The sequence below is a fragment of the Sphingobacterium sp. SGG-5 genome, assembly GCF_011043525.1.
Classification (GTDB): domain Bacteria; phylum Bacteroidota; class Bacteroidia; order Sphingobacteriales; family Sphingobacteriaceae; genus Sphingobacterium.
Genome location: NZ_JAAKGO010000002.1, coordinates 461,371 through 519,041 on the forward strand (window position 1 = coordinate 461,371; position 57,671 = coordinate 519,041).

Sequence of the window (57,671 nt, forward strand, 5' to 3'; positions counted from 1 at the left end):
ATCCTGTCGGGTGGGTATAAGTAAAACCTTAACTTCTTTGTCTTCCTTTTCATCGAAAACGCCGGTATAAGCATTTGTAACTGAACCTGATATCATAAGGGAGTCTAATTCTGGACCAGTGGCGAATACATAGGTATAGTTTACGATGGGATTTCCTTCGTTGTAGTCGACTAAACCTTTACCGAAATTGATTGTATAGGTGGTGTTTTCTTCTAAGGAGTCTGGTAATTTGATATGTAGCCTCTTTTTCCTTACTTTATAGTCCGGTTGTTTTTCCACATCTGGCGTGATACTAAATTCCTTGAATTGATTATTGAGTTTGATAAATTCATCAAACGTCAGTACGATCTCTTCAGCGGTAAAGTTACGTGTTAGATTTTCCGGGAATTCGGTTAATAGAACAGGTGGGAGGGAGTCCTTAGGTCCACCGGTTGGCCGTTGCATATTTGCACAATGAAAGAAAGTAAGCGATATAAGGGTTATAAAGCCTAATAGTACGAGTCGCTGAAGTATAAGATTTGTCATAACTTGCAAGATGTTTCTTCCATCGCTTTAATTCGAATTATTTATATATAATACTGATAATCAATATTTTAACTCATATAAACCATCAATACACTGATATCTGATGGCGAAACTCCGGATATTCTCGAAGCTTGACCCAGTGTACGTGGTTTTATTTTTAATAATTTCTCACGCGCTTCTATCGAAAGAGAAGTTAATGAAGAATAGTCAAAATTAGGATTAATTTCCTTATCCTCCATCTTTTTCATTTTGTTTACGATTTCCATTTCTTTTTCAAAGTAACTATCGTATTTTATTTTTATTTCTGCTTGCTCGATTGTCGCTTCGTCAAATTGATGTAGGAACATGCTAAGATCTTGATCACTTTCGGCGAGATGCTGTATGTTTATCTGTGGTCGGGATAGAATACTGAATAGCTTTGTTTTTTGCTGTACCGGTGATGTATTTTCCCGTAGTAAGATGGGGTTGATACTTTCCTGGGTAATACTTTTTGTTTTGAGGTAGGCCACAATAGCGTCTGAGTTTTTGACTTTATCTGCTACGATTTGTAGTCTTTCATCCGATACCAATCCTAACTTGTGCGCCAGTGGTGTGAGGCGTATATCTGCATTGTCTTGACGAAGTAGTAAACGATGTTCTGCGCGGGAGGTAAACATACGATAGGGTTCTTCCGTACCTTTCGTTACCAGATCATCGATGAGTACGCCGATATAGGATTCGGATCGTTTTAATATAAGTTCATGTTGATCATTTATACGCTGATGGGCGTTGACCCCGGCGACGAACCCTTGTGCAGCAGCCTCTTCATAGCCTGTTGTTCCGTTTATTTGTCCGGCAAAGAATAGATGTTTCACGCGGAGCGTCTCCAATGTAATATCCAATTGCATGGGTGGGAAATAGTCGTATTCTATGGCATAACCCGGGCGATAGAGCTTAGCGTTCTCAAAACCAGGTATAAGGCGGATAGCTTTTTGTTGTACATCCTCCGGTAATGACGTGGAGAATCCGTTTACATAAATTTCGACGGTTTTAAATCCCTCCGGTTCGACGAATATCTGATGCCGATCACGTTCAGCAAATCTATTGATCTTGTCTTCGATAGATGGACAGTAACGGGGTCCTAATCCTTTAATACGGCCGGTGAACATCGGAGATTTTTCGAAGCCTGTTTTGAGCACTTCATGCACCTTGTCATTTGTATAGGTAATCCAGCAGCATCGTTGTTCCGTAGGGGTATCCACAGCAGTAAATGAGAAGGTACTTTTCTTCTCATCCCCCCATTGCTCTTCCATGACATTATAGTTGAGGCTTCTTCCATCTACCCGTGGTGGGGTTCCGGTTTTCATCCTTCCGGATTCAAAACCTAAGGCAACGAGTTGCTCCGTTAAACCTGTGGCTGCTTTCTCTCCGGTACGTCCACCGCCAAATTTTTTCTCTCCAATATGTATAAGACCATTTAAGAAAGTTCCGTTGGTCAACACCACTGCGTCTGCTTCAATCCGTATCCCCAATGACGTCACGACACCTTTAGCTTTACCATTTTCGACGATCACTTCCTTAACGGTATCTTGCCATATATCCAGATTTGGGATAGCTTCTAATTGCAACCTCCATTCTTCGGCAAAGCGCATGCGGTCGTTCTGGGCACGAGGACTCCACATGGCTGGGCCTTTCGATTTATTAAGCATACGAAATTGAATAGTAGATTTATCTGCTATGATTCCCGTATAACCGCCCATGGCATCTATCTCCCGAACAATCTGTCCTTTTGCTACCCCACCAATAGCTGGATTACAACTCATCTGTGCGATGACTCCCATATTCATTGTTATGAGAAGGGTAGAAGATCCTAAGTTTGCTGCAGCTGCAGCTGCCTCACATCCAGCATGACCTGCACCGACTACAATTACATTATATTTTTTAAACATATTTCACTTTTTGTTCCACGTGGAAAAAATATAGAACATACAGTTTCACGTGGAACGGGATTATAAAAATTCAGCTAATGCTAACCACCTATCTGATTTTTCATCTAAGGCTTGTTGTAGTTTTTCTATTTCTTTAGCTTTTTCTGTTATTTCCGTATGCGCTGTTAAGCTAGCTAACGAATTCGTTTTCTCTATTATCTCTTTTTCTATTTCTTGAATATCCAATTCCAACTCTTCATATTCCCGCTGTTCCTTATAACTCAATTTCTTTTTTATCGTTGAGTTATCTGTTTCTTCTATTTTAGGATATTCAACCTTTTTTTGTTTTTCCTGCTCTTTTTGTTCTTTCAACTGCTGTTCTTGTTCTGACTTGAAATCAGCATAGTTGCCATTATATAAACGTACAGTTCCGTTTCCTTCAAATACAAAAAGCTGATCCGTTAACTTATCAATAAGATATCTATCGTGTGATACGAGGAGTAAGATACCAGAATAGTTTAAAAGAAAATCTTCCAACACGTTTAAGGTATCAATGTCGAGGTCATTAGAAGGCTCATCCAGTATTAAAAAATTAGGATTCGCCATCAGTACGCGCATAAGTTGAAGTCGCTTCTTTTCACCACCGCTGAGTTTACTGACAAAGCCGAATTGTTTTTCTGGTGGAAACAGAAAAAGTGTCAGCAGTTGAGATGCTGTAATAGTATCGCCATTTGCCATTTGTATAAAGTCGGCTATTTTTTTTACAACATCAATGACTCTTTCATCTTCGGTGAATTGTAATCCTCCTTGTTTATAATATCCGTATTTTGTGGTTTCACCTACAATGATACTTCCCTGATCGAGGGGGATTTCTTGCGTGATAAGATTTAGAAAAGTACTCTTGCCCGTACCGTTCTTACCGGCTAAACCAATCCGATCTCCCTTTTTGAAGATATAGGTGAAATCACGGATGATGGTATGACCGCTAAAAGATTTACTGATATTCTCGATTTCTAATATTTTGGATCCTTGTCTGGCCACTTTTACGCTAAGTTGCACCTGATCTTGCTGACGGGGGCCTTTTGCTTTTTCTTCCAGTTCATAAAAGGCATCAATTCTTGCCTTTGATTTCGTACCTCGTGCCTGAGGTTGCCTGCGCATCCATTCCAGCTCTTTGCGTAGTAGATTTCTTGCTTTTTCGGCAATTAACGTGTCGTTGTATTCCCGTTCCGCTTTCTTTTCTAGGAAATAAGCGTAATTTCCTTTATAAGTGAATACGTTTCCCTTGCTTAGTTCACGTATTTCTGTGGAGATATTGTCCAGAAAATATCGGTCGTGGGAAACGGTAATTACGGTTTTTTGACCTGTGGTGAGTATTTTTTCCAGCCACTCAATGGTTTCAATATCCAGATGATTCGTCGGTTCGTCAAGGATATAAACTTCCGGATCGTCTATGAGAAGTTTCGCAAGAGAGAGTCTTTTTTTCTGTCCGCCGGACAAGTCGTTGATCCGCTGATTAAAATCTGTGATCTGGAGACGATTTAAAATGGTTTTGATATCATTTTCATATTCCCAAGCATTCAGTGCGGTAAGCCTGTCACTTAAGATAATCAGTTTTTCACTATCAATTTCCTGATTATCAATAAGTTGCTCATATTCCCGTATGACCTGTTGACGTTCGTTATCTGCACTGAAAATAAAATCATTGACCGTATTCAGATCTTTAAAATCAGGTTCCTGTGGAAGATATCCTATTTTTATTCCTTTCTCTTTTACAACGCTTCCTTCCTGAGGCGCAAGAACTTCCGCTAAAATCTTCAATAGGGTAGATTTTCCGGTTCCATTGATACCCACTAACGCAATCCGATCTCCTCGCTGTAAAGAGAAGTTCAGATTTTTAAATAACCATTTATCGTGAAAAGAGTGCCCGACAAGTTCTGTACTTAATATACTCACGCTATTTTTTGTTTTTTTCTATGAACGATCGGATGTCTAAAACGGTATAATATACTTTTCCGACTCCTTCATTCAAGATACAAAAGTACGTAAATATTTGCTTTCGTCTATTAAAAGAGGTGCAGGGATGTCAGCAGCCATCGTGCCACAAACCAGAAAAAAACGAATGTAGCCGCACACAGTATAAAAAGTACAATCAATATGATCACAATTATTCCTTTGGCACTTCCCTGATGCTTGTTTTCAAAATAGTGTTCACGAAGGAGCGTCATATTTCTTCTGTTTGCCTTAAAAAAGAAATCAAAAATATATCCAACGAAGGGAATCGCACCAATAACCGCATCCAAGAGAATATTTACCAACATTTTAGCGACGACCTTAGACCCAACTCCATTTCTGAACATAAAAATAATCATTACCAGAGAGATGCCGAAGGAAACAACCTGGCCAGCGTAAGGTATGAGGTTCAGGATGGGGTCCACCCCAAAGCGGAACCCCCACAGATTAAATTTATTGTCTAATGCCGAAGAGATACGATCAAGCCAAAAAAAGTCATTTTTGCGGATTTCTTCCGGGGTAAGATAATCTTTCTTCATTATTTTAGCTCGAAAACGCCATCCACATAGCAGGTCAGCTTAAGTGGACGGATATCTATATTCAATTCCTCCGTCATTGCTCCGGCAGCATTGTCCGCACTTGCTGCTTTAGCATACATCCGAGGGGTTGGAACAAGATCATTAAAGTTAATATTACTGTTGTCATTGATAACCAGTACTTTTCCTACCGTTTGCCCATCTGCCGCTGCTAATATTTCTGCATTATACCGTGCGTCTTTAACAGCTGCAGTTTTAAGTTCTTTCTCTATTTGGCGTTTCTGCGTATGATCGTAACCGCTGATGGAGGTTGTTTGTATGCCTTGTGGATCTATTTTATCCAGCATTATATTTAAGCCATTGAGATTGGTCACTTTAATACGATACTGACGAGACTGCAAAAGTTCGTTATTTTTCTTTTTTGTCTCGTAATTGTAGCTGTATATATTCTGTATGGTAAAATCTTCTTTTTTTACCCCAGCGGCCATGGCTGCATCAAAGAGTTGTTTTTCCAATGTTTCGATGAAGACCTTTTTCTTCATATTACCATCCATATAAAACTCTTTCAGACTAATGGAAAGATAGACGATATCTGGTGTTATTTCCCGTTCGGCGTATCCCTTGGTGGCCACCTTTCGGCTGTTTTCGATGTTCATGTTTTGCGCTTTTACCATAGCTACACTAGCTATAATTAAAAATAAAGTGAATCCTTTTTTCATGATCTGTATGTATTATTAAGCTAATTATGCTAAGATAGACAAAGAAAATGCAATAATGTTTAATTCGGATTTTTTTAAATAAATCGGAGCAATTGATTTTTAAATATTATCTTTAAAAAAAATACAATAAAATAATGCAAGAAGGTAAAGTAAAATTCTTTAATGAGACCAAAGGTTTCGGTTTCATCATCCCAGCGTCAGGCGAGAGCGAAATTTTTGTTCACGTTTCAGGATTAATCGACAAAATTCGTGAGGGTGACGATGTCTCTTACGAGATTGAACAAGGCCGTAAAGGTCTTAACGCGGTAAATGTAAAAGTTATCTAAATAGATTCTATATATATTTATTGTGAAAAAGCCCGAAACACACTTGTTTCGGGCTTTTTTACTTGTATACCCTAATAGCTGTTACTGTTTATGTTCTGTGATCCAGAAAAAGGATCAAGGTGTTCTTCGCTTTTTGGGTCTGGCCCGTATGCATTAGGACCTTTATCTCCCTCAAGAATCAATAAATAAAGTATATATAGATTCACAAGAGGAATAAAGGCAAGAATAACATACCAAGTTGGTTTTCCGGTATCGTGCAAGCGACGAACAGTAACCCCCAAGCTGGGAATAAGGAGTCCGAGATAAGCAATCCATAAGACAAAGCTGAGGAGACCACCTAAAGTGCTGCTTACCCAAGAGATAATACTGACAACGAGCGATAGCGCAAGATATAGCACAAAGACGTATAGTGTATACATCCAATATTCCTTACGGCGTGCTCGCCCTTCAAAGTTTGCGTAGTTGTCGCGAACGACTTTTAAGAACCATTCCATAAATTTTTATTTTAGTTAGTTGAAGTGTGAAAAATTGTTATAACCTACTATCAAAAATAACCTATTTTTTTTAAAGCAAAAATCTAATGGAAGATTTCTTCCAGTACTTCCAAAGAATTGATCGTACCAAAGTTGTCGGTATGGAGTCTATAGAAGTTTATAATCTGTCTCAGGAGATAAGCACGATCTGCCTGTTGCATTTTAATTGAGGCAGACTTCTCGTAGCTGCTATTCAGTATGTGATGAAAGAGTGACGTGTGTGGCTCTTGCAGCACATAGGAATGGTGCGGCAAATGGTGGGTAAAGATTCCTTCTGCGAGATCAAAGTACGGTTTTTTTTCAGTGGAAGGCGTCGGTAAATAACCTAAGAACCGGCTTAATTTCATCAGGAAGCACAGATGAAAGTTTGCAGCCGAAGACTCCGTCTGATCCAGCCATAGCAGCGATTGATGAACAAAGTGAAACAAATGTGTATCCGGCTGCTGATGTTTTAACACCTTGAACAATATTTCATCCAGGAACAGCGCAATAGCACTTTTTACAACGTTGAGGGGTATATCTTGAAATACCGGTGTTTGCTGGGCCTCTTTTATATATTGTAAGTTGCTGGTTTCTTTGACATCCACAATCATTTCCAACACATGAAGAGGCTGAAGCATATTGATATGGATTCGAGCCCGTGGTTTTTTGGCGCCTTTGATTATAAATGATTGTAGTCCAAATCCTTCTGTAAATATTTGAGCGATGACACTATTTTCAGCGTAATTAGATACTTTGATGACGATTCCTCTTGTTTTACTGATCATCTAAATGGTATTGCCGGGGTTCGAATTGTGGATTGTTGAAAACTATTTATGCTCTTCGGACAAAGATAATGTTTATAAAACATATACATTTGCATTTCTCTCCGACAGTATTTTTTTATTAATTCTTCTTATCTGTTGTAAATCCAAAAAGAAATATAGATATTTGCAAACTCTTTGCAGAAAATGCATGAGGGTATTATTACTGTAAATAGGCAAAACTAAAAATAAATATCATGTCAAGAATTTGTGATTTAACAGGCAAAAAGGCATTAAACGGACATAAGGTTTCTCACTCCAATGTGAAGACCAAGCGTAAATTCTACCCAAATTTACAGACCAAGCGTTTTTATATTCCAGAGGAAGATCAGTGGATTACCTTAAAAGTCTCCACTTCTGCAATCCGCACGATTAACAAAAAAGGTATCTCTGCGGTTATCGATACATTTGTTAAAAAAGGATACGTATAGTCGTATTCTGCCTGTTAATTGGATATTTTAATGAACATTAAGTCCGCCAGCTGACGGATTATATAAATAAAACAATGGCTAAAAAAGGAAATAGAGTACAAGTAATTTTAGAATGTACTGAGCACAAAGAAAGTGGTCTTCCAGGGATGTCACGTTACATCACTACGAAAAACAAGAAGAATACCACGGAACGATTAGAGTTGAAAAAGTTCAATCCTGTACTGCGTAAAGTGACAGTACATAAGGAAATTAAATAGTTAAAAATACGAGAATACCATGGCAAAGAAATCGGTAGCGTCACTACAAAAAGGTGGTGGTAAGGAGTTTACTAAAGTGATCATCACAACTAAATCTACAAAGACAGGTGCATATACTTTCAAAGAGAGTATGGTACACAATGACAGAGTAAAAGAGGTTGTGGCTGCAGCAGGCAAGTAATCAGAGACATTTCTTTTTAGAGTTTTTCTTTAAAAGACTTCAAAAGCCGTTTTGGTATCGTACCGAAAGGGCTTTTTTCATTACATTTCCGCTATAAAATTCCTCGATAGCTGTGGAGACCTGCCTGGCGGTAAGCAGGGAACGACAATTTACTTTTATACGCAACGCAAATATAATTGCATATAAAAACAAGTTTATCTAAGTTTGATTCCAGAGAATATTAATTGTCAAACATGGGATTATTCGATTTTTTTAAAAAGAAACAGGAAACACCGGAAGCACAAGAAGCTTTGGATAAAGGATTAGAGAAAACCAAGGAAGGGTTTTTTTCCAAAATCACCAAAGCGGTGGTGGGTAAATCTACGATAGATGATGAAGTCTTAGATAACCTGGAGGAGGTGCTGGTGACGTCGGATGTGGGTGTAACGACAACCTTAAAAATTGTTGATCGTATTCAGCAACGCGTTGCCCGTGATAAATATGTCGGCACGGATGAACTCAACCAGTTACTCAAAGAAGAGATTCAGGATCTCTTGGCTGAAAACAACAGTGACGACTTTGAGACGTTTGCGTATGGCCATCATAAACCTTATGTGATTATGGTTGTTGGGGTGAATGGTGTGGGCAAGACAACGACAATTGGGAAATTGGCCCATCAATTAAAAGAGGCTGGAAATAAAGTGGTGTTAGGTGCCGCAGATACTTTTCGTGCGGCTGCCGTAGACCAGATCAAATTATGGGGTGAGCGCGTAGGTGTGCGGGTCGTTGCCCAGGCGATGGGATCGGACCCTGCATCTGTGGCATTCGATACGATACAGTCTGCGGTCTCCAACGGCGATGATGTCGCTATTATCGATACAGCCGGGCGGCTGCACAATAAAGTAGGTCTTATGAATGAGCTGGGTAAAATAAAAAATGTGATGCAGAAGATTGTTCCGGGCGCCCCTCATGAAATATTATTAGTCCTGGATGCTTCTACAGGGCAGAATGCCATTGAACAGTGTAAACAATTTACAGAGGCAACAGATGTCAATGCCTTAGCACTAACCAAATTAGATGGAACGGCTAAGGGGGGCGTGGTTATCGGTATATCCGATCAATTTAAAATCCCTGTAAAATATATCGGAGTAGGGGAAAAAATCGGCGATCTGCAGCTTTTTAATAAGCGGGAGTTTGTCGAATCTCTTTTCAAATAATTAGATGAAAACAAAGCAAAGTAAAAGCCTCCAAGAGGAGCAGCGGTCCCGGGTGAATGTGGTGACGTTGGGGTGTTCTAAAAATATCCATGATAGCGAAATATTGATGGGGCAATTGAAAGGTAGCCAGGTCGATGTCGTGCATGAGTCTAATGATATACAAACGGATGATATTGTTGTTATCAATACCTGTGGGTTTATAGATAATGCGAAACAAGAATCCATTGATACGATATTACAGTTTTCTGAATTAAAAGATCAGGGGAAAATCAAAAAGGTGATTGTTACCGGTTGCTTGTCCGAGCGGTACAAACCGGAGCTGCAATCCGAGATTCCTAACGTGGATGCTTACTTTGGCACAAATGATCTTCCCGATTTATTGTCCAGCATTGGTGTAGATTATCGGCATGAGCTGTTGGGAGAACGGATGCTGACGACGCCAACTCATTTTTCCTATTTTAAGATAGCGGAAGGTTGTAATAGACCCTGCTCTTTCTGTGCTATACCTCTGATGCGAGGTAAGCACGTATCTAAAGGTATCGAAGATTTAGTCAAGGAAGCCAAGTTTTTAGCCGCTAACGGAACGAAGGAACTTATCCTTATTGCACAGGATCTAACTTATTATGGTCTTGATATCTACGGTAAACGTAACCTGTCCGACCTTCTTCGTCATCTGTCCGATGTAGAAGGTATAGAATGGATACGACTACAGTATGCTTATCCATCAGGTTTCCCAATGGACATTCTGGATGTGATGAACGAGCGGAGCAATATCTGCAATTATCTGGATATGCCGTTGCAACATATATCCGATCCTATGCTGCAATCTATGCGGCGTGGGACGACGAAGCAAAAGCAAATCGATTTGGTTAGCGCCATTCGGGACAAAGTGCCGGATATCGCTTTACGGACTACGTTAATTTGTGGTTACCCGGGAGAAACAGATCAGGATTTTAATGAAATGCTGGAGTGGGTGGAGGAGACCCGGTTTGATCGTCTGGGCTGTTTTACATATTCCCATGAGGAAAAGACGCATGCTTACGAATTGGAAGATAATGTGCCCGAACAGGTAAAACAGGAGCGTCAGGATGCAATCATGGAAGTCCAACAGGGTATTTCCTATGACATCAATCAAGAGAAAGTCGGACAGACCTACAAGGTACTCATTGATCGTATTGACGGAGATTACTTTATCGGGCGGACTGAATATGATTCACCGGAAGTAGACAACGAAGTCATTCTGCATGCCTCGGACTATGCCCGGATAGGCGATTTTGTACAGGTCAAGGTCGATCGCGCAGAGGATTTTGACCTCTATGGAAGTATCGTTAGATAGAACCTGAAGATTTACACTGTTTTTACGAATTTTTCATCGTAGTTCTCGATGTCAATGATGTAATGGTTTTGAAGCAGAAAATCATATAAAGGTTTTGCCTCGGGCGATACGTCTAAATTCCTTGTTGTGACGATCTCATTATTCTTTTTGTCCAGATACGGATACGCATACAGCTTCACGTTTTTGCTAAACATCCCGGAGATATAGGATAACAGCTCATTCGTGTACTGTTCTTTATTGTAATTTTCGGAGTTGAATATATTACGCAGGTTGGAAACGTTGGTGGCAATACCTACATTTTTCGGTCTGAACGTCTTTATGAATTCGGCCAGGTGGTTGTTGCGTCTGAAATTGGAAACCATAATGTTGTTTCCTGTGGAACACAGCAATTCCGCACGGTCTGCGAAATACTTTAAGTCTTCACTCGTCAGATCGAGATCCTCTTCCAGCACATTCCCCATTAATATTTCTATTAATACGACGGTGTCATCCTCCTTTGCAGATGTATTTTTCTTAAACTGCTCCACGGCAAGGTTAAAGAGGTCAAAGTTGGGTAACGATTTTTGGCGGTACTTTGTACGAAGAATGATAATATTCTTTTTATATAGATAGTCTTTAATCTGTGCAGCCTTACCATTGGGTTTAAATATGGCAGCATTCGCAAAGCCTTTGGCAATCAGATAGAGATTCAGTAGACGGCTGTTGGCATTTTCGAACACAGGACCGCTTACTTTTACCAAGTCGATCTCCACAGATCCGATAGACAGATTATCCACCAGGGACTCGATCATCGTCTGCTGATCGTCTGCATAATAATAAGCTGCAAAGACTAAATTTACACCCAATATCCCCAATACTTTTGATTGCAAGCGAGTATCGCTGTCCAGCAGCCTCACGTGGATAATAATATCGTTTGTTGGGCTACCCACTTCATGTTGAAAACGTATACCGAGCCAGCCGTGTGGATCGTTCGTTTTGGAGAAATTCAACGTGGTGACGGTATCTGCGAAAGCGAAAAACTTCTTGGCATTGTATTTTTTGCCGTGTAATCGTTCGGTGAGCAATTGAAACTCGTGCTTGAGCATTTTGGTGAGCCGGTTGCGGCTGACATATCGCCCCGACTCCTCCACTCCGTATATCGCATCGCTAAAGGCCATATCGTAAGCGGACATCGTTTTGGCAATCGTTCCCGAGGCAGCGCCAGCTTCAAAGAAGTTGCGTGCGACTTCCTGTCCTGCTCCTATTTCGGCGAAAGTGCCGTAAACTTCCGCGTTTAAATTAATTTTAAGTGCTTTTCGCTTCGTTTCAAAAATCTCCCTGGCCATGCACAAAGGTACTACAAAACACCTAACTTCAGAAACGCGTAGAATAAAGCAGCCGAATGCAGCGCCTGTCCAACCTGATTGTTGAATAAGAAAGTTTTTGCTTCATCTATCGTCATTTCAACGACTTCAATGTCTTCTGAATGGTCCAACTGCTGTTCCTGTATCTTTTTTCCGCCCTGCAGTAAGTAAGTATACGTGATATTGCCGCTGGTTGCTGGATTGGCAAACAGTTCACAAACATATTCGATCGAATCGAAAGCGTATCCTGTCTCTTCCAACAATTCACGGTGGGCTGCAACTTGAGGATCCTCCCCCTCTTCCACCACCCCTGCCGGGAGCTCTACCATGATTTCGTTTGCCCCGTGGCGGTACTGCCTCACAAAAAGCACAGTGTTTTGTTCGGTAATAGCGACCATGTTGACCCAGGCGGGATATTCCAACACGTAATATTCTTCTTTTATATTGCCATTGGGTAATTGCAGTTTATCGACACGTAATGTCGCCCAAGGTCGCTGGATAATATATTTTGAATCAAGCAGGGTCCACTTTTCCATATTAATCTTTCACAATATCTGCCATCATATTTTTAATCTTATCGTTTAATTTTTGTGCTACGGTGGCATATTGTGACGTGTCCACAAGTGTTTCCCGGACAGAACAGTAGAACTTGATCTTCGGTTCGGTACCCGAAGGCCGAGCTGAGATGACGTCACCTTCTACGGTGATGAACTGTAAAACGTCGGACTGTGGGAGTGTTATTTCTGTTTTTTCACCGGATAATACATGCGTGGCCTCTCTTTGGGCGTAATCGCGTATCTCTTTGATCTGGACGTCACCTATCGTCTTCGGCGGATTGTTACGCAGATCAAGCATCATCTGTTTAATCTGCTCGGCACCTGTTTTGCCTTTTCGCGTTAGCGAAATCAACTTTTCCTGATAGAATCCATATTTGCGATAAAGGTCTAATAAGACATCGAAAAGCGAGAGTCCCTCGCTCTTAAAATAAGCCGCCATTTCAGCGATAAATGCACAGGCATTGACAGCATCCTTATCACGAACCAAATCCCCGACTAAAAAGCCGTAACTTTCCTCTCCCCCGACAAGATATTTTTCCCTGCCTAATAATTCGGTAATCACCTCACCGATATATTTGAAGCCCGTTAATGTTTCATAATACTTCACCCGAAAGTCTGTACTGATGTCGCTGATGAGGTTTGTCGTGACGATAGTTTTGACAATGTAATCGGTTTCTTTCAGCTCCCCTTTGGATTGTTTGGCAGAGAGCACGTAATAGGTAAGCAGGCTACCGATTTGATTGCCGTTAAGTAATTCGTATTCGCCCTGCTTATTTTTTACCGCTAGACCAACACGGTCAGCATCCGGATCTGTCGCCATGATAATATCTGCCCCGACCTCTTGTCCTCTTTTTTTTGCCATAGACATAGCCTCTTCCTCCTCCGGGTTAGGGTAGACTACGGTCGGAAAATTTCCATCTGGGGTCGCTTGATCCTCAACGATAATCACGTTTTCAAATCCCCAGGCGTTTAACATTTTAGGGACCATGGTAATTCCGGTTCCGTGTATCGAAGAAAAGACAATCTTAAGATCTTTCTCTGCTTTAACGGCTTCGGGATGTATGCTCAACTGCTTGTTGGCCTGGATATAGATATCATCAAACTCTTCTCCGATGATGTGGATATTATCAGCTACGCGATCAAAGCTGATGTCCGAAACAGATTGGATAGCATTGACCTCTTCGATGACATTTTTATCGTGAGGGGCGACGAGCTGTCCGCCGTCATTCCAGTAGGCCTTAAAGCCGTTGTATTCTTTCGGATTATGTGATGCAGTAAGCATGACGCCACCCTGACACGCAAAATGCCGTACGGCAAAGGAAAGTACCGGTGTAGGCCGCAGCTCTTCAAATAAGTAAACAAGAATATCATTTGCGGAGAAAATGTCAGCGACCAGATGGCCAAAGTGTTGGGATTGGTTGCGGCTATCATAAGAAACCGCGACTTTAATTAGTTGCTTGGGAAACTGCTTCTTTAAGTAATTGGCCAGACCTTGGGTTGCCTTCCCTATTGTATACTTGTTCATTCTGTTGGAACCCACACCCATTATGCCCCGTAGCCCGCCTGTGCCGAATTCCAGTTCTTTGTAAAACGAATCAATTAACTCTATTTCTTCTCCGCTGTCGATTAGTTTTTGGACATAGCGGACAGTTTCTTCGTCATATTCCGATGTCAGCCATTGATTTATACGTTCTTGTGTCGATTTTTCTATATTCATTTTCATCTCGGTTTCTTCGTTACGTTCGTTGCGTAAGGTTTTCAATAATTGTTTTCAAAATGGATCTCGTGCTTGGTCTCCACCACTGCTCCAACACCTGGCGGATGGCCTCATCATGGTCCTGTGCCAGATAGGCCAGCAAATCTTTCCGAAAATTCTGTTTGGAGTTTTGCCAGGCATTCTTCTCAAACTGCATCATGTTTTTGATCTTCCGTAATGCTGCGGTCTGAATGCGACCAAGACTAACAACCTCATCGACTAATCCTATGGATAGGGCTTCCGAAGGTGTGAAGAGACGACCTTGCAGTAAGCTGCGGTAAGCCGGTCCGTTGCCCAACCAAAAAGCATACAGCTGAAAAATACATTGAGGCACCACGATACCGATGGCAACCTCGTTCAGACCGATAATATATTCTCCTTCCGCCATAACCCGATAGTCACAACATAACGCCAACACACAGCCACCAGCAGGACTGTGTCCGGTAATGGCCGAAACCGTAGGCTTTGGAAAAGCGATTAACTTTTGAAGGAGCGTCATAAACCTTTTCCAGAACTGGACCATTTGGTCATCATCATATTCGTATAACCTTATTAAGTCCAGGCCGGCAGAAAAGAAACCTTCATTGCCCGATAAAATAAGTCCTTCGATAGCTGGATCCTGGGCTGCGTAATCAAGGGCTTCTATGAGCGCGTTGACAACGTCGATATCCATGGCGTTGGATTTGCCTTTATCTAATAAGATATGATATACGTGTTCCTCTACCCTTGTTTGTAAAAAATTCATAACTGTATCCCAAAGATAAACACCCTAAGCCATTTATTGTTCAATAAATAGCCGTTATCAAACTATTTCACCTCAAACGTCACTAATTTCCGGCCGATCCTTCCGTTTAGATCAACGCCTTCCAATGTGATGAGGTACTTGCCCGGTTCGTCTGCGGTGAAAAAGCTGAATGCTGTCTTTCCGCTCATATCGGAAACAATAGCAGGTTCCCAATGTATAGTTGTGCGTAGATCTCTCGCGAGCTTCACGGCGTTATCGACATCATATTCGGGTTTGTAAAACGTGCGCGTCGCATATAAGCCTTGCGGTTGTATTGTCAATATCCCGCGTGGTACGTAGTTGCTTCTCGCCGATAACCCCGATTTGGAGGTTAATATCAGTAATCCATTTCCGCCATTCATGCCATATATTCCCGTATAGTTCGAGTTACGCAGCACTTCTACGCTTTCAATGTCCATGACATTGATCATGGATATTTCTTCCGGCTCGATAAACATACCGTCCAGCACAACCTGCATAGGGACGTTTCCCCGCGTATTGTAAGGCGCGCCGTCCACCCATCTAACCCCCATAATACGTCCCGCGAGACACATTTCCAAGGTTGTACATGTAGAAAGGTCCTCTGCAGTGAGCACCTGATCCGCATTGCCCGGTCCATTTAGATTACTGGAGTTCTCGGAAACCTCTTTTCGGGCTGTAGCCCTGACGACAACTTCCTCAATGGCGATAGATTTCTCCATCAACCCCGTTCGCTCCAACTGGGCAAAGAATTGTTTGGATTGTTTTATCTGATCCAGAAATACAGTGTTTACATCGTTGATTTCCAGTGGAGCGTTCCTATTGGCTGTTACTGCCGGAGGTTCATTCGATTCAACGATGATATCAATATTTTTTTTGCCTTTTTTTGTACGTGCGGAAACTAGGAACTTGATACTGTCGGGAAATAACAGGTAACCAAAATCGAAGTAACCTTCTTCATTCGATACGGTATCGATAAAATCCATGAAATTTTTTGTCGAAATAAGCTGCACGGTGGCGTTTGGCTCGGGTGCCTTTCGCCCCAACTTTTTCGTATAGCCCGCAATTTTTACTCCTTTTTCTGCTTCAAACTTCGGTTTGATTTCCAGTCCGATGCTGCTCCAGTCAATGTTGCGCCATCCTTGCGTGAGCATAAGGTAATCCAGTTCCTGATCTTTTATTTTTCCTTCCGCAAAGTAATATCCCGGCTTCTCAATAAAACCATTGATATCAGCGCTCAGCAACAGTGAAGAAAGTATATCCGGTGCTGTTTTATAGTCGTCTTGTATTTTGTTGAGGTTTATTACACTTGCAGATAACGCAGCCACACGGATACTATCCCGATCAGCTCCAGCAAGCACATGGACTCGGACACTATCGCGTCTGCCGTAGGTTTGTTTGTTTAGCGTCGCCATCAAAGGAAGACGGCTCTCGTCGGCATAGTTGAAAACAGCTCGTTCTACGACCGGCATAAACTGACTGTTCAATATACTTATTGTAATGACTCCGGTAGGTAGCGTTGACCTATTTACCGAAAAGGCAAGCTCATTTTTATTTGCTTTTTGCTTAGAGACATAGTATACCTGGCCCATATGGTGCGCAATAAAATACAGATCTTCGTGATTCACAAGGTTTTGAGAAAGGTTAACCTGGCTGATGATACGTTCTTTGTTTCTGGTATTCAAAATAATCGAATAACCTTCGGATACGATTTCCGGCAGGACAACATCCGTAGTGCTGCCGTCTGCAAAAACAGCTGTGGCAGAGAGGGAGGTGTCCTGACCGACAAATATATAAGATGCACCCATGCCCAGATCATTTGTTTCTATAATGGACAGGGTGTCTGTCCGGGACTTGATGAAAACCTTAGATTTTACGGCAAGTCCTTGTGGGTTTATGGATTTTACCGCTACATTATTCAGCGATCCTATTAAAATCTTCCCCCCTTCTGCGAACAATTGTACACTATTTTTTGAACGAGGATTTGCCGGACGGATAATTTTATTGACGGGCATCTTTTCCAGGTTGTCGAAGCGCAGTTTGATTAAAGTTCCTGCAAATTTGTTATCTACATCAATCGTTAATATGCCCTGTTCATCTGTGGATGTCCGTTTTTTCCGAAGCGTTTCACCATCTTTTACCAGCTCGTAATACACAGTGGTTTTGCTCAAAGGTACTCCACTCAGACTTTTTAGTGCTATGGTGTAAGCCTCCCCATCATCTGTTTGCGACACTGAAGTTGCTGTCAGCACATTATCTGCCCGGCCGTTGCTGATCTGTATGGTCCGATCAAAGAAGTACCGGTCGTCGTCATTCCGCATCCAATTCGTATATGCCCTAAGGCGGTAAGAACCCGCTGTGAGGGTGTCAATAAGCGGGAGGTCGCCTATTCCTATTCCGTTTAAAATGGGGATCTTTATCGAGCTTACTATTCTATTCAAAGGGTCGATCAGCTCTACATAACCGATGTTGCTCAATCGGGAAAACAGGTTTTGAATACCGATGGTTGTATAGGCTTTAAACCATATGGTTTCGCCGGCAGTGTAAGCGTATTTGTCGATGTGTAGGTATAATTTTTCCTGGGGGTTATTGCCGGAGGTATAATCTACTTTATTCAATACCGTTTGGATATCCTGAGCGGCTATTCGCTGTGTGCAAAGGAATAAGAGGAGCAGATAGAAGACTCTTTTCATGTATGTTTTTAGTGAAATATGATATCACTAGGGAAAGTTAAAAAATATTTAGATAAATAAATGATGATATCTAATTTTTTATGTTTTCTAAGCTTACATCAATATATTTGCGCTATGAATGTTTTAATCGTTGGTTCAGGCGGGCGCGAATCTGCCTTTGCCTATAAGATATCCCAAAGTCCAAAGCTCACAAATTTATATATTGCCCCGGGCAATGCCGGCACAGGACAATATGGTACAAATGTCGATCTTAAGGTGACAGATTTTGAAGGAATTGCAGCGTTCGCATTAGCCCATGCGATCAGCCTCGTTCTGGTCGGACCCGAGGAGCCTTTGGTTAAAGGTATTCATGATTATTTTCTGAGTAGAGAAGATATCCGGCATATTGCTGTTATCGGACCGCAACAATTAGGGGCCCAATTGGAAGGGTCCAAAGATTTTTCCAAGGAATTTATGTTTAGGCACCAGATTCCGACGGCTGCCTATAAGTCTTTTGACAAATCGAATCTGGAAGAGGGATTAGTTTATCTGGAAACACAACAGCTGCCCATCGTATTAAAGGCCGATGGCCTTGCGGCGGGCAAAGGCGTGTTGATCTGCGCGACCTACGAAGAAGCCAAGGCGGAGCTAACGGCGATGATTGCCGAGGCGAAGTTTGGCGAAGCCAGTAGCGTGGTTGTTATTGAGGAGTTCCTCAAAGGGATAGAGCTGTCTGTTTTCGTACTTACGGATGGGGATTCCTATAAAATTCTTCCTTCGGCAAAAGACTATAAGCGGATCGGTGAAGGAGATACGGGGTTAAATACGGGCGGTATGGGGTCGATCTCTCCGGTGCCTTTTGCGGACGAAGCTTTTCTTACGAAGGTGGAAGAAAGGATCATTAAGCCTACCGTTCAGGGGCTGAAAAAAGATAATATTCCTTACAAAGGGTTTATTTTTATCGGGTTGATGAATGTCGAGGGAGAGCCTTATGTTATCGAGTATAACGTGCGCATGGGCGATCCGGAGACTGAGTCTGTCCTGCCGCGTATCGAGTCTGATTTAGTGGATCTATTGGAGGGAGTAGCAAAAGGTGATCTGGCAAGCCGTTCGTATACGGTAAGTCCCAAAACGGCGGTGACGGTGATGTTGGTCTCGGGCGGATATCCAGGGGACTATGAAAACGGAAAGGTGATTTCCAATATCGAGAATGTAAAGGAGTCTATCGTGTTCCATGCAGGAACGAAGGAAGTCAATGGCGAGGTGGTCACCGCAGGAGGCCGTGTTATCGCTGTGACGACGCTACAGGATGATCTTTTTAGTGCTTTGCAACAAGCTACAGCCGATGCCGGCCGGATCTTTTTCCAGGGGAAATATTTCCGCACGGACATCGGTTTCGATCTGATTTAAAAAATATTTTGGAAAATATAGCAAAGCTTTTATATTTGCACACCGAAGCACAGTAGGGCCCGTTCGTCTAGGGGTTAGGACGCAAGATTTTCATTCTTGAAACAGGGGTTCGATTCCCCTACGGGCTACTAAAAACGCATCAATCACACCCGATTGGTGCTTTTTTTATGCCATAGGTCGCGAAATAGGGCGAATTGATTTGGTTTATTTTGAACTGTTTTGCACTATTTTGGGTAGTTTACTTCCCCCATAGTTGCCCCTTTTTAGCCAATAGATATTTTGCATATCTTTGAGAGTTCTACAATGCAAAATATGCAGAGCAAATCAATTAGAAAATAAACAATATCATTCCGAAAAAATAAACTATTGAGATCATGAAATTTTTGGGAGGCTTTATTACAGGAGTTGCGGGGACAATTCTAGCTCTTTTTTTAATTTATTCTGTAAGTGAATCTGACGACACACTCACGGGACTAACAATGTTTTCTGAAAAAGGAGAGTGTATTACTAAAAACAATTTAAAAATTTTCCAAACCGTAAAGCCCAACATGGCACTAGCGGAGTTCGGTAAGTATCCTAACAAAATACTCGTTCTGCTTCTTAATTATGAGAATAAGTCATATTATGATGAACAGAAAATACCAATTCCTACCGGTAAGTGTGCAAGACAAATAGGCACTTATCAATATAGAACAAAAATGGAAGTATTAAAAACCGTCCCCGTGGTAGTTATTGAATAACGAAAATAGGTAAAGTTGAATTGAGTCTGAAACCCTTTGAGGAAACTAAGTTTGTTTTATGTTGAACGATATTGATAAAGTAAAAGAACTGCTCTCGAAAATTGAAGTAGTTGAGATAATAAAAAAAATCGAAATTTATAGGAAATTAGATTTCAAAACGATAAGTGACCAAGATTTATTTAATGAAATATTGAAGGTAATTTTGGTCAATGTGAATGGAGTGGATCGTTCATTTTTATTTCCGAGATTAGCGTCATATCCGCACAAAACTAAATTTTACCGAGTGCGAGCGGTAGAATCTGACGACCATTATTGCCCATTAAAAGCGATGACTTTCGAACAAGATGCATGGAATCCCCCTAGTGAATTTATTAAAAAAAGAGGCAGATTGAATAATATCCACGAATCTTTGTTATATACATCACCAATAAATCCATTTGTTGCTGTAGAAGAAATTAAGGTTAAAGACGGCGAGTGGTTTTGTTTAATTGTTTATGAGGCTAAAGTTGAGATAAAAGTTTCTATTATTGGACAGTGGGAAGATCTGCCTGAATTAAGCGCAGATGAAAATTTAAAAATGCGTATTATTTCCAATTTTTTAAATGACGAATTTACAAGAGATGTTGGGGAGGGAACTGAGTATCTCTACAGAGCATCTGAAAGAATTGCAAAAGATTATTTTGATCTACCTCCCAGAATTGTGCAAGACGCTTGGTGTTACCCATCAATAGCTCAGAAAAACTGCGCAAATGTTTGTTTTAGACCCGAAATAGCTAAGGATGTACTGAAGTTGGTGGGTGTTCAAATTTGTAAGATAACAAAAGAAAACGGTGATTATTTGTTTACTTGTCCAGTAATTGCAACAGGATTTGACGATGATAAGAAATTTAAATACTACTCAGTTGATCATCCTATTTGCAAAGAAATATTCCCTGAAATTCAATTAGGTAAAAATACTGGTTAGTATGTTCGGAGAATTATAGGCCGAATTAGCTACATTAGATTTTATACTTCTAATGCAGTTCCAAAATTGGCTTCACTGTATTAAATTTGACATTCGGTTCAATCTATCTCGCACTATCGTCAAACTATGATCCGCAAAACTATACAATCCAAGGTTCTATTCTAAATCGGGCTATCTAAAAACATCATTTTCCAGACAAAGCCCCACTTTTATCAAGTAAAAACGCCCTATAGGTAAAACAATAGGGCGTTTTTTGTCAAGAATTGGATCTATTCGAAGTTTGCTTTGGAGAGGAATTGCTATTGCTATCCTGTTGGAATGAGGGCACCGTCCGCTTTGTCACAGGCAGCGAAAATCACGACGGCCATGCATGTCCAGATTGCCCTTTCGATCTTTGTTCTCATAATTATTCCATGTTTATAATTTATACTCTGTTGATTTTATATTCCTTGATTTAGATCTAAATCTACTTTTCGGATCTGACGACAAGGACGGAACTGGCATATCCCGGCCGGTCCATCGCTGCTCCGTTCTTCCACAGTCTGGCAACCTCTGATGTACTTCCATTGCTGTTTTCCTTTTCTTCGTACCCCACCACGAAAACATCATCAGAACAAAGCGAAACCGATTGTGCAAATCCGTCATTTGCTCCGTCGGTCAGGATCTGTGGAACTCCATCTTTCCAGAGTTTGGCTACCATCTTTCTACCATTGCTCTGACCTCCGGCAACATAGACCCCCTTATCCGATACACTGATGGTGGAGGCATAGGAAGATGTACCCTCTGCCAATCTCTCTGTATTTCCGTCTTTCCAAACCGTTGCCATATTGGTATTGCCGATATACTCATCTCCAGCAACATAGACATGACCATTATGAACAGCAACCGAATAGGCAGTGGCAGAATTCGACCCGTTGGTAAGATCATGGGCGACCCCGTTCTTCCATAGCTTGGCTACATATTTTGTTCCGTTCTGCTCTTCGCCCGCCACATAGACAACACCCTCCGCTACGGTGACCGCATAGGCACAGGCATGGTTCGTTCCATCGCTAAGGTCCTGCGCCGCACCGTTCTTCCAGACCCTCGCTACTTCTTTTGTTCCGTTCCATTCCCTTCCGACCACGTATACGTCGCCCTGATATATGGCTACCGATATTGCTAGGGCACGATTTGAACCGTCCGTGAGGTCCTGCCGGATCCTATTCTTCCATAGTACGGCGACATCCCTTGTTCCGTTATTTTCATATCCCACGACATATTCGTCCTTGTCAGAAACGGCCATTGCGTAGGCTTGCGCATTATTCGATCCATCGCTCAGAGCCTGTTCTGTACCGTTCTTCCATATTTTGGCGACATATTTGGAGCCATTGTGCTCGTAGCCCGTCACATAGACATCCGTTACGTAGTGAGGTTCTTTTTGAGGCTCCCCCTGATCATCTCTTGAGCATGCAGGGATCAAGACTGCGGTAAGTGAAACAATCGTGATCCTTCTGAATATTTGGGCAATCATTGTTCTCATAATTCTTTTGTTAAAGTTTATAACATTGTATTGTTCAAACAGAGTTGGGCAGTCGTTTTTTCCTGCCATCGTTTGATAGGTCAAAATTAGGGCATCTTGATTTCCTGGGTTACCCCCTAAAGGGGGTTTTTATCCAATGCAGATATGGCTATCTTTGTATCACGATAAACTGATAATCAAATTCGTATGATGGGAAGATATCTACTTAGGCAAACACAACAAATGAGCTGGTTGCCATTATGCCTGTTGATGGCATTCGTTCCGATCATCAGTATGGGCAAAACCTGGATTCGCTGATTGCGGTACATACTGAAAAAGGCAAGGTGAATATTGAACATATTGCACCATCAGTAAAAATCTCATCTATGGCAACCCGGATAAAGCCGCTGCAGTCGGGATGAAGATGATAGATCTGTCAAGAAAGCAAAGGGAGCCATTGAATCTTGCCCCTAGCCATCGTTTTTTAGGAGCATATTATGCTGATGCGAAGGGTACTGGGATTCAGCATATGTCCATTATAGACAAGAAGAAAGACTGTATTACCAGTACAATTGGAGAAAGGGAGAAGGTGCTATATTTGTTGGATGATGTCAACAATATTGATTGGTGCGTTTTTTATGCTATGGGTAGCCTACTTTCCCATAGCTTCCCCTTTTGTTGTCAATGTTTTCCTCCAAGCCACTCCAAATCTTCCCATGAAAATCTAATCATATTGTTAGACATGCTGAAAAGTGCAGAAGTCTGTTAAACTCTGGCACGACTCCTGTAGTCTTACCAACAAACGGTTTGGAAGAATGCAGACTCATTGTTTTACTAAAGATAAGAAGGCCATGAAAAGATTATTGATCGGAATAGCTGCTTTAGCATTGATGGCAGGAACCGCCTTGGAAGCAGACGCTCAGGGCAGAGGACATGACAAGCATATGCGAAAAGAGCAAGTCAAGCATGACAAAAAGCAGCGGAAGCATGCCTATAAATATGCTGAAAAACGCGACCGGGAGTACCGTAAATACTACGATAAGCGTGAAAAGGAATACCGTAAATACGTGAAGAACCAGCACAAGCGGTATCGTGATCATGACAAATGGTATTACAGTCCGCGATTCTATCACCGCACAGAATATGTTTATTTCCCCCAATATCGTACATATTATGACCCATTCAGACGTGGATACGTGTATCAGCGTAACAACGTTTGGGTGTTTGCCCCAAATATGCCATCGATTATGGCGGGTGTGAACATCGGTGGACTGAATGTGCAGTTTATGGCTAATTTGCCGTTGTAGCTGTGAGCCTTTAGTTAGCAAACAAGTTTATCAAAGACATTTTTAAAATGAACATTAGAAAAGAAGAAAGTAGAGATTACAAAGAAGTATTTAAGTTAATTAAAAGTGCTTTTGAGAACGAAGAATATACGGATCACAAAGAACAGTTTCTGGTAGAAAGATTAAGAAACTCTGAAGCATTTGTCCCCGAACTATCTTTAGTTGCGGAAATTGATGGAGAGATTGTGGGCTATATTCTACTAACAAAGATTAGAATTATAAACAATGACTTGCAAAAGACATCTTTAGCATTAGCACCAATAGCTGTATTAAAAAAGCATCAAGGAAAAGGAATTGGAGGAAAACTAATTCAGGAATCTCATCGGAAAGCGAAGGAATTGGGGTTTGATTCCGTGATTCTATTAGGGCATGAAAAATATTATCCAAAGTTTGGGTACGCAATGACAAAAAATTACGGAATTAAATTACCTTTTGAAGTTCCGGATGAAAACTGTATGTTAATAGAGCTAACAGAAAATGCGTTAAAAAACATCACAGGAATAGTGGAATATCCAAAAGAATTTTATGAATAAAGACAGCTATTAATACGGGTTTTGCGTATGGTGGGCCGGCGTGAAATGTGATTGCCAATAATTCCTTTTGATGCTTTCATGAGGAACAAGGCTTACTAGCTGGCGGATGCATAGATAAGCATCTTAAAACTAAAAACTTGTCGTAAGACAAGTTAATCGTGGTTCTGTTAAGCTATTTTTACATATTAAAAACAGGCAATCATGAACAGCGATTTATTATTTGACTTTATTGTCGACAAGGAAAACAAGACTATCCATATCAGGCGTGAGTTTGATGTCAGCCTCGAGCTGGTATGGCAGGCATGGACAACTCCGGAACTACTTGATCAGTGGTGTGCTCCAAATCCTTATCGAACAGAAACGAAAACTTTGGATTTCAGTGAAGGCGGTTTTTGGCACTATGCGTTGGTAAGTCCCCAAGGAAATAAGCATTGGAGTCGGTATGACTATAAAAAAATCGAACCTTATAAAAGTATTACGGAATTGAGGATATTCAGTGATGAAAATGGTACTGTCGATCCGGAGTTCCCATGCACAGAATGTATTATTACTTTCAGCAACACAGATAGCAGAACACTCGTAACCATGACCGAAAAATATGGCAGCCCCGAGATGTTTGAGAAAATGGCTACAGATAGCCATAAAAAGGGCTTCTCATCGCATCTTAAAAATCTCGACAGATTATTCACCCTAAAAAATAAATAAGATGAACAACGATTTATTATTTGACTTCATTGTCGACAAGGAAAACAAGACTATTCATATCACCCGTGAATTTGATGCTGGACTTGCTCTGGTGTGGCAGGCATGGACAACTGCAGGATTACTCGATCAATGGTGGGGCCCACAACCATGGCGAGCTGAAACAAAAACCATGGATTTCCGGGAAGGTGGTCATTGGCTCTATGCGATGGTCAGCCCGGAAGGTGAAAAACATTGGGCTAAAACCGATTTCGTTTCCATTGTAAAGGAAAGATCATTTTCCTCTAAAGGCGGGATTAGCGACGAAAACGGTACTCTAAATCCAGCGTTTCCGCAAAACTTATGGGAGAATACTTTCGTAGTGGTAGATCATAAAGTCCGCGTAGATATGGTACTAACCTACGATACAGTTGCAGATCTGGAAAAGGAAATAGAGATGGGCTTTAAGGAAGGTATGACTATAGACTTCCAGCAATTGGATCAGCTGTTATCAACTTTGAAAAAATAACATGCGATGGCAGCAACAATATCAAAGGATATCTTAACTTACAACTATTCAAAATTAGAGGGGGATAAAGTCATTTGTGAGATGCTGGCGACAGAAATTATCAAACACCTGCCCGAGGCCGAGAACAAAATTTGGCACGGGCATCCTGTTTGGTTTTTGGAGGGTAATCCGATTGTTGGTTACAGCAAACAGAAAAAAGGAATCCGGCTCATGTTCTGGAGCGGAGCGGATTTTGAAGAAGATAGCTTGAGCGTCAAAGGCGGAAAATTTGAAGACGCTTCTATCTTCTACAATGATGTTGCCGATATCGTCATCGGTGACTTAAAGCGTTGGCTGGAAAAATCAAGAGCAATACAGTGGGATTATAAAAACATCGTAAAAAGAAAGGGTATATTGGAACGATTGAAATGATATAATATAGCAGAGACAAGATTCCCCATTTACAGCTTATACCCAATAGAAATACCATATACCCTGTTTTTTATATTTCCTTTAGGATTTTCTCCATCGATATCCGGTGCAAGATTCGCAATTCCGAATTGGCCGTTGACCTGAATGGTAACCCGACGGAAGAATTCATACCCCACCAAAAAATTTACGCCATAATCCCACGGTTTGCCATAGAGGTAATTGCCGAATTCACCGTCCACAACATCATTTTTGAAAATAACATCGCCCTGTGGCTCAATCATAATATCACCAATTAAGATCTGCCCTTGATCTGCCTTCCATTTGCCTTCCATTTGCCTCCTGTCCCATAAGCCACATACGGGCCGGCGCCTACAACTATGTTTCCAGGACCAAATCGTGGTGTGTACAGCAAATTCAACGGAACTTCAAAGTAGGATGCCGTGGCTTTGAACGTATTGTCCGGCCCCGCAAGCCAACCTCCGTTTTGCTTAAACCCCTTTCCTGAATATAAAGCAGCCGGTTGGATATAAAAATCTGTAGCGACAGGGATATCGAGGGTTAATCCGATCTGGAACCGGGGTATCATTTCGGATTCCTGCGTTTCGCCTAGTTCGTCAATCAAAAGAATTCCAGAGAGATTTACTCCTCCACGGATGCCAACGCTCATTTGTGCGTGGGCCGTATGGACAAAAATAATCAGGGCAAAAAGTAAAGTTGCAATGGATAGGGTGTTTTGGTTCATGTCAATTTAATACGTGAAATTATGTATGGTTGTTCAATAACAAACGGTGCGAACAGCCTGTATGCTACAGCGCCAAAAGACATAAATGCTGTTAGCCTCTTCTCTCACTCCTACAAAGTTGCTTTAGTACTGCACAGGTTATACATGCTGACAACAGCAAAACACGTTGTGTTATACGAATCTGTGAGTGAGGTGTAGAGTTTATTCGTCATGCCGAACTGAACTGCATATATATACCATTGTGTTGGGGTTTCTTGTCCTTTGGCAAGTTTATTGCGGCTAATAACCTATATATTTGACAGATAACATATAGACTTATGGCACCACGACCTTCAATAATCTGGGCAGATTACCCGATAAAAGACATAGACAGATCGAGAGAATTTTATAGCACACTTGGTTTTACGGTACGGGACCAGACCCATGACGGAGACAAATTTATCTCCCTTACCATCGGTGATAGTGGATTTATCCTTAACCTGTTTCCCATAGACCGCTTCGAAAGAGGTGTAAAAACGACGGTAGCTGATACGGCGGCCGGCAACGAAGTAAACTTCAGTATTTCCGCCGATAGCAAAGAAGAAGTGCTGGAATGGGAAAAAGCGCTCCGGGAAATCGGTGCAGAGATTATCAGTCCTCCCGAACAGATGAAAGAAGGATGGTGGGCGATGCGTTTTGCTGATCCGGATGGTCATCGTTGGGTAGTATTGAATATGTAGGCCACGAGCCAACACAGAACGATTGTTAGGTTTAGCACTTAAATAAAGCAGATATGAAAACACAGACAATTGACCATACGATCCGAATCAATGCCCCAGCGCAAAAGGTCTGGCAGGTATTATGGGACAAAGATCGCTATAAAAAATGGGCCGCTGCGTTTATGCCAAACTCGCATTATACCGGCGAACTGATTCCTGGCGGCAAAATCCAATTCCTTGACGCCGACCACAATGGTATGGAAAGCATGATAGCCTCGCTTACCGAAAACCGTGAGATCACCTTTCACCACCTTCACGAGCTGCAAGCGGGCAAAGAAGGTCAGAGCCTTGGAGACATGAGCGAGCAATATCTGCTCGACGAACGGGATGGCGTAACTACCCTATCCCTGAAGTTGGATGTGCCAGAGCAATATTTCAATGAAACGGATGCAGCAACCCAAAAGGCATTGCAGATCATAAAAGAGCTGGCAGAAAGGGCGAGTTAGACATAAATAAGTAGCAAACACCGATAATGAAAACAGACAACACCAGAGTCTATAAAATGTCCTTTGCGGGCGTATATCCCCATTATATCGCTAAAGCAGAAAGAAAGGGGCGTACAAAAGCTGAAGTAGATGAAATCATCTTTTGGCTTACGGGATATAATGAAAAGGATCTACAGGAAATTCTGGATAATAAAACCGACTTCAGGACTTTTTTTGAACAGGCGCCGCAGATCAATCCGAATGTCTCCAAGATAACCGGTGTAATCTGCGGCTATCGGGTAGAAGAAATAGAAGAAGAACTGATGCGGCAGATCCGCTATTTGGACAAGTTGATTGACGAATTGGCAAAAGGAAAAGCTATGGAAAAAATTTTGAGGAAATAGTTGGCTATGATTTACGTTGACATTTTTGTAATTTAGTAGGGAGCGGAGTTTTACATCTAAAGCAACAAAAAATGGAAAGTTCAGATATCGGTGTTTTAACGATTTTAGGCGTGATCTTTTTTGTATGGCTGCTGCCCATATTGGTCATTATCAGCTCCCGCAAGACGACGGGACGGGAGAAGTTAGCCTGGCTGTTGGCCGTGATTTTTATATCGTGGTTTGCATGGATTTTTTACCTGTTGTTAGCCCCCATAAGAAAGAAAAACTGAATTTAACTCAACAAAATAGATCATGGAAAATAGAATAAATATTCAAGAACTTGAACCCGATTCCTATAGTGCGATGCTGGCTTTGGAAGGCTACCTGCGCAGCTCGCGCCTTTCGAAAACCCATTTGGAGTTAATCAAGATCCGTGCTTCGCAGATCAACGGCTGTGCCTTTTGCCTTAATATGCATACAAGAGATGCCTTAAAACAAGGTGAAACGAATCAGCGGATTTTCTTGCTCAACGCCTGGAAAGAAACGACATTATTTACCGAAGAAGAACGGGCGATATTAGCTATGACCGAAGAGGTTACGCTAATCAATCATCGTGGCCTGACCGACGAGACTTATAAACAGGCACAAAGTCTTTTTGATGAGAACTACTTAGCACAGGTTATCATGGCCATTGTAACGATAAACGCGTGGAACCGCATTGCTATAAGTACGAATAGACCCCTAGATTAATGAGGTAATCTATCCTTAAAATACCCATATACCCATGTTCCGGCGATAGCACTCAGTAGTGTCACAATAATAACGGTGGCGCCTGTGCCGATCTGTGCAAACAACGGGCCAGGGCAGGCTCCTGTTAATGCCCAACCAAAGCCGAAGAGCAATCCGCCATAGATCTGTCCTTTATGGAATGTTTTTGGCGAGATGTGGATAGGTTCACCGTGGATTGTTTTGACGTTAAACTTCTTGATCAGCCATACCGAAACGATACCCACGAGTACTGCACTTCCAATAATTCCGTACATATGGAAAGATTGCAGGCGAAACATTTCCTGGATACGAAACCAACTGATGACCTCAGACTTGACGAATAAAATACCGAAGAAAACACCAACAAGGAGGTATTTGATATTAGGGTACCACTTGTGTTCAAATTGGCTCTTGTTAATATGTGTTTGTTGTTCCATTGCTCCGGTACTAAAGTGAAAGAATAAGAGGTAAGATCAGGTTGGCCAAGATGAAGCCCCCGATCATAAAGCATACCGTTGCGATCAGCGAGGGCCACTGTAAGTTGGAAAGCCCCATAATAGCATGCCCACTCGTACAGCCGCCGGCATAGCGCGTGCCAAATCCGACGAGAAAGCCACCTACGACCATCAAGAAGAAGCCTTTGAGCGTGAATAGCGATTGCCAGTTGAGGATGTCCTCCGGTACCAGGTTATCGTAATCGACAATTCCATATCCGGCCAGTTCTTCGGCTAAGGCTGGGGCCACTTCCACCGGGTTGGGGTCTGTAAACAGCTGTGCCGTTATCAGACCGCCCAGAAAGATGCCGAATACAAAAAACAGATTCCACGCCTCGTTTTTCCAGTCGTATTTGAAATACGATATATTGGCGGGGATACACGAGGCACAGATATGCCTTAGCGACGAGCTAATTCCAAAGGTTTTGTTGCCTAATATCAAAAGTGCCGGTACCGTAAGCCCGATTAAAGGGCCGGCGATATACCAAGGCCAGGGCTGTTGCAAAAAAGTTAACATAACTGGGCCCTCCATTTCCGCATACCCCCGGCATAGTTTTTTACCTTATCAAAACCATGCTTTCGCAAAATAGAATACGCAATAGTCGAACGGTCTCCGGACTGACAATGGATGATGACCAATTTATCTTTGCTGATTTTGTCCAGATTGTCTTGTAATGTTCCCACAAAAACATGATCTGCTCCTTCAATATGACCGGCTTTATATTCATTCTCGCTACGAACATCCACAATCTGTACTGCTTCATCACCGATATACGTTTTGAACTCCTCGATGCCGATCACATCAGCAATGTGCAAGTCTATCCCCAGATCGTCGACTTCAGTAATATATCCATAGTTATTGTCCATGCCAATGCGCATCAGTTTTCGTGTGAGATCTTCCATGCGGTCCTCATCCGCAATAAGGACAAACTGCTCTTCATAGTTGAGCAACCAGCCCATCCAGGTAGAAAAGGAATTGTTGCCCTGTATATTCAAGCCCTCCGGAATAAAGCCTTTCGCAAAAGCAGTCTTGTCCCGTGTGTCGATGACAGTCAAACCATCGTTGTAAGCCTTCCTAAATTCCATGTTGCTTAATTTCGGGGGTTTGGGTACTTCGATCAGCAACGGGCGATGCACCTTGTTCAGGTGCTTCATCGTTGCGAAGTATTGTGGCGCTTCGGGTTGTCCTTCCAGCAGTTCATTCACGAAACCGTCGGCATTGTCTTTAAATTTAAACGCCCAGTTGCGGATTTTTTCATAACCGACGGTCGAACTCGGTACAGCGCCGAGAGACTTACCACAAGCCGATCCTGCACCATGTCCTGGCCATACCTGAATATATTCTGGAAGCTCTGCAAAACGTTGGATGGATTCGTAAAGCTGGCGCGCACCGGCCTCCTGCGTGCCAACGAAACCGGCAGCTTTTTCGAGCAGGTCGGGCCGCCCGACATCGCCCACAAATACAAAATCGCCCGTAAAGATCATGACGGGCTTGTCTGTCGCCGGAAGATCCGTCAATAGAAAACTGATACTCTCGGGTGTGTGCCCCGGTGTGTGCAGCACTTCCAGTATCAAGTTGCCTACAGGAATGGTATCGCCATGCTTCAACTCCTGATGTGGGAACTCATATTGCCAGTCCGACCCACCTTCGTCCGATAGGTAAAGCGTGGCGCCCGTAGCGGCAGCCAATTCGCGTGAGCCACATAGGAAATCCGCATGGATATGCGTTTCTGCTACGTGTGTAATGCTTAACTTATTTGCTTTCGCAATGTTCAGGTATACGTCGATATCCCGTTGAGGGTCGATGACGATGGCTTTACCCTGGGCCTGACAACCAATTACATAACTTGCCTGCGCAAGACTTTTATCGTAAACATGCTGAAAAAACATAGTATAAAGTTCGGATTTTATTTTCGCTTATTCCCCAACTTTCGTTACAGCAATGTCAAAAGTCCGGTAGATATCAGCAATTTAAGCCGTATTCTGGCGTCGCGACAGCAATCTTTTTGCGGAATCAGAAGCTACGATCAACCCTCCTGCCATCATGATGACATCTTTCAAGACCAGCCGCCCTGCTCCCGATAGATACGGAAAGCCATAACGGGGTGTTGGGAAATCTCCACCTAAATCGGGCACATACACTTCGGGTGTAGTAATTAGAAAAGATAAGGTTACAATGGACATGATAACTGTTAACAGACCACCGATTAACCCGAGCCTCGGCGACCAAATGCCCAATAAGGTGAATATGCCAATACCAACGATCACCGCACCTAAGCCATATGAAAACAGATATGTTCTATTTTCTTTATGCCAACGGATATTTTTTTCCACTGTAGCGCCTTCCGGATTTTTATACTGCTTATATTCCGGGGCATCTTTCGCATAAAAGAAACTCATGAACGGGCTATTCGCCACAAAAGGAACAATTCCGTCTGCTTCATATTGAAAAGCTTTTAGACCGCCTATCCATGCCATGACAATGAAAATGGCGATTTTCAAAAATTGAATAAACTTATCCTGCAGAGAGGCAAAAAAATGTAAAAATTGCATATGACCTGTTTTTAATACAAACAAAGTTACAGAAATGCGACCCGCTGCTCAACGGTTTGAACACCAAGGCCCATAATTACGAAGGTACTTTATTTTGATGAAATAAGACCATCTAAAAAGCCGGACATCCCCCGACTTTTTTAGATAGTCTCATCTACGCTATCGAGTTGCTTCCCGCACTTTCGGTGCGATCTGTGTGCCGTAAATTTCGATCGCTTTCATCATGTCCTTATGATCCGGGCTTCCGACATCCATGTGGGCGGAGAACCGTGTCAACTCAAAGGTTTCCTTAACAGCCAGAATTTTATCGACAGCCTCATTGGAGTCACCGATAACGAGGTGTCCGTGAGGTGATCGTCCAAAGTCATACTGTGATCTTTGGTAAGGAGGCCAGCCCCTGGAAGCACCGATGCGGTTCATCTGTGCCGCATATATCGGATAATATTGATCCGCTACTTCTTTCCCGTTCGCACCGAAAAACGCATGCATATGTACACCGACCTGAAACTTGCTTTTATCGTGTCCATTGTCGGTATAAGCTTGCTCATACATTTCGAAGAGTGGCTTAAACTGCTCCCAGGCCCCACCGATAATGGCAAACATTACCGGAAGACCAAGTTTGCCCGCACGGATAACAGATGATGTAGTCCCTCCTACGGCGATCCATATCGGCAGGTTATTATCTACCGCACGCGGTAAAACTTGCTGATTCACTAAGGACTTGCGGAATCTACCGGTCCAGTTGATGACTTCATGTTTATTTATTTTTAACAAAAGATCAAGCTTTTCTTCGAAAAGGTCGCTATAATCCTTTAAATCATACCCAAAAAGAGGAAAGGATTCGATAAAAGATCCTCGCCCGGCCATCAGTTCGGCACGACCCCCCGAAATAAGATCTACCGTTGCAAAATCTTGGTAGAGTTTGACAGGATCGGTCGAGCTTAATACAGACACCGCCGATCCCAGCTTGATGCGTTTGGTAACCGTAGCCGCGGCGGCCAATATAATCTCAGGGGAAGCCACTGCATAATCTGGCCTGTGGTGTTCGCCCATGCCAAAGAAATCAAGACCGACTTCATCCATTAATTTTATCTCTTCAATGATCTCCTGAAGACGTTGTTGTGTAGGTTGAATCTTTCCTGTAGCGGGATCTATCTGCAGGTCCCCAAACATGCCTATTCCTAATTCTAACATAGCTTTCAAAGTAAAAGTAAAAAACCAATTTTCTTTACCTATTACAAAGATAACGCCAGCCGCCCGGCCATTTCTTAAGGTAGGTTAAGAAAAACGAACTATCCGTGTATATACTCTTTCTTGCCGTAGGATTGGATAAGCTCTCCCTCGAATTCCAGCCACTCCTTCCATCGTTTGTCTACATCGACGTCTTTTGTGTATTTGCGTGCAAAATTCAGGAAAGTTGTATAGTGATTGGCCTCCGAGACCATTAGATCGTGGTAAAACTTGGCCAGATCCTCATCTTTGATGTTGGTAGAGAGCACACGGAAGCGTTCACAGCTTCGCGCTTCGATCATGGCAGCAAACAGCAGGCGGTCGATAAATGCCTGGTTGCGCGAACCGTCTTTTTTAGCGAATTTCATCAACTGCCCGACATAGTCGTCTTTCCGTTCGCGCCCTAAGGTGTAGCCCCGCTCTTTGATGATAGCAATGACCATCTTAAAATGTTCCATTTCTTCAATCGCGATAGCCGTTAATTCATGTACCAAATCCTCCAGTTCCGGATTTTGTGTAATCAGGGTGATCGCATTGGAGGCCGCTTTCTGCTCACACCAAGCGTGATCGGTTAAAATTTCATCCAAATTCGACTCGGCGATATTCGCCCAACGTGGATCTGTCAATAGTTTTAATCCCAGCATAACGTATAGAAGTAAAATGTCCTTAAAGGTACAAAATTTATGTACCTTCGGCTATATGAAGAAGGCATTGTTCATCGGTTTGGTATGGCCGGAGCCACAGTCGTCGGCAGCGGGCTGGCGTATGTTGCAACTGATCGAATTATTTCAGCGCCAATATGACGTTCATTTTGCTTCTGCCGCAGCTAAGTCGGATTTCTCTCATGATCTCCAGACTATGGGTGTAACGGAACATACGATTTTGCTGAATGATTCGTCTTTTGATGATTTTGTGCAAGAGCTTCAGCCCGATATAGTTGTATTCGACCGGTTTATGATCGAAGAGCAGTATGGCTGGCGCGTAGCGAAGTGCTGCCCCAACGCCATCCGTGTGCTGGACACCGAAGATTTACATTTTTTACGCCTAGCGAGACAGGAAGCTTTCCGAAAAAACCAACCGCTGGATTTATACCATGACACTACATTTCGGGAGATTGCGGCGATATATCGGTCCGATCTAGCCTTAATCATTTCGGAAAAGGAAATGGAAATATTGACGGAGACTTTTCATGTTCCATCTGATCTTTTGTATTTTCTACCCTTTATAGAAAAAGCGATAACGGACGACCATATACAGCAATTGCCGACCTATGAGCAGCGAAAGGATTTTGTCTTTATCGGCAATTTTCTCCATGAACCGAATTGGCGGACAGTCGAAGCGTTGAAAAGGACGATATGGCCCGCATTGCGCCGGGAATTACCCAATGCAGCATTGCATATCTATGGCTCCTATGCTTCCGAAAAAGTCAATCAGCTTCATGCACCGCAGGATCGTTTTTTGATACAAGGGCGGGCAGGCCATGCCCGGAAGACTTTAGAACAATATCGTGTCCTTTTAGCGCCTATTCCCGTGGGCGCAGGAATAAAAGGCAAATTTGTGGACGCCATGTACAGTGGAACGCCTTCCGTTTCTTCCTCTGTTGGTGCAGAAGGAATGATCAAAGAAGGCTTGTGGAATGGATATGTAGTGGATCAGGGAGAGGAATTTGTGAAGCAGGCAAAGATCTTATATACCGATCGTACGATCTGGGAGGACGCACAGCAGCGTGGCGTTAAACTCTTTAATACGAGCTTTGCACAGTCTTTGTACGCTGATCGTCTTTTACAGTGTTGTGATGACCTACAAAAAGAACTCCCAGCCCATCGGGTGGCCAATTTTATCGGGCAGATGTTGCGACATCATACCGTACAATCTACACGCTACATGTCGCTCTGGATAGCAGAAAAAAACAAGAGAGCGCACTGAATATAGCACGCTCTCTACCCTTTAAAACTAAAACCTTTACCGCTTTCTTTTGAATACAATCTCCGTGCGCACGGGCCCCGTATGGTTAACTAAGGTCAATGTCGTGATAGATTGTACAATGTTTTCCTGAATAGCGTAAGTCATACCATCAAACTTCATTTCTTTTGCCGTTGGCATCTCATAATTATAAGTACGCACATCGTTTCCTTCTCTTTTGACGTAAGCCTTACCGTCTTTGTTGAAGTTTATCGTTTCATCTTCGTCAAGAAGTTCTTCCGTGACATTAAGCAATTCATCTTCGTTCCCTGAGATAGTCTTGGTGGCTTTTTCCCAATGTCCCGATACAATAATATTTAATGCCGCGTCTCTTCCGATATTGTCTACCGTTTCCTTGCTACAAGAAAATAGCGTGATAACTAATACTGCTAAGGTAGATAAAAGTGTAATTTTCGTTTTCATAGCTAATCCTTTTTATGTAGTAAGGCCAACTTTTGTACCAAAGTGCAGGTAAATGAAAATTTTAACACTTCTTTACCATTCAATCGAAGTAGAATAAATGCGTATATTTATCCCATATATTTATCCAAAACAACTAAACATATTACATGAAAACAATTAAGGGACCAGCTATTTTTTTGGCGCAGTTCATTGCAAATGAAGAGCCGTATAATTCGATGGAAAATATTGCAAAATGGGCAAAATCATTAGGTTTTCACGGCGTACAGATCCCGACGGGAGACCCTGCCTATTTTGATCTTCAAAAAGCTGCGGAGAGTAAAACGTATGCCGACGAATATAAAGGGAAATTGCTCGATTTAGGTATAGAGATTACGGAATTATCTACCCACCTGCAAGGACAGCTTGTTGCGGTACATCCGGCATACGATAAGTTATTTGATGCTTTTGCACCGGAACAATATCGTAATAATCCGAAAGCACGTACGGAATGGGCGGTACAACAACTTAAATATGCGGCCAAGGCTTCGCAAAACTTAGGTCTGAAAGCTCATGCGACTTTCAGCGGATCCCTGTTGTGGCAGTACTTTCACCCTTGGCCACAGCGCCCCGATGGGTTGGTGGATGAGGCTTTTACGGAACTGGCCAACCGTTGGAAACCAATATTAGACACCTTTGATGAATGTGGTGTGGATGTTTGTTATGAAATACACCCGGGGGAAGACCTATTTGACGGTATCACGTACGAAATGTTCTTGGAGAAAGTGAATAACCATCCGAGAGCTTGCCTGTTGTATGATCCTTCTCATTTTGTCTTGCAGCAGTTGGATTATATCCAGTATATTGATTTTTACCATGAGCGCATCCGGGCGTTCCATGTGAAGGATGCGGAATTTAACCCGAGTGGGCGGCAAGGTACATTCGGGGGATATCAGAGCTGGCTGAACCGTGCAGGTCGCTACCGTTCCCCCGGTGATGGACAGGTAGATTTTAAAACGATATTCAGCAAACTGACACAATATGGGTATGACGGCTGGGCCGTTATGGAATGGGAATGTTGTATTAAGAACCAGGTCGATGGAGCAACGGAAGGGGCGAAATTTATTCAGGATCACATCATCCGTGTCACCGATAAAGCTTTTGACGATTTTGCGTCGACGGGTGCGGATGCTGCATTCAACAGGGAGATCCTTGGTTTGTAGAATAGCACAAAGTTTATTACTTTGCGCAACGGGTGTCTAAAAAGTAAGCCATGCCGTCATAATGACGCGTTTTTGGGCTTGCAGACCTTTTTAGACACCCCATGAATTAACTTAAGGAACGATAATGCTTAAAGTTTAGTTCATATGAATATTGTATAATTGTCGCACGTAAAGTGTACATATCTATGCAAATGCTAACTGAAACCGAGTTCGACGCCTTTAAGAAGGACGACCAGAAAGCTTTTAAGAAGGTTTTTGATTCCTGTCATTCGGCCCTTATCCGCTATGTCGAGAGTTTGACAAAAATAAGTGAAGATGCGGAAGAGATCGTTCAGGAAGGCTTTGTGCTGTTGTACACCAATAAGCATAAGCTTGAACATGCAGCAGATATTTATCCGTATCTGTTTACGATCGTTAAGCGCCTGACTATTTCGTACTTCCGACGTAAGGTTACTTCCTCCAAATATCTCGAGGAATTAAAAGGCCATTGGTCCGAACAGGTGGACACGACCTCGTCCCAGGTAACCGAGCGCGAGATACGAGAAGCCTTACAAAATAGTATTGATGAACTTCCTCTGCGCCAAAAGCAGGTTTATACCATGAACAAGCTGGAAGATAAGAGCTATCAGGAAATAGCAGATGACCTTGGCTTGTCCCGTAGTACGGTAAAAAACCAGATTATCGCCGCCACAAAGATCATTCGATTAAAACTTTCTAAATACCACCTTTTCATTTTTTTCTGTTTTTTTCACTAGGCGACTAGACCTGCCGCTTTAGCTCTGCGTTTATAGGGGTATAACAGCAATTATAAACGTGGAAAAACAAGAAATTATTCGTCTTTTACATAAGCTTCAGGATAAAACCATAACACCCGCAGAGTTCAATGTATTGAAAAAATATCTGGACAGGGAAGATATCGAGGATATGCTGTTCAGTGATTTTCACCCGGAACAGGATTCCGGTATCCCTTCGAAAGATTACGAAAATCTTTTCCGACAAATACAGGAGGATCCTCGGATAGTCCGGCGACATAACACCCGACGTCTATGGTATTTCAGAAAAATTGCGGCTGTCGCAGCGGCCGTGCTCCTGGTCTGTGGAATGGTGTATTGGAATTATCAATACAAGGAGTCTTCGTCTGCTATGGTACAACAAAGTATCCCCGTTCCGGGAGGAAGCAAAGCACAGATCGTGTTGGCCGACGGAAGTATATTGAATTTGGAAACACTTCAAAATGATACATTGGTACAGTTGGAGGGTTATGCCATCCATAAAGGAGCCAATGGTGAGGTAACTTATCGTATGGATGAATCATCGGACGCAAAACAGGTGGCTTACAATACGATTATTACGCCCAAAGGTGGAGAATATAAGTTGTTGCTATCGGACGGTACACGCATTGCTATCAACGCGATGTCCTCCTTGCGCTATCCTATCCAATTCCATGGTGATAAACGGGAGGTCGAGCTTTTATCTGGAGAGGCTTATTTTGAAGTCAATAAAGTCAAAAGCAACGACACCAGACTACCTTTTATTGTAAAGACCAAAGGACAGATTCTTACGGTATTGGGGACTGTATTTAATATCAATACCTACTCACCTGAGATTATTACCACTTTGCTAGAAGGGAGTATACAGCTTGAAAACAAGCAAAATAAAGTTCGCTTAAGACCGACCGACCAAGCTATATACAACGAAGAAAAGACGCAATATGCTGTTCATACGGTAGATCCGCGTTATATGACGGCCTGGAAAGACGGCATGTTTGCGTATGAGAGTGCCTCTATTCGCCAGGTCATGCAGGATATTGCCCGATGGTATGATGTCGATGTAGCCTATGCCTCATCTATGCAGGGCACTTATTTTTCAGGTACGATATCCCGATTTGAAAATATAGACAAATTATTGAATACGATAAGCTTAACAGGAAGTGTCAAGTTTCACCGAGAAGGAAGGAGGGTTGTCGTGACAAAATAACGGTGTTTTCCATTGTAAACGTAAAATATTCCTATCAAAATAGTATTGTTAAGAACCAATCAGAATTATGTTTGACATCAAGGTATCAAGAGCTTGCAAGGCTATGCGTTGGCGTAGAAGCAAGTCCATACAATTCAAATTGTCCGTCATCCTATTATTTGCCGGAACGTTGCAGGTCTGTGCAATGACTTATGGACAAAATATTACACTGAACAAAAAGAACGTCAAATTGTCGGCAGTCTTGAAAGAAATAGAAAAACAGAGCGGGTATCATATTTTTTATGACAATCGTGTTGTTCCTACTCAAGAAATCGTCAGTGTAAATTATAACAACGAAAATATAGAAAATGTCGTCAAGCAGTTGCTTGCGACATACAACGTCAGTTATAGTATCGTTGACAAAAATATTATACTCAATAAAGCTGAAACTCCTGGAGTCTCCTCTGCTACTCCGGCGGGCAAGAAAAACACGGCTGAAATTCAGGAACGTACCGTGACCGGAACAGTCCGAAATGCTAAAGGAGAAGTGTTGAAAGGTGTTACTGTTGTGCAGCGGAACTATACAGCAACCACAGTGAGCGATGATAATGGGCATTACTCGATTAAGGCCGTGGGCAATACGCCCACCCTGCTTTTCAGTTTTGTGGGTTATCAAACGAAGGAAATACAGGTGACGGGCAGCCATCTCGATATTGTGCTTGAAGAAAATATTGAAGAAGTTGAAGAAGTCGTTATCGTAGGATACCGGGCGGTAAAAAAAGAACTGGTCAATGGGTCGGTGGCTACGGTACAAATGGCCGATAAAGAAAAGCAAACACTTACACATGCATCGCAGGCGTTATATGGAACAAGTGGAGTCTGGATCAACCAGGCCGGAGCGAAGCCGGGAAGTGACGGTACGACAATACGTATCCGCGGTGTGAATACACTCAGCAATGCGAATCCGTTGGTATTGTTGGATGGAATCGAGTACAATTTTAACGAAATAGATCCAGCAGATATTGAGACCATTACGGTATTGAAAGATGCTGCTGCGGCCATCTACGGATCGCGTTCGTCCAATGGCGTGATTCTGATTACATCCAAATCGGGTAAAGCCGGAAAAACCAAGTTCGACATACGTAGTCATACAGGCATACAGCAAGCTAGCTTTCTGCCTGATGTGGTCGACGATCCTATCCTATATATGCAGATGCGCAATAGGGCAGAAGCTAACTCGGGCAAGACGGCGGTGAGTTATACACAGGATCAGATCAATGAATATCGGGACGGACTGTTGACCGACCCTACCATCTATCCGGCATCCAACTGGTTTGATATTGCGATGGAAAATGGATGGTTGCAACAGCACAACGCACGTGTATCCGGAGGTAATCAACAGTACACCTTTACGGTAGGTGGAGGGTATATGTACCAGAAAGGTATATTTATTGACAATGATGATGCAAAACGATATTCTTTTGATGTGAAGGTCACAGCACAGGCCACGCCTCGCTTAAAAGTAACCGGAGGAATAATAGGCAATTTGCGTGAGTTTAATGAAGTGGGCTATGGTACAGGGACGGTGATGAATACCATCATGCGTGCATTGCCTATTATGTCTGACTATCACCGCAATAACTATTATGGATCGACCTGGCTTTTTACGCCGGGGCGGAATAATATCGAGAACCCCCGAATGCAGGTAGAGCAAGGCTTCACGTATCGGGATTACCAAGAGACACTGACAAATCTAAGCTTGGAATATAAACTGCCTTTCCATATCACGTACTATAATACGTTAGGCTATAGACGTGTAGATCATTTCAGCAAGGATTTCATGCCACAGATGTACACGGTCGATCCTAAAACCGGAGATGTCCGAAACTTCAATGGCTCGGCTCCGCGTGTAAAAGACTGGGATTCTTTGGATAAGCAGTTTACGCTATCGCATCGTTTGGTCTATGAGCAACAGCTTGGTGACCATCAGCTCCATGCGATGCTGGGCCAGGACTATCAGGTCAATGACGCACGTAATTTTCAGGCATACAATTGGGGGTTTTATGACAATAGCCTATATGAGCTGAATGCATTATCTGATCAGACCAATGCGCAGGCTACCGGTTATTCTGCCATGAGCAAGTTGGCTTCTGTATATTCACGCTTAGCTTATGACTATCGGGGCAAATATATGGTCGAAGGTACCCTACGTTACGATGGATCTTCTCGCTTTGCTCCGGGCAACCAATGGTCGTTTTTTCCATCGATGTCTGTCGGTTGGCTGATCAGCAGAGAAGATTTCTTTCGAAGCCAAACAATCAATATGCTGAAATTTAGGGCGTCGATCGGTAAACTGGGAAATCAGGCTGTCAGCATCGGAGCGTATAACAGTACGGTAAACATTAGTAATGCCTACAATTATAGTTTTGGCGGGACGACGGACGGAGGGGCAGCCATTACGGCATTGACTGATCGCAATATACGTTGGGAATCCACGCTGTCTTACAATGCGGGATTGGATATGAGCCTATGGAATAAGTTGAACTTGACGGCGGACTATTTCTACAAACGTACGTTTGATATTTTGCGGCCTATTACGATTCCGGGACAGATCGGCGGATTGACAGGGCCAACAGTCAACCTTGGTAAAGTGGATAACAAAGGCTGGGAATTGGGTGCTAATTTTAGTGACAAAAAGGGTGATATAGATTATGGTATCAACGGCTCTGTGAGCTATGTGAAGAATAAGGTTGTGGATATTGCCGGTCAACAGGTGATCTCCGGCCGCTATATTATCAAAGAGGGTTATTCCATCAATTCGTACTATTTGTACGATGCGCTCGGCTACTACCAGACCCAGACCGAGATCGATGATGCCCAAGCTGTATACGGCACACGTTCTAAGCTGAGACCGGGCTATATAAAATATGCCAATATCAACAATGACAACTTTATCGACGACGAAGATAAAATCATTACAGGCAGTACAATCCCGGATTATACGTATGGTTTTGGTGCCCGTGTAGGGTATAAAAACGTTGTACTGGATGCCCAATTTCAAGGCGTGGCCAATGTCGATGTCTATCCTGCTGCTAACGTGGCTATGCCATTTAATAACGGGGCCGGTGTCACGTACGATTGGGCTCGCGAGTCATGGACACCGGATCATCCAAACGCCAAACTACCGCTGTTGACTACGTTTACCGATGCCAATGAGAATTTTATCAACTCTACATTTTGGTTGCGGGACGCTTCCTATCTGCGGATGAAAAATATTTCATTAACGTATAATGTGTCAGATAGGTGGTTAAAAACTTGGGGAGGTAGCAAATTAGCAGTCTATATCAGCGGACAGAATCTTTGGACGATCAGTAAGTTCAAGATGTGGGATCCCGAATTGACGACCACCAAGGGGGATCTGTATGAGTATCCGAATTTGAAGAGCTATAGTGTAGGTTTGAATTTAACATTTTAAGGGAATGAAGATGTCAATGAAACTTTTTTTATCATTACTTGTGGCCACAGGTCTACTGACGTCCTGCGATCTGACCGTAGACCCTACCGACAAATACGATCAGGAAACATTTTGGCTAGGCGAGAAAACTGCGCGTGCCGGCTTGACAGGTTGCTACGCCGCCATGACTGATCAGTATCTTTTTGGAAATGCGTCTGTATTATGGGAAGAATCAGCAACGCCGAATGCTTATAATTATGACAATAGGTTGGGCTGGAACAGTATCGCCTTGGGTACACAGACTGCTGACATGGCTATTTTTAATGGCCGATGGGTAGCTGCTTATAGAGGTATAGGCCGATGTAATGAGCTGTTGGATAATATTGACCGGAATACCATATTATCACGGACGGAGATTGCTCAAATGAAAGCAGAGGCTCGATTCCTACGCGCTTTATTCTATCAGATTTTGGTTACCTATTACAAGGATGTACCGCTTATTACTACTGAAGCGCAGCTCGATCAAAGGGATCTGCCACGTACACCGCATGAGGAGGTAGTCGACTTTATCATCCGTGAATTGGACGAGATCGCGCCGCTGCTGCCGACGAGGTATACCAACCGCGCAGATGCGGGACGCCCTACCCGTGGTGCCGTATTGGGTTTGAAAGCACGCTTGTTGCTGTTTGAGGCTTCGCCACTCATCAATACTTCGACTTCGACTGACAGATGGAGATCGGCGGCCAATGCGGCTAAAGCGGTTATGGATTTGGGTATATACAGTCTGCACAGCAATTACCGTAATCTGTTTTTGGTAGCTGCCGAAAACGGGTCGGAAAGCATATTTGATGTGCAGTATATAGACGAGCCTAATATGGGCAGCAGTTTTGATATTACGCTTAGGCAGTTCAATAATGCAGCGCCGCTTAAAAACCTGATCGATAGCTATTGGATGCTCGATGGGAAGCCCCGCGATGAATCGGTTTATTCCGGGTCTGCTGCTTACGAGAATATGGATCCTCGTTTTAAGTTGACGGTGGTTTATCCGGGATCCACTTTTATGGGAGAAGTAGTGCGGCCGGATGGAAACAACTCCAAGTTCAAAACACCGCAGACGGGTTTTACATTTAAGAAATATTCTATCTATGACGCGGGCGCACCGGCGACCGTAGAAGAAGCGCAAATCGGTGAGAACAGATCCGAGATCAATTATATGGTACTGCGTTATGCAGATATACTACTGATGTATGCCGAGGCAAAAAATGAATTGGGCGAACTGACCTCAGATATCTGGAATACAACAGTACGGGAAGTCCGTAGACGGGCCGGATTTTCTGCAGCTTCTGCCTTGGATTATCCGGGCAACGACCCGGATATCTTGCGTGAACATATCCGCTACGAGAGACGTATCGAATTTGCAGGCGAGGGGCATTATTACAACGATATCCGCCGTTGGAAGATTGCTGAAACGGTACTGCCCGAGACTATAAAAAAGCACGACGGCACCAATATTATCACGCGTACGTTTGATGCGAACAGGGACTATTGGTGGCCAGTGTCCAGCACACAATTGGAGTTGAACCCTAATCTGAGACCAAACAACCCAGGGTGGGGAAATTAAAATAAGAACATGATGAATATAAGAGATATAATAAATAGGGGACTCTTGCTAGTTATGGCGGTTTTATTGGCATCCTGTACAAAGGATAACCTGCCTATACTGGATTTTTCGGATCCTTTTGGCGATAGCGCTGAAAACACGCATCCTGTACCCGCATTGGAAGATAGCGAGCGTCCGATTTTGATTACGGACGAGCTGGAAAGACAGGTATTTATTGTGGATTCGCTGAGTAAGGGCATTATGTGGCAATGGAAAGCTGGGGATCACCTGACGAGTGCGCAAACAGCCTGGTTCAGTGGCATGGATGAGGTGAAGCCTGTCTACAACGGCAAATACGTGTTATTTACCTCATCCAGTGGAGGGGCAGCTATGGTGCGGGTTGCAGACAAGAAGGTGGTCTTTTTGTCCAATGTGAAAGGAAGCCCACACTCGGCGGAGGTTCTTCCCGATGGCAACATCGTCGTCGCATGTAGCTCAAATGGTACTACAGATGGTGACGTACTGAAGCTCTACCGTGTCGATTCGGCCAACCCTTTGGTGGCCAATGAAACAAAACGCTACCCGTTGACTTTTGGTCATAATGTCGTATGGGACAAGGAAAGAGAGGTGTTGTGGGCTACCGATGACCAGAATCTGTATACGTACACCTATGACGGCAGTGATCCTGAAAATCCTGAATTGACAAGAAATACTGAATTTTACCCCTTACCCGATTTGTCTCCTCACGATATGTCGCCGGTATATGGCAAAGATCAATTGTATCTTGCTACAGCAAAAGATATATACATTTTTGATATACAGACCAAGGTGTTCAATAAACATCCGTACTCCCAGGGCAATATCAAGTCTATATCGGATGGTCCTGCTGGTTTTGGTACGTTGATTATCAAGCCTACGACCTCCTACTGGGCAAATAGGCTGATCAATGTCCGGGGTAGCAATGTGTATTTCAATGAATCATACCGAATGTATAAAGCACGTTGGTATATCGACAATCTGTTTAGTTACCCAAGTGATCATCCATATAGACAAAGTAAGTAGTTATGAACACACAAAAAGTAAAATCCGTTTTGATCATAGCGTTGATCGCCTTATTTGTTTCGTGTAAAAGTGACGATACGACGGATCTCCAACAACCCGATTTTATAGTGACGTCGCTTCCAGCTAATTTAGCTGTTGAGAGCGGACAGGTATTTGAACTGTTTATCCCGGATGCAGAAGAGGGGGTATTGTATATCTGGACGATACCGGATATGTTGGGCATGTTGGATGGGCAGGGTACCAATAAGATTACGGTCATGCCGACGATCGATGCCGGTGTTATTCCGATAAAAAGTATCGGTGTAGTGGCAAAGAGAGGGAATACCGAAAGCTATACCCGCTGGCTTTATAAGGATATTACCGTACTGGCGCCTCCTCCAACGTTGGAAGATTATAGAACGAAGCGTTATGGTACCAAAACCTGGATGATCGAAAATCTGAATGAAGGCGGGACAACAGGTAATCTCGGACGTCCGTACAACAATGATCCGGCAAAGGCTGCTCTATATGGCAGGTTGTATTCTTGGCATGAAGCCATGACGGGGATTCCAAATGCAACGGCTGCTCAGAACCCGTATAGTTGGGGTAGCAGTGGTACGGATGATGCCGGAAATCCCTATATTATGGATGGTACCTTTGCCAATGCGTACAATATACAGGTACAGGGTGCCTGCCCCAGAGGTTGGCATGTGCCGAATATGAATGATTGGTATGATCTGGTCGTAGCAGTCAAACAGGAGTATGGTATTCCGGGAAATACATTAGCCGATGTAGCTGGCAGTAAGGATGGTTATATTATTGGGGCATCAAGGGAAACAGGTGTTTTAAATTCGATGGCTCTTACGACCTGGGGAGTAGTCAGCCCCTATTTCAAGGGAAGTAGCCCTACGAGTGTGGGTGGCCTGTGGTCCGGCACAACTACATTTAGTTATGGTGGGAATGCCACGTTCCCTGGAGGAGATTATCCCTTGTACAAGGATTTGAGCAGTGAAATCGCTTTCAATATTTTGCCCAGCGGCAGAAGACTTGCATCAGGTGCTTTTAATGATGAAGGTATATACTCGTACCATTGGGTGGCTTATAGAGGGACTGCCAACTCCAACAATCCCATGCGTGTAACAGTTGCTTCGGGGAACGCGAATTTTTCGAATGGTTTTCACGATCCATTGGATTCATTTTGTTTACGTTGTGTGGCGAATTATTAACGAACAGTACTCAAAAAATTATGAAAATCATATAAAAAATATCATGATGAACACTGTAAAATATTGGCATAGAATAGGTTATATCATAGGATTCTGCTTGCTCGCCTTCGCCGTCGGCGCATGTGGGGACAAGGAGATTTTTACGGCAGAACTGCCCTCTCTTTCTATCACTACGGAGGATGGGGAAGGAGCTCCCGTAAATTTGGATATACCTGCCGCGGGAGGGTCTAAAACCTTTTCGGTGGCTTCCAATGGCAATTGGAATATTACAAAACAAGGGAATACCACAGACTGGGTGACGGTCACACCAGACAAAAGTGGCGCGGCTAGTGAGATTACTGTACTTATAGAACCCAATACCAGTGAACAAGCCCGGAAAGTGACGCTCCGTTTTGCTATGGACGGTGTACAAGTCAAAGCCATGTCCATATCGCAACTGGGCTATGTCCCGAGTATAGCCGTATCCCCTAAACCGGAGGAACCTTTTACATATAAGGGGGGTGATGTGACCTTTACGGTGACGACCAACGATGATGCCTGGAAGTATACGATAGAAGAGGGAGCAGACTGGTTGACAGAAAAGGAAAGAACAGCTACTACATTAACCCTGACCATATCCGGAAATTCCGGTGTATCTCCACGGGCAGCCAATATCACATTTAGCCTCGAAAATTATGAGATAGCGGATGTTGTACAGTTGTTGCAAGAAGGTAAGAAGCTGGAAGGGTATAAAACCAAGATTTATGGTACAAAGTTGTGGATGATCGAGAATCTGAATGAGGCCGGTGAAGATGGTAATCTAGGGTATGGATATAGTGATCCTCAAAAAACGGCTCGGTACGGCAGGCTATACACCTGGCACGAGGCGATGACGGGCATTCCAAATGCGACGGCAGCAAATAATCCATTTGCTACACCGGGCGCTAGCGGTATAGATGATGCCGGAAATCCTTATATTATGGATGGTACCTATACCAATTCATACAATATACAAGTACAGGGTGCCTGTCCTGAAGGTTGGCATGTGCCGAATATGAACGATTGGTATGATCTGTTAGTGGCCATTAAAGATGAATACCATATTCCTGCGAACGTCCTTTCTGACGTAGGATCGACCAAAGATGGCTACATTATCGCATGGGGTAGACAAACTGGAGTTGTTAATCCTATGAATCTGACCAATTGGGGTATGGTAGGGGCCTATCTTAGAGGCAGTAGCCCGCAGAGTGCAGGTGGTTTGTGGGAAGGAGGGGCGACATTTTACTATGGGGGCAATACGTCCTTAGGGTTTCCGGCAGGAGACTATCCTTTATATAAAAATTTAAGCAGTGATATAGCGTTTAATATTCTGCCCAGTGGTTACAAAATAAATAACGGAGGAAACTTAGTAGAGGAGGGAAGATATTCCTACCATTGGGTGGCCTATCATCGAGGTGCTTTAAACCAGAACCCATTACGTTTAACGGTTGGTTATAACAGTGTGAACTTTTCCAATGGTTGGCCTAATCCGCTCGATGGGATGTGTCTGCGCTGTGTAGCAAATTATTAAAAGAAGGCACGGTCGCTACAAGTTAAAAGGAGGGGGGGCTCTAATATGCCAATTACCCCCCTTTTCGTAATCACCTTTTCCGAATCAGTAACACCTTTTCCTGAAAATGGTATTACTAATTCACAAAAGGATCATCCTTGTTTGATACTACCACCACCTTGTTTGCAACGTGTGCATCCTTTTTCCGGAGAAGGTCATCCTTGTTACAAAAAAGGAACATCTAAATCGAAATTTGTGATACATTGTTCTGAACTTCTATAACCATTTTACGAACAAGTGATCACATCATCTCAACAAGGATGTACCTATTTTCAATAAGGTATACCCCATTCCGAATAAGTGATCACATTTTCTGAAAAAGGATGTGCTTGTTCTAAACTTGTACATCCCTATTGCAAACAAGGATGCACCTATTTTCAATAAGGTATACCCCATTCCGGAGAAGTGATCACATTTTCTGAAAATGGACACCCCTTTTCAAAAAATGGACTACCTTTTTATAAACAGGGATGTTCCGAAAGCCAAAAAGTGATCACAAATAGGGGGCAATGCTGCCTGCGCACCACGAAACACCAATATAACATAATTGCTATAAATCAGCTATTAATTAAGAAAAACATCTAAAACGGGCCTTGCGGTTGATGTCGAGCAAGTATTTTTATCTTCCTTTCTTTTGCTGTGGAAATTTCATTTTATAGGAAACCTGTACCTGGCCTTTCGAAATAGAATCCAGCTTTCCTTTCAACATCGCCTTTTTCAACGGGCTAAGTTTGTCGATAAAAAGCTTTCCTTCGATATGGTCGTATTCGTGCTGAACAATACGTGCCGCCAATCCAGTCAGCTCCACTTCATGTTCGTCAAAATTTTCATCTAGATAGTTGATAAGCACATGCGAAGGACGCATGACCTCCTCCGAAATATCCGGAATAGAAAGACAGCCTTCGCTAAAGCCCCACTTGTCTCCTGCTTCCTCTACGATGATAGGGTTGATAAATACTTTCTTGAAATCCTTCAATGCGGGATCTCCCGGTTCATCTTCATCATCCTCCGCAAAAGGAGAGGCATCAATGACAAAAAGGCGAATAGGAAGTCCGATCTGTGGTGCGGCCAAACCGACACCACGTGCACCATACATCGTCTCAAACATGTTGTCGATAAGCGCCTTCAAGTTCGGATAATCTTCATCGATCTCTTCCGTCTTCTTCCTCAATACAGGATCGCCGTATGCTACTATAGGTAATTTCATCCGTTTTTTTCTCTTACTATTCGGGTACAAAGTTATCAATTATTTGTGACGCTCATCACATAAAAGTGGTGTTGTCCCGATAGCTTTTTTCTTATTTTTACACGGATGATAGATACACAGGCTGAAATAGACAAATTCTTGGATGATCTCCGTACCGCGATCCCTTATCCGGTCGACATGGATCGGTCGGCTACTATCCCTACGGCACAGATCAACACGCTTTTCATCTATATCTATCCTCCCCATACTGTCAGACAGCCTAATGTGGCGGGATTTCAAACCATCCATCTGGATGTAGATCTTTTGTCGTCTGCGCACGACAAGGTAATCGACCGTATAAGGGGATTACTTGGTGCAGGCACAAGGTTATATGCCCGGGATACGGTTGTAGCACGGGTCGACAAAAAGGTTGCGATGGCTTTTCAAGAAGAATATCACATGCAGGTTGCTTTGCCCGGCAAATATCGGTACGGTCTCTATCATCGGGGGGAGTTGGTGTCTGTTGCTGTTTTCAGCGGTGGCAGGCGGATGGATACCGAGGGGGAGGATTACCGGTCCTTTGAACTGTTGCGCTTCTGCCATAAAGGAGGGTATATTGTCGTGGGAGGAATTTCCAAGCTATTGAATCGTTTTATCCATGATTTCCATCCGGATGATATTATGACTTATGCGGACTTGGACTGGTGTCAGCAATCTTCCTTGGAGCGTATCGGTTTTCAGCCCATAGCCGTTAAAGAACCGCAGACATTTTATATCGAAGACGGCCATAGACACTATAAAAAAGAGAGTAAGAATGGAGGATATACGGTCCAAAATAGCGGAAGTCTTAAATTAAAACGTATTCTTTAAAAGCTTTTTGTTATTTTAGATGCTCATCTAAAAAATTAAACAACAAAATATGAAACGTAAACTACGTATGGGTATGGTAGGTGGAGGAAATGATGCCTTCATCGGAGCCGTGCATCGTATAGCCGCCTTCATGGACGGAAAGATTGAATTGGTCTGTGGAGCTTTTAGCGTAAATCCCGAGATTGCTATTCAGTCGGGAAAAGATCTTTTTGTCGCAGAAGATAGAGTTTATTTGGACTATAAGACGATGATCGAAAAAGAAGCCGCTTTGCCTGAAGGAGAGCGCATGGATTTTTTGACCATTGTTACACCCAATTTTTTACATTTTGAGCCCGCGAAGATGGCTTTGGAGCATGGTTTTGATGTGGTCGTGGAGAAGCCGATAACGGTATCGCTGGAGGAAGCAAAAACATTGCAGGAGGTGGTGGAACGCACCGGAAAGACACTGTGTCTCACGCATACCTATTCGGGATATCCGATGGTAAAGCAAGCCAAAGCCATGATAAAGGAGGGCCACTTTGGAAAGATACGGAAGATTTTGGTGGAGTACCCACAAGGCTGGTTGAGTAGATTGAGCGAAAGAGAGGGAAATGCCGGTGCGGCATGGCGTGCAGATCCAAAACGTTCTGGAAAATCTCTGGTCATGGGCGATATCGGAACCCATGCGGCACATTTGGCCGAGTATGTGTCGGGCTTGCGGATTACCGAACTCTGCGCGGACTTAACCACATTCGTGGAAGGCAGACTTCTGGACGACGATGGCTCGGTATTATTGCATTTTGAAAATGGTGCCAAAGGGGTATTGATGGCTTCTCAAGTAGCGGCAGGTGAGGAGAATGCTGTCCGCCTCCGCATATATGGAGAGAAAGGTGGTCTTGAATGGGCTAATGAAGATCCAAATAACCTGATTATAAAGATGCTGGATCAACCGCGGCAGCTGTATCGTACAGGAAACGCGTATGCAGCGCCTTATACGCTGAGTTCTTTTGCTACGCACAATACCCGTGTGCCTGCCGGCCACCCAGAAGGTTTGCTGGAATCTTTTGCGAATATCTATCGGAATTTTGCGGCAACTGTATCGGCCAAAAAAGAGGGACGTACACCTACGCCGGAAGAACTGGATTTTCCGACGGTCGCGGATGGCGTGCGTGGGATGGCTTTCATCGACACCGTGGTAGAAAGCAACAGCAGCAACGAAAAATGGACTAAATTTGTAGGGTGATAAACATCCAAGAAATCATGCATGATCTTCAGGCAGGAAACCCAATCCTGTCTGAAGATCTGATTATTATCTTAGGACCCACAGCAAGCGGCAAGACTAGGCTTGCCGTAGCGATTGCGAAAGCATTGAATGCGGAGATTATCAGTGCAGATTCTCGTCAGGTGTATCGCTGTATGGATATCGGAACCGGAAAGGATATTCCGGAATATGGATCTATACCGTATCATTTGATAGACAGCGTCGAACCGGGCGAAAAATACAATATCGCTCGTTTTCTGGAAGATTTTGAAAGGGCCTATCAGGCGATAAAGTCCAGAAATAAGCCAATTGTCGTCTGCGGTGGAACAGGTTTTTATATACAGGCGCTGCTGGAGCCGAAACCGTATACACAGGTGCCGACCAACTCGGCGTTGCGAGAGGAGCTCGACATATTGGATAAGGAAACGTTGAGAAAGACGTTAGAAGAAAAGGAGATCCCCCCGGCGTTTGTCATTGATTTTTCGTCAAAAAAGCGCATGATCCGGGCGTTGGAAATTTTGGATTGGATCACTCATCACCCCACGGAGATCTTAAATGCTTTACCCACCTATTCCGCAAAAATTATAGGTATTGACCCCGGATTGGAGGTACGGCGCCGACGGATCAGTGACCGTCTGCGGCATCGGTTGGCAAATGGTATGATCGAAGAAGTCGAAAAGTTGTTGGAAGCTGATTTGACCTACAACGATTTGGAGTACTATGGGTTAGAATATAAATACATCTCGTATTATCTTCAAGGAAAGATGACTTATGACGAATTTGTACGTAAGCTCGAAATAGAGATCCATCGTTATGCTAAACGACAGATGACATACTTTCGTAAAATGGAGCGGGATGGACTGGATATAAAATGGATTTGATGTAAGTTTGATTCGAATAAGAGCACATATAAAATCATACGATAATGAAATACAGGAAATTAGGAAACAGCGATTTAGAAGTATCGGTTATCACATTTGGAGCATGGGCTGCAGGCGGTTGGATGTGGGGGAGTACGGATAGGAACGATGCTGTGGAGGCTATCAAAGCTGCTTATGATAACGGCGTAACTTCTATTGATACAGCACCGATTTACGGTCAGGGCACCAGTGAGGACATTGTGGGTGAGGCTATAAAGGGATTGCCCAGAGATCGCATACAAATTTTGACAAAATTTGGTTTACGCTGGGATATAGCGCAGGGAGAACCACACGGACATAGCGTAGATAATTCGGGTAGACCGATTGATATCTATAAATTTGCAGGAAGAGACAGTGTTATTCACGAGTGCGAGCAGAGCTTAAAGCTTCTGGGCACAGACTATATTGATCTGTATCAAATTCACTGGCCCGATCCGACCACCCCGATAGACGAGACGTTTGAGGCCGTTGAACGGCTGATTGAACAAGGCAAGGTGCGGTATGCAGGGGTATGCAACTACAATGCGGACCAGATGGAAGAAGCAGAAAGAACACTTCCCCTCGTGTCCAATCAAATTCCGTTCAGCATGGTCCGGCGGGAAATCGAGGAGGAAACAGTACCCTATTGTGTCGTGCATAATAAGGCGATCTTGGCCTATAGCCCGTTGCATAGAGGACTACTCACCGGAAAGATACACCCCGGTTACGTTTTTCAGGAAGGGGATCATCGACCCACTTTACGGGAGTTCCAACCGGAATTTATAGAGAAAACAAATCGTATGTTGGAAAAAATAAAACCAATTGCGGAAAGCAAAAACGCAACTTTAAGTCAATTGGTCTTAGCGTGGACGATTGAAAGAGCGGGTATCACCGTGGCATTGGCTGGTGCACGGAATGCGCAGCAAGCGATAGAGAATGCTGGAGCAGCCGATGTCAACCTGTCACAAGAAGAAAAAGCCTTTATCGATGAGCTGGTGAGTGCGTTTTAGGCTACTCACCAGTTTTTCTATGCTTCGGCGTATTCTTCAATCGACGGACAAGAACAGATTAATGTCCGGTCGCCTTGCGAATCATTCACGCGCCCTACCGAAGGCCAGAACTTATTTGCTTTTAGATAAGCAAGTGGATAGGCTGCGGTTTGGCGGGAATACGGTTTATCCCAAGAATCATCCGTAACCATGGCTGCCGTGTATGGTGCATTTTTTAATACATTGTCTTTTTGATCGACTTCACCGGACTCGACTGCCGCAATCTCCCTTCGGATGGCGATTAACGCATCACAGAAACGGTCAAGCTCGGGTTTTGATTCCGATTCGGTCGGTTCGATCATCAATGTTCCGGCAACAGGGAAAGATACAGTCGGTGCATGGAAACCGTAGTCCATCAGGCGCTTAGCAATATCAGCAACTTCAACTCCTATGCTTTTGAATGTCCGGCAATCCAGGATCATCTCATGTGCACAGTGGCCGTTCGCCCCGGCATACAACACGGGGTAATGCTCTTCTAAACGCGCTTTGATGTAGTTTGCGTTTAAGATCGCTGTCTTGGTTGCTGTTGTTAATCCGTCAGGGCCCATCATGGCAATGTACGCGTGGGAGATCACCAAGATAGAAGCCGATCCGAAAGGAGCAGCTGATACCGCTGAGATACCCTGTTCACCAGATACCGCCACCTCGCTGTGGTTCGGTAAGAACGGTACGAGGTGGGAGGCTACGCCGATAGGGCCCATGCCGGGACCGCCGCCACCGTGGGGGATACAGAACGTTTTATGCAGATTGAGGTGACAGACATCGGCGCCGATAAAGCCCGGACTGGTCAATCCGACTTGGGCATTCATATTGGCCCCATCCATATAAACCTGTCCCCCATTTTCATGGATAATACGGCATATTTCAATGATGGGCTCTTCAAATACTCCGTGTGTAGACGGGTAAGTCACCATCAGCGAATTCAGATTTTCTGCATGTTCAACAGCTTTGGCTCTCAGATCCTCCACATCAATATTACCGCGATCATCACATTTGACGACAACGACTTTCAGGCCAGCCATCGAAGCCGAGGCGGGGTTGGTGCCGTGTGCGGAAGCCGGGATAAGGCAAACATTACGGTGCTCTTCACCGCGGCTCTCGTGATAGGCACGTATGACCATCAATCCGGTATACTCCCCTTGAGCTCCTGAATTCGGTTGAAAAGACATTTTGGCAAAACCGGTGATCTCACTTAACCAGTCGTTCAGCTCGTTGATTAATTGCATATAGCCTGTCGTTTGATCGGCTGGTGCAAAGGGATGCAAACCGCCCAGACGTGCCCAGGTAACAGGCACCATCTCTGTTGTTGCATTGAGCTTCATTGTACAAGATCCCAGCGGAATCATCGAATGGCACAAAGACAAATCTTTGCTTTCCAAAGATTTGATGTAACGCAGCATTTCACTTTCGGAATGGTAGCTGTTGAAGATCGGATGGGTCAGGTAAGTGGAAGTACGGATAAACTCATCTGGTATGGATGTGCCAAGCTGATCCACCCACATCGTCACATCGATGTCGTGATGTCCTATTCCTTTGATTTTTGCAAATACCTTGACAAGGGTCTGTATATCTTCGATCGTTGTCGTCTCGTCGATCGAAATGCCGACAACGCCGTCTTTATAATAGAAATTCAGTTCATGGTTTAAGGCTTCGGCCTTCAATGCGCCGGCCTGATCACCTACCTGAAAACGTAGGGTATCGAAATACGTGGCGTTGGTCTGCGTATAGCCTAAAGATTGAATAGCCTTGTCGGCTAATCGGGCTAAGTCATGAATACGCTTCGCTATATTTTTTAAACCTTCAGGCCCATGGTATACGGCATAAAATGAAGCCATAATAGCCAATAGTGCCTGTGCCGTGCAGATGTTGGACGATGCCTTGTCCCGGCGGATATGTTGTTCGCGGGTTTGCAACGCCATACGCAGGGCATACTCCCCATTTGAATCGGATGTTACACCGATGATACGGCCGGGGATGTTACGTTTGTAAGTATCTTTCGTTGCAAAAAAGGCAGCATGAGGACCACCGAAGCCCATTGGTACTCCGAAGCGCTGGGAGTTGCCAACAACGACATCTGCACCCCATTCTCCGGGAGGGGTCAGCAAGGTCAGCGACATCAGATCAGCAGCAACACATACGGTAATATGTTGCGCATGTGCGGCTTCGGTAAAATTTTTATAGTCGGCAATAGACCCATCGGCCGCAGGATATTGACAGAAAGCTGCAAACACATCGTTCGACAGGTTGTCTTCTGTCGTGTCTGCAATCCGAATGGTTATACCAAACGATAGCGCGCGGGTTTGCAGGACGGCCAATGTCTGTGGAAAGATATTCGGCGATACCAAGAAGACATCGGCTTCTTTGTTTTTACGGGTGCTATAGAGCATAAACATCCCTTCAGCTGCTGCCGTAGCTTCATCCAATAACGAGGCGTTAGCGATCTCAAGACCGGTCAGGTCGGATACGACCGTCTGAAAATTCAGTAATGCCTGTAGGCGTCCCTGTGCAATTTCAGCCTGATAAGGGGTATATTGGGTATACCATCCCGGATTTTCGAAGACATTACGCTGAATAACGCCGGGAAGGACAACATCGTAATAGCCTTGACCGATATAGGACTTGAATACTTTATTTTCCGCTGCAATTTCTGCGATCTTCTCCAGATAAGCTACCTCGCTTAATGCTTTTGGAAGATTCAACGGCTTCGTGCGGATGGGGGCAGGAACAGTCTGTTCAATTAATTCATCGACTGAACTGAGTCCCAAAAATCTTAACATGTCATCTACTTGTGTAGAGCGGGGACCATTATGACGGTCTTCAAATTTTTCTTGGTAATATATGTTACTCATATGCTACTTAATTGCGGCTGCCTTAAAAACATCAACTGTCTGATAAACAATTCTTCAATCGAAGTTTACCTTGTTTATCGGATGCGCAAAGATACGGTTTTTAAAACATCTTTTTATAGGTAGTATGTGAGGAAAAGATTTAGTATAAGATAGTAAACTTAAATGCTAACGGATCAAAGTGTTTCATAAGCTCACGAACGAGGCCGTCACCGTGTTTCACGTACAATATAGCAAAATTTTCTGACCTTTCCTGCAATCCTCCGCCCGGAAAAAGCTTTTCTTTGATACGCGCGATCTGGATACGCGCATCTTCATGATTATGTTTGTCGGCTTTCAGGAGCTTCTTTTCGAGGTTATTTATCGCTTTTTTGAGTCGTGCCTTTACAGCGTCTGTACTTGGTCCAAGGCTCGCGTCAATCTTGTGGGCACGTAGTTTGATCTTCCCGAATATGGCATTGAGCTCCATCCATTCATCCCGTAGGTTTAACCGGTGTTTGGTCTGGCGCCGGACATAATCATTTTGAAGCATTGTAACGGATTTGAAGATACTTTTGAAGGTCAGATCCAACCGGAATATCTTGCCGGCGATACTGTCGTCCGTAATCATGGCTGAATTTCGGGGAACCAGAATGGGGAAGGGAATACCATACTGGCCGAAGTTTGCTTTAAGCTGTAACCAGTACACGATCTCCGCACCACCGCCGATATAAGCAAGGTTGGGTAAGATAACCTCCTGATAAAGTGGACGCATGACCACATTAGGACTAAATCGTTCCGGATGATTTTGTATTTCTGTTTTTAAATCTTCTTCTGAAAAAAAGATATCTTGATGTAGTATTTCATAGCGACCGTCCTCTCCTTTTACGATCCGCTCGCGGAAATCATCCGTCAGATAGAAAAAATTACACGGCCGTGCATGTACTTGTGTTGCAAATCCTTTTTCTTCTAATGCTTCTGATGTTGTTTGGATGGCTTGATAGCTTTTTTCATGCAAGATATCGTCCTGCATATAGGGCGCAAACAATTGTTTTAATTCAGGTCGGTCGGCATCGAGAATAACCAGGCCGAACTCTTGAAAAAGGTGATGTACAAAGACACGTGTGGCATCGGCGAGATTTCTACCTTGGAGATACGCCTCTTCTACAATACGGGTCAGCTTGGCGGAGTTATCGGATAAGCCCAGCATACCACAATACTGCCGGACGACCTGTTCCATCGACTGGGTGTCCATACGTCCCGTCCCTGATACCGCCGGTGTATCCCATATGATTTTCTTTCCATAAACCCGTGTGTGGTTGATTTCCGCAAAATCATGGTCTTCGGTGGCCATCCAATATACAGGGACAAAATCCTTGTCGGCAAACTTCTTTTTGAGATCTTGAGCCAACCGTATGGCGGTTACAATTTTGAAGATGAAATATAAGGGGCCCGTAAAAATATTGAGTTGATGCCCCGTGGTGACGGTAAATGTCGTGTTGTCTCTCAGACGTTCTACATTCTGAGCGACGGCAGGTGATGAAGCCAACAATTCGCCATATTGGGCTTTCAATGCAGTCACCAGTGTATCGCGGTGGGAAAAGGAAGCTTTCTGCTGTATTTGTTGTGCAAAGCCTTCCCAAGTAGGACGATTTCCGTAGAAAGATTTCAACGCTGAATCATCTGCCAGATAGGCCAGTAAAGTATTGGAAAAACTGTTGGTATCCTTATAGTCGATATAAGTTGCTTTCATCCGCGATTATTAATGTCCCTGCAAATGTATACGGTTTGAGTATACAAAATACAGATTTCTGGAAAAAGCTATGTCTTCTTG

General features: G+C 43.4%; 59 protein-coding genes and 1 tRNA gene (1 of these 60 running past the window's edge). 35 read left to right on the forward strand and 25 right to left on the reverse strand.

All coding sequences use genetic code 11. From position 1 onward, the window contains the following. The 5 genes from G5B30_RS04235 to G5B30_RS04255 form a co-directional block, all read right to left on the reverse strand. Positions 1-525, reverse strand: the 5' end (the start) of a protein-coding gene (locus tag G5B30_RS04235; protein ID WP_165318708.1) for an Ig-like domain-containing domain. Its footprint begins 1,113 nt before the window's first position; only the first 525 of its 1,638 coding nucleotides appear in the window; its start codon is at positions 523-525; the stop codon falls past the left edge of the window. A gap of 68 nt (positions 526-593) precedes the next feature. Continuing rightward, positions 594-2,453, reverse strand: coding sequence for a tRNA uridine-5-carboxymethylaminomethyl(34) synthesis enzyme MnmG (mnmG, locus tag G5B30_RS04240; RefSeq protein ID WP_165318709.1), 1,860 nt, complete (start codon positions 2,451-2,453; stop codon positions 594-596). 60 nt (positions 2,454-2,513) lie between these two features. Then, positions 2,514-4,388: an ABC-F family ATP-binding cassette domain-containing protein gene (locus tag G5B30_RS04245; RefSeq protein ID WP_165318710.1), complete on the reverse strand. Its 1,875-nt coding sequence runs from the start codon at positions 4,386-4,388 to the stop codon at positions 2,514-2,516. A gap of 110 nt (positions 4,389-4,498) precedes the next feature. Further along, entirely contained in the window at positions 4,499-4,984 is a 486-nt protein-coding gene (locus G5B30_RS04250) for a DUF4112 domain-containing protein (protein WP_165318711.1), read from the reverse strand. Next, on the reverse strand, positions 4,984-5,700 hold the full coding sequence (locus G5B30_RS04255) for an SIMPL domain-containing protein (RefSeq protein ID WP_165318712.1): 717 nt from the start codon (positions 5,698-5,700) through the stop codon (positions 4,984-4,986). Before G5B30_RS04255 ends, G5B30_RS04250 begins: the two co-directional genes overlap by 1 nt. Before the next feature lie 134 nt (positions 5,701-5,834). Between G5B30_RS04255 and G5B30_RS04260 the strand changes: the two genes are divergently transcribed. Continuing rightward, positions 5,835-6,026 (forward strand): cold-shock protein, encoded by a 192-nt coding sequence (locus tag G5B30_RS04260; RefSeq protein ID WP_165318713.1) that lies wholly within the window; start codon positions 5,835-5,837, stop codon positions 6,024-6,026. A gap of 71 nt (positions 6,027-6,097) precedes the next feature. Here the strand turns inward: G5B30_RS04260 and G5B30_RS04265 are convergent, their stop codons facing one another. Both G5B30_RS04265 and recO read right to left on the reverse strand, forming a co-directional pair. Then, positions 6,098-6,520 (reverse strand): DUF805 domain-containing protein, encoded by a 423-nt coding sequence (locus tag G5B30_RS04265; protein WP_165318714.1) that lies wholly within the window; start codon positions 6,518-6,520, stop codon positions 6,098-6,100. An 83-nt stretch (positions 6,521-6,603) separates the two neighbouring features. Continuing rightward, a complete protein-coding gene (gene recO, locus G5B30_RS04270) occupies positions 6,604-7,326 on the reverse strand; it encodes a DNA repair protein RecO (RefSeq protein WP_165318715.1) in 723 nt (240 codons plus the stop codon). Positions 7,327-7,559: 233 nt separating this feature from the next. Here recO and rpmB point away from each other — a divergent pair, with 233 nt between their 5' ends. The 5 genes from rpmB to rimO all read left to right on the forward strand — a co-directional run bounded on the left by rpmB (position 7,560) and on the right by rimO (position 10,763). Then, positions 7,560-7,793: a 50S ribosomal protein L28 gene (rpmB, locus tag G5B30_RS04275; RefSeq protein WP_165318716.1), complete on the forward strand. Its 234-nt coding sequence runs from the start codon at positions 7,560-7,562 to the stop codon at positions 7,791-7,793. Between the two features lie 74 nt (positions 7,794-7,867). Further along, positions 7,868-8,050, forward strand: a complete 183-nt coding sequence (gene rpmG / locus G5B30_RS04280) for a 50S ribosomal protein L33 (RefSeq protein WP_002998409.1) — start codon at positions 7,868-7,870, stop codon at positions 8,048-8,050. Between the two features lie 19 nt (positions 8,051-8,069). Further along, positions 8,070-8,231 (forward strand): DUF4295 domain-containing protein, encoded by a 162-nt coding sequence (locus G5B30_RS04285; RefSeq protein ID WP_165318717.1) that lies wholly within the window; start codon positions 8,070-8,072, stop codon positions 8,229-8,231. A gap of 233 nt (positions 8,232-8,464) precedes the next feature. Then, positions 8,465-9,427 (forward strand): signal recognition particle-docking protein FtsY, encoded by a 963-nt coding sequence (gene ftsY / locus G5B30_RS04290; protein WP_165318718.1) that lies wholly within the window; start codon positions 8,465-8,467, stop codon positions 9,425-9,427. 4 nt (positions 9,428-9,431) lie between these two features. Continuing rightward, positions 9,432-10,763, forward strand: a complete 1,332-nt coding sequence (rimO, locus tag G5B30_RS04295; protein WP_165318719.1) for a 30S ribosomal protein S12 methylthiotransferase RimO — start codon at positions 9,432-9,434, stop codon at positions 10,761-10,763. An 11-nt stretch (positions 10,764-10,774) separates the two neighbouring features. Here rimO and G5B30_RS04300 read toward each other — a convergent pair whose 3' ends face one another. The 5 genes from G5B30_RS04300 to G5B30_RS04320 all read right to left on the reverse strand — a co-directional run bounded on the left by G5B30_RS04300 (position 10,775) and on the right by G5B30_RS04320 (position 17,875). Continuing rightward, the gene (locus G5B30_RS04300; protein WP_165318720.1) at positions 10,775-12,088 is read right to left on the reverse strand and encodes a nicotinamide mononucleotide adenylyltransferase; all 1,314 of its coding nucleotides are present in this window, start codon (positions 12,086-12,088) and stop codon (positions 10,775-10,777) included. 11 nt (positions 12,089-12,099) lie between these two features. Continuing rightward, positions 12,100-12,642 (reverse strand): NUDIX hydrolase, encoded by a 543-nt coding sequence (locus G5B30_RS04305; RefSeq protein WP_165318721.1) that lies wholly within the window; start codon positions 12,640-12,642, stop codon positions 12,100-12,102. A 1-nt stretch (position 12,643) separates the two neighbouring features. Continuing rightward, positions 12,644-14,380, reverse strand: a complete 1,737-nt coding sequence (locus tag G5B30_RS04310; protein WP_165318722.1) for a phospho-sugar mutase — start codon at positions 14,378-14,380, stop codon at positions 12,644-12,646. Positions 14,381-14,399: 19 nt separating this feature from the next. Beyond that, positions 14,400-15,164, reverse strand: a complete 765-nt coding sequence (locus tag G5B30_RS04315) for an enoyl-CoA hydratase/isomerase family protein (protein ID WP_165318723.1) — start codon at positions 15,162-15,164, stop codon at positions 14,400-14,402. A gap of 62 nt (positions 15,165-15,226) precedes the next feature. Further along, positions 15,227-17,875, reverse strand: coding sequence for a hypothetical protein (locus G5B30_RS04320; protein WP_240903091.1), 2,649 nt, complete (start codon positions 17,873-17,875; stop codon positions 15,227-15,229). A gap of 114 nt (positions 17,876-17,989) precedes the next feature. Between G5B30_RS04320 and purD the strand changes: the two genes are divergently transcribed. From purD to G5B30_RS04340, 4 genes are all read left to right on the forward strand, one after another. Beyond that, positions 17,990-19,264, forward strand: a complete 1,275-nt coding sequence (gene purD / locus G5B30_RS04325) for a phosphoribosylamine--glycine ligase (RefSeq protein WP_165318724.1) — start codon at positions 17,990-17,992, stop codon at positions 19,262-19,264. Between the two features lie 56 nt (positions 19,265-19,320). Further along, positions 19,321-19,392 (forward strand) — tRNA-Glu (locus tag G5B30_RS04330). Between the two features lie 246 nt (positions 19,393-19,638). Further along, on the forward strand, positions 19,639-20,004 hold the full coding sequence (locus G5B30_RS04335; RefSeq protein ID WP_165318725.1) for a hypothetical protein: 366 nt from the start codon (positions 19,639-19,641) through the stop codon (positions 20,002-20,004). 58 nt (positions 20,005-20,062) lie between these two features. Next, positions 20,063-20,968 (forward strand): hypothetical protein, encoded by a 906-nt coding sequence (locus G5B30_RS04340; RefSeq protein WP_165318726.1) that lies wholly within the window; start codon positions 20,063-20,065, stop codon positions 20,966-20,968. A gap of 466 nt (positions 20,969-21,434) precedes the next feature. Here G5B30_RS04340 and G5B30_RS04345 read toward each other — a convergent pair whose 3' ends face one another. Next, on the reverse strand, positions 21,435-22,487 hold the full coding sequence (locus G5B30_RS04345; protein ID WP_165318727.1) for a hypothetical protein: 1,053 nt from the start codon (positions 22,485-22,487) through the stop codon (positions 21,435-21,437). A 239-nt stretch (positions 22,488-22,726) separates the two neighbouring features. On the opposite strand from G5B30_RS04345, the gene G5B30_RS04350 reads away from it, so the two are divergent. From G5B30_RS04350 to G5B30_RS04380, 7 genes are all read left to right on the forward strand, one after another. Beyond that, positions 22,727-22,888: a hypothetical protein gene (locus tag G5B30_RS04350; protein ID WP_165318728.1), complete on the forward strand. Its 162-nt coding sequence runs from the start codon at positions 22,727-22,729 to the stop codon at positions 22,886-22,888. Beyond that, positions 22,885-23,235 carry a hypothetical protein gene (locus tag G5B30_RS04355; protein WP_165318729.1) on the forward strand — a complete coding sequence of 117 codons (351 nt, stop codon included), beginning with the start codon at positions 22,885-22,887 and terminating at the stop codon, positions 23,233-23,235. Before G5B30_RS04350 ends, G5B30_RS04355 begins: the two co-directional genes overlap by 4 nt. Before the next feature lie 82 nt (positions 23,236-23,317). Continuing rightward, positions 23,318-23,773: a hypothetical protein gene (locus G5B30_RS04360; RefSeq protein ID WP_165318730.1), complete on the forward strand. Its 456-nt coding sequence runs from the start codon at positions 23,318-23,320 to the stop codon at positions 23,771-23,773. A gap of 47 nt (positions 23,774-23,820) precedes the next feature. After that, positions 23,821-24,345, forward strand: coding sequence for a GNAT family N-acetyltransferase (locus G5B30_RS04365; RefSeq protein WP_165318731.1), 525 nt, complete (start codon positions 23,821-23,823; stop codon positions 24,343-24,345). Between the two features lie 201 nt (positions 24,346-24,546). Continuing rightward, positions 24,547-25,050: an SRPBCC domain-containing protein gene (locus tag G5B30_RS04370; protein WP_165318732.1), complete on the forward strand. Its 504-nt coding sequence runs from the start codon at positions 24,547-24,549 to the stop codon at positions 25,048-25,050. Between the two features lies 1 nt (position 25,051). Beyond that, positions 25,052-25,555: an SRPBCC domain-containing protein gene (locus tag G5B30_RS04375; protein WP_165318733.1), complete on the forward strand. Its 504-nt coding sequence runs from the start codon at positions 25,052-25,054 to the stop codon at positions 25,553-25,555. A gap of 6 nt (positions 25,556-25,561) precedes the next feature. Continuing rightward, complete coding sequence (locus G5B30_RS04380; RefSeq protein ID WP_165318734.1) at positions 25,562-25,966, forward strand: DUF1801 domain-containing protein; 405 nt, start codon at positions 25,562-25,564, stop codon at positions 25,964-25,966. A gap of 29 nt (positions 25,967-25,995) precedes the next feature. On the opposite strand, the gene G5B30_RS04385 is transcribed toward G5B30_RS04380, so the two are convergent. Both G5B30_RS04385 and G5B30_RS04390 read right to left on the reverse strand, forming a co-directional pair. Then, positions 25,996-26,298 carry a hypothetical protein gene (locus G5B30_RS04385; protein WP_165318369.1) on the reverse strand — a complete coding sequence of 101 codons (303 nt, stop codon included), beginning with the start codon at positions 26,296-26,298 and terminating at the stop codon, positions 25,996-25,998. After that, positions 26,259-26,708: an outer membrane beta-barrel protein gene (locus tag G5B30_RS04390; protein ID WP_165318735.1), complete on the reverse strand. Its 450-nt coding sequence runs from the start codon at positions 26,706-26,708 to the stop codon at positions 26,259-26,261. Before G5B30_RS04390 ends, G5B30_RS04385 begins: the two co-directional genes overlap by 40 nt. A gap of 317 nt (positions 26,709-27,025) precedes the next feature. Here G5B30_RS04390 and G5B30_RS04395 point away from each other — a divergent pair, with 317 nt between their 5' ends. From G5B30_RS04395 to G5B30_RS04415, 5 genes are all read left to right on the forward strand, one after another. Continuing rightward, on the forward strand, positions 27,026-27,427 hold the full coding sequence (locus G5B30_RS04395) for a VOC family protein (protein ID WP_165318736.1): 402 nt from the start codon (positions 27,026-27,028) through the stop codon (positions 27,425-27,427). Between the two features lie 53 nt (positions 27,428-27,480). Continuing rightward, on the forward strand, positions 27,481-27,912 hold the full coding sequence (locus G5B30_RS04400) for an SRPBCC family protein (RefSeq protein ID WP_165318737.1): 432 nt from the start codon (positions 27,481-27,483) through the stop codon (positions 27,910-27,912). 26 nt (positions 27,913-27,938) lie between these two features. Next, a complete protein-coding gene (locus G5B30_RS04405; protein ID WP_165318738.1) occupies positions 27,939-28,295 on the forward strand; it encodes a DUF2200 domain-containing protein in 357 nt (118 codons plus the stop codon). Positions 28,296-28,366: 71 nt separating this feature from the next. After that, a complete protein-coding gene (locus tag G5B30_RS04410; RefSeq protein ID WP_165318370.1) occupies positions 28,367-28,564 on the forward strand; it encodes a PLDc N-terminal domain-containing protein in 198 nt (65 codons plus the stop codon). A gap of 22 nt (positions 28,565-28,586) precedes the next feature. Beyond that, on the forward strand, positions 28,587-29,024 hold the full coding sequence (locus G5B30_RS04415; RefSeq protein WP_165318739.1) for a carboxymuconolactone decarboxylase family protein: 438 nt from the start codon (positions 28,587-28,589) through the stop codon (positions 29,022-29,024). Here the strand turns inward: G5B30_RS04415 and G5B30_RS04420 are convergent. From G5B30_RS04420 to G5B30_RS04445, 6 genes are all read right to left on the reverse strand, one after another. Further along, a complete protein-coding gene (locus G5B30_RS04420) occupies positions 29,021-29,479 on the reverse strand; it encodes a DUF6691 family protein (RefSeq protein WP_165318740.1) in 459 nt (152 codons plus the stop codon). The two genes, G5B30_RS04415 and G5B30_RS04420, sit on opposite strands and share 4 nt — an antisense overlap. Positions 29,480-29,489: 10 nt before the next feature. After that, positions 29,490-30,053 carry a YeeE/YedE family protein gene (locus tag G5B30_RS04425; RefSeq protein WP_165318741.1) on the reverse strand — a complete coding sequence of 188 codons (564 nt, stop codon included), beginning with the start codon at positions 30,051-30,053 and terminating at the stop codon, positions 29,490-29,492. Further along, on the reverse strand, positions 30,047-31,426 hold the full coding sequence (locus G5B30_RS04430) for an MBL fold metallo-hydrolase (protein WP_165318742.1): 1,380 nt from the start codon (positions 31,424-31,426) through the stop codon (positions 30,047-30,049). The genes G5B30_RS04425 and G5B30_RS04430 overlap by 7 nt, the downstream gene beginning before the upstream one ends. Before the next feature lie 81 nt (positions 31,427-31,507). Continuing rightward, a complete protein-coding gene (locus G5B30_RS04435) occupies positions 31,508-32,089 on the reverse strand; it encodes a DUF417 family protein (protein ID WP_165318743.1) in 582 nt (193 codons plus the stop codon). 159 nt (positions 32,090-32,248) lie between these two features. Continuing rightward, positions 32,249-33,283 carry an LLM class flavin-dependent oxidoreductase gene (locus G5B30_RS04440; protein WP_165318744.1) on the reverse strand — a complete coding sequence of 345 codons (1,035 nt, stop codon included), beginning with the start codon at positions 33,281-33,283 and terminating at the stop codon, positions 32,249-32,251. 98 nt (positions 33,284-33,381) lie between these two features. Next, positions 33,382-33,963, reverse strand: coding sequence for a tRNA-(ms[2]io[6]A)-hydroxylase (locus G5B30_RS04445; RefSeq protein ID WP_165318745.1), 582 nt, complete (start codon positions 33,961-33,963; stop codon positions 33,382-33,384). Positions 33,964-34,018: 55 nt separating this feature from the next. Here G5B30_RS04445 and G5B30_RS04450 point away from each other — a divergent pair, with 55 nt between their 5' ends. Continuing rightward, positions 34,019-35,245, forward strand: coding sequence for a glycosyltransferase (locus G5B30_RS04450; RefSeq protein ID WP_165318746.1), 1,227 nt, complete (start codon positions 34,019-34,021; stop codon positions 35,243-35,245). Between the two features lie 36 nt (positions 35,246-35,281). On the opposite strand, the gene G5B30_RS04455 is transcribed toward G5B30_RS04450, so the two are convergent. Next, entirely contained in the window at positions 35,282-35,704 is a 423-nt protein-coding gene (locus tag G5B30_RS04455) for a hypothetical protein (RefSeq protein WP_165318747.1), read from the reverse strand. A gap of 146 nt (positions 35,705-35,850) precedes the next feature. Between G5B30_RS04455 and G5B30_RS04460 the strand changes: the two genes are divergently transcribed. The 8 genes from G5B30_RS04460 to G5B30_RS04495 all read left to right on the forward strand — a co-directional run bounded on the left by G5B30_RS04460 (position 35,851) and on the right by G5B30_RS04495 (position 47,729). Continuing rightward, complete coding sequence (locus tag G5B30_RS04460) at positions 35,851-36,903, forward strand: sugar phosphate isomerase/epimerase family protein (RefSeq protein ID WP_165318748.1); 1,053 nt, start codon at positions 35,851-35,853, stop codon at positions 36,901-36,903. A 185-nt stretch (positions 36,904-37,088) separates the two neighbouring features. Continuing rightward, a complete protein-coding gene (locus tag G5B30_RS04465; protein ID WP_165318749.1) occupies positions 37,089-37,658 on the forward strand; it encodes an RNA polymerase sigma factor in 570 nt (189 codons plus the stop codon). 58 nt (positions 37,659-37,716) lie between these two features. Continuing rightward, the gene (locus tag G5B30_RS17535; protein WP_165318750.1) at positions 37,717-38,880 is read left to right on the forward strand and encodes a FecR family protein; all 1,164 of its coding nucleotides are present in this window, start codon (positions 37,717-37,719) and stop codon (positions 38,878-38,880) included. Between the two features lie 67 nt (positions 38,881-38,947). Further along, positions 38,948-42,334: a TonB-dependent receptor gene (locus tag G5B30_RS04475; protein ID WP_165318751.1), complete on the forward strand. Its 3,387-nt coding sequence runs from the start codon at positions 38,948-38,950 to the stop codon at positions 42,332-42,334. A 10-nt stretch (positions 42,335-42,344) separates the two neighbouring features. Then, positions 42,345-43,934, forward strand: coding sequence for a RagB/SusD family nutrient uptake outer membrane protein (locus tag G5B30_RS04480; RefSeq protein ID WP_206367008.1), 1,590 nt, complete (start codon positions 42,345-42,347; stop codon positions 43,932-43,934). A 9-nt stretch (positions 43,935-43,943) separates the two neighbouring features. Further along, positions 43,944-44,975 (forward strand): DUF6528 family protein, encoded by a 1,032-nt coding sequence (locus tag G5B30_RS04485; protein ID WP_165318753.1) that lies wholly within the window; start codon positions 43,944-43,946, stop codon positions 44,973-44,975. Positions 44,976-44,977: 2 nt separating this feature from the next. Further along, on the forward strand, positions 44,978-46,180 hold the full coding sequence (locus G5B30_RS04490; protein ID WP_165318754.1) for an FISUMP domain-containing protein: 1,203 nt from the start codon (positions 44,978-44,980) through the stop codon (positions 46,178-46,180). Between the two features lie 43 nt (positions 46,181-46,223). Next, positions 46,224-47,729, forward strand: coding sequence for an FISUMP domain-containing protein (locus tag G5B30_RS04495; RefSeq protein ID WP_165318755.1), 1,506 nt, complete (start codon positions 46,224-46,226; stop codon positions 47,727-47,729). Between the two features lie 658 nt (positions 47,730-48,387). Here G5B30_RS04495 and def read toward each other — a convergent pair. Then, the gene (def, locus tag G5B30_RS04500; protein WP_165318756.1) at positions 48,388-48,975 is read right to left on the reverse strand and encodes a peptide deformylase; all 588 of its coding nucleotides are present in this window, start codon (positions 48,973-48,975) and stop codon (positions 48,388-48,390) included. Positions 48,976-49,080: 105 nt separating this feature from the next. Between def and G5B30_RS04505 the strand changes: the two genes are divergently transcribed. The 4 genes from G5B30_RS04505 to G5B30_RS04520 are packed head-to-tail and all read left to right on the forward strand — an operon-like array spanning position 49,081 to position 52,973. Then, positions 49,081-49,824, forward strand: coding sequence for a hypothetical protein (locus G5B30_RS04505; protein ID WP_165318757.1), 744 nt, complete (start codon positions 49,081-49,083; stop codon positions 49,822-49,824). Positions 49,825-49,873: 49 nt separating this feature from the next. Then, complete coding sequence (locus G5B30_RS04510) at positions 49,874-51,046, forward strand: Gfo/Idh/MocA family protein (RefSeq protein ID WP_165318758.1); 1,173 nt, start codon at positions 49,874-49,876, stop codon at positions 51,044-51,046. A gap of 17 nt (positions 51,047-51,063) precedes the next feature. Then, on the forward strand, positions 51,064-51,945 hold the full coding sequence (miaA, locus tag G5B30_RS04515; protein WP_165318759.1) for a tRNA (adenosine(37)-N6)-dimethylallyltransferase MiaA: 882 nt from the start codon (positions 51,064-51,066) through the stop codon (positions 51,943-51,945). 44 nt (positions 51,946-51,989) lie between these two features. Continuing rightward, complete coding sequence (locus G5B30_RS04520; protein WP_165318760.1) at positions 51,990-52,973, forward strand: aldo/keto reductase; 984 nt, start codon at positions 51,990-51,992, stop codon at positions 52,971-52,973. Between the two features lie 17 nt (positions 52,974-52,990). Here G5B30_RS04520 and gcvP read toward each other — a convergent pair whose 3' ends face one another. Further along, the gene (gcvP, locus tag G5B30_RS04525; protein ID WP_165318761.1) at positions 52,991-55,861 is read right to left on the reverse strand and encodes an aminomethyl-transferring glycine dehydrogenase; all 2,871 of its coding nucleotides are present in this window, start codon (positions 55,859-55,861) and stop codon (positions 52,991-52,993) included. A 139-nt stretch (positions 55,862-56,000) separates the two neighbouring features. Next, positions 56,001-57,590, reverse strand: a complete 1,590-nt coding sequence (gene bshC, locus G5B30_RS04530; protein ID WP_165318762.1) for a bacillithiol biosynthesis cysteine-adding enzyme BshC — start codon at positions 57,588-57,590, stop codon at positions 56,001-56,003. Positions 57,591-57,671: the final 81 nt, after the last annotated feature.

Excerpts from the sequence above, each read along its gene's own strand:
- mnmG (WP_165318709.1), bottom strand. The coding sequence starts at position 2,453 with ATGTTTAAAAAATATAATGTAATTGTAGTCGGTGCAGGTCATGCTGGA.
- G5B30_RS04250 (WP_165318711.1), bottom strand. The coding sequence starts at position 4,984 with ATGAAGAAAGATTATCTTACCCCGGAAGAAATCCGCAAAAATGACTTT.
- G5B30_RS04255 (WP_165318712.1), bottom strand. The coding sequence starts at position 5,700 with ATGAAAAAAGGATTCACTTTATTTTTAATTATAGCTAGTGTAGCTATG.
- G5B30_RS04260 (WP_165318713.1), top strand. The coding sequence starts at position 5,835 with ATGCAAGAAGGTAAAGTAAAATTCTTTAATGAGACCAAAGGTTTCGGT.
- G5B30_RS04265 (WP_165318714.1), bottom strand. The coding sequence starts at position 6,520 with ATGGAATGGTTCTTAAAAGTCGTTCGCGACAACTACGCAAACTTTGAA.
- recO (WP_165318715.1), bottom strand. The coding sequence starts at position 7,326 with ATGATCAGTAAAACAAGAGGAATCGTCATCAAAGTATCTAATTACGCT.
- rpmB (WP_165318716.1), top strand. The coding sequence starts at position 7,560 with ATGTCAAGAATTTGTGATTTAACAGGCAAAAAGGCATTAAACGGACAT.
- rpmG (WP_002998409.1), top strand. The coding sequence starts at position 7,868 with ATGGCTAAAAAAGGAAATAGAGTACAAGTAATTTTAGAATGTACTGAG.
- G5B30_RS04285 (WP_165318717.1), top strand. The coding sequence starts at position 8,070 with ATGGCAAAGAAATCGGTAGCGTCACTACAAAAAGGTGGTGGTAAGGAG.
- ftsY (WP_165318718.1), top strand. The coding sequence starts at position 8,465 with ATGGGATTATTCGATTTTTTTAAAAAGAAACAGGAAACACCGGAAGCA.
- rimO (WP_165318719.1), top strand. The coding sequence starts at position 9,432 with ATGAAAACAAAGCAAAGTAAAAGCCTCCAAGAGGAGCAGCGGTCCCGG.
- G5B30_RS04300 (WP_165318720.1), bottom strand. The coding sequence starts at position 12,088 with ATGGCCAGGGAGATTTTTGAAACGAAGCGAAAAGCACTTAAAATTAAT.
- G5B30_RS04305 (WP_165318721.1), bottom strand. The coding sequence starts at position 12,642 with ATGGAAAAGTGGACCCTGCTTGATTCAAAATATATTATCCAGCGACCT.
- G5B30_RS04310 (WP_165318722.1), bottom strand. The coding sequence starts at position 14,380 with ATGAATATAGAAAAATCGACACAAGAACGTATAAATCAATGGCTGACA.
- G5B30_RS04315 (WP_165318723.1), bottom strand. The coding sequence starts at position 15,164 with ATGAATTTTTTACAAACAAGGGTAGAGGAACACGTATATCATATCTTA.
- G5B30_RS04320 (WP_240903091.1), bottom strand. The coding sequence starts at position 17,875 with ATGAAAAGAGTCTTCTATCTGCTCCTCTTATTCCTTTGCACACAGCGA.
- purD (WP_165318724.1), top strand. The coding sequence starts at position 17,990 with ATGAATGTTTTAATCGTTGGTTCAGGCGGGCGCGAATCTGCCTTTGCC.
- G5B30_RS04335 (WP_165318725.1), top strand. The coding sequence starts at position 19,639 with ATGAAATTTTTGGGAGGCTTTATTACAGGAGTTGCGGGGACAATTCTA.
- G5B30_RS04340 (WP_165318726.1), top strand. The coding sequence starts at position 20,063 with ATGTTGAACGATATTGATAAAGTAAAAGAACTGCTCTCGAAAATTGAA.
- G5B30_RS04345 (WP_165318727.1), bottom strand. The coding sequence starts at position 22,487 with ATGAGAACAATGATTGCCCAAATATTCAGAAGGATCACGATTGTTTCA.
- G5B30_RS04350 (WP_165318728.1), top strand. The coding sequence starts at position 22,727 with ATGCCTGTTGATGGCATTCGTTCCGATCATCAGTATGGGCAAAACCTG.
- G5B30_RS04355 (WP_165318729.1), top strand. The coding sequence starts at position 22,885 with ATGAAGATGATAGATCTGTCAAGAAAGCAAAGGGAGCCATTGAATCTT.
- G5B30_RS04360 (WP_165318730.1), top strand. The coding sequence starts at position 23,318 with ATGAAAAGATTATTGATCGGAATAGCTGCTTTAGCATTGATGGCAGGA.
- G5B30_RS04365 (WP_165318731.1), top strand. The coding sequence starts at position 23,821 with ATGAACATTAGAAAAGAAGAAAGTAGAGATTACAAAGAAGTATTTAAG.
- G5B30_RS04370 (WP_165318732.1), top strand. The coding sequence starts at position 24,547 with ATGAACAGCGATTTATTATTTGACTTTATTGTCGACAAGGAAAACAAG.
- G5B30_RS04375 (WP_165318733.1), top strand. The coding sequence starts at position 25,052 with ATGAACAACGATTTATTATTTGACTTCATTGTCGACAAGGAAAACAAG.
- G5B30_RS04380 (WP_165318734.1), top strand. The coding sequence starts at position 25,562 with ATGGCAGCAACAATATCAAAGGATATCTTAACTTACAACTATTCAAAA.
- G5B30_RS04385 (WP_165318369.1), bottom strand. The coding sequence starts at position 26,298 with ATGGAAGGCAAATGGAAGGCAGATCAAGGGCAGATCTTAATTGGTGAT.
- G5B30_RS04390 (WP_165318735.1), bottom strand. The coding sequence starts at position 26,708 with ATGAACCAAAACACCCTATCCATTGCAACTTTACTTTTTGCCCTGATT.
- G5B30_RS04395 (WP_165318736.1), top strand. The coding sequence starts at position 27,026 with ATGGCACCACGACCTTCAATAATCTGGGCAGATTACCCGATAAAAGAC.
- G5B30_RS04400 (WP_165318737.1), top strand. The coding sequence starts at position 27,481 with ATGAAAACACAGACAATTGACCATACGATCCGAATCAATGCCCCAGCG.
- G5B30_RS04405 (WP_165318738.1), top strand. The coding sequence starts at position 27,939 with ATGAAAACAGACAACACCAGAGTCTATAAAATGTCCTTTGCGGGCGTA.
- G5B30_RS04410 (WP_165318370.1), top strand. The coding sequence starts at position 28,367 with ATGGAAAGTTCAGATATCGGTGTTTTAACGATTTTAGGCGTGATCTTT.
- G5B30_RS04415 (WP_165318739.1), top strand. The coding sequence starts at position 28,587 with ATGGAAAATAGAATAAATATTCAAGAACTTGAACCCGATTCCTATAGT.
- G5B30_RS04420 (WP_165318740.1), bottom strand. The coding sequence starts at position 29,479 with ATGGAACAACAAACACATATTAACAAGAGCCAATTTGAACACAAGTGG.
- G5B30_RS04425 (WP_165318741.1), bottom strand. The coding sequence starts at position 30,053 with ATGTTAACTTTTTTGCAACAGCCCTGGCCTTGGTATATCGCCGGCCCT.
- G5B30_RS04430 (WP_165318742.1), bottom strand. The coding sequence starts at position 31,426 with ATGTTTTTTCAGCATGTTTACGATAAAAGTCTTGCGCAGGCAAGTTAT.
- G5B30_RS04435 (WP_165318743.1), bottom strand. The coding sequence starts at position 32,089 with ATGCAATTTTTACATTTTTTTGCCTCTCTGCAGGATAAGTTTATTCAA.
- G5B30_RS04440 (WP_165318744.1), bottom strand. The coding sequence starts at position 33,283 with ATGTTAGAATTAGGAATAGGCATGTTTGGGGACCTGCAGATAGATCCC.
- G5B30_RS04445 (WP_165318745.1), bottom strand. The coding sequence starts at position 33,963 with ATGCTGGGATTAAAACTATTGACAGATCCACGTTGGGCGAATATCGCC.
- G5B30_RS04450 (WP_165318746.1), top strand. The coding sequence starts at position 34,019 with ATGAAGAAGGCATTGTTCATCGGTTTGGTATGGCCGGAGCCACAGTCG.
- G5B30_RS04455 (WP_165318747.1), bottom strand. The coding sequence starts at position 35,704 with ATGAAAACGAAAATTACACTTTTATCTACCTTAGCAGTATTAGTTATC.
- G5B30_RS04460 (WP_165318748.1), top strand. The coding sequence starts at position 35,851 with ATGAAAACAATTAAGGGACCAGCTATTTTTTTGGCGCAGTTCATTGCA.
- G5B30_RS04465 (WP_165318749.1), top strand. The coding sequence starts at position 37,089 with ATGCAAATGCTAACTGAAACCGAGTTCGACGCCTTTAAGAAGGACGAC.
- G5B30_RS04475 (WP_165318751.1), top strand. The coding sequence starts at position 38,948 with ATGTTTGACATCAAGGTATCAAGAGCTTGCAAGGCTATGCGTTGGCGT.
- G5B30_RS04480 (WP_206367008.1), top strand. The coding sequence starts at position 42,345 with ATGTCAATGAAACTTTTTTTATCATTACTTGTGGCCACAGGTCTACTG.
- G5B30_RS04485 (WP_165318753.1), top strand. The coding sequence starts at position 43,944 with ATGATGAATATAAGAGATATAATAAATAGGGGACTCTTGCTAGTTATG.
- G5B30_RS04490 (WP_165318754.1), top strand. The coding sequence starts at position 44,978 with ATGAACACACAAAAAGTAAAATCCGTTTTGATCATAGCGTTGATCGCC.
- G5B30_RS04495 (WP_165318755.1), top strand. The coding sequence starts at position 46,224 with ATGATGAACACTGTAAAATATTGGCATAGAATAGGTTATATCATAGGA.
- def (WP_165318756.1), bottom strand. The coding sequence starts at position 48,975 with ATGAAATTACCTATAGTAGCATACGGCGATCCTGTATTGAGGAAGAAG.
- G5B30_RS04505 (WP_165318757.1), top strand. The coding sequence starts at position 49,081 with ATGATAGATACACAGGCTGAAATAGACAAATTCTTGGATGATCTCCGT.
- G5B30_RS04510 (WP_165318758.1), top strand. The coding sequence starts at position 49,874 with ATGAAACGTAAACTACGTATGGGTATGGTAGGTGGAGGAAATGATGCC.
- miaA (WP_165318759.1), top strand. The coding sequence starts at position 51,064 with ATGCATGATCTTCAGGCAGGAAACCCAATCCTGTCTGAAGATCTGATT.
- G5B30_RS04520 (WP_165318760.1), top strand. The coding sequence starts at position 51,990 with ATGAAATACAGGAAATTAGGAAACAGCGATTTAGAAGTATCGGTTATC.
- gcvP (WP_165318761.1), bottom strand. The coding sequence starts at position 55,861 with ATGAGTAACATATATTACCAAGAAAAATTTGAAGACCGTCATAATGGT.
- bshC (WP_165318762.1), bottom strand. The coding sequence starts at position 57,590 with ATGAAAGCAACTTATATCGACTATAAGGATACCAACAGTTTTTCCAAT.